The organism is Rhodopseudomonas sp. WA056 (genome assembly GCF_010906995.1).
GTDB lineage: Bacteria > Pseudomonadota > Alphaproteobacteria > Rhizobiales > Xanthobacteraceae > Rhodopseudomonas > Rhodopseudomonas palustris_G.
On sequence record NZ_QPFS01000002.1, the window covers coordinates 56,698 to 114,368 of the forward strand.

The 57,671-nt window shown below is 66.4% G+C and carries 47 protein-coding genes (2 of these 47 only partly in view); 25 read left to right on the forward strand and 22 right to left on the reverse strand.

Translation table 11 applies throughout. From position 1 onward, the window contains the following. The 3 genes in view from gor to rpiA are tightly spaced (at most 26 nt apart) and all read right to left on the reverse strand, a layout consistent with a single transcriptional unit that may run on beyond the window. Positions 1-1,069 carry the 5' portion of a glutathione-disulfide reductase gene (gene gor / locus DU475_RS00920; RefSeq protein WP_164630144.1) on the reverse strand. The gene continues 317 nt to the left of window position 1, outside the view, so the window shows 1,069 of its 1,386 coding nt (coding positions 1-1,069); the start codon lies at positions 1,067-1,069; the stop codon falls past the left edge of the window. A gap of 17 nt (positions 1,070-1,086) precedes the next feature. Next, positions 1,087-1,596 carry a DUF2059 domain-containing protein gene (locus DU475_RS00925; protein WP_013503208.1) on the reverse strand — a complete coding sequence of 170 codons (510 nt, stop codon included), beginning with the start codon at positions 1,594-1,596 and terminating at the stop codon, positions 1,087-1,089. Positions 1,597-1,622: 26 nt separating this feature from the next. Beyond that, positions 1,623-2,321 (reverse strand): ribose-5-phosphate isomerase RpiA, encoded by a 699-nt coding sequence (gene rpiA, locus DU475_RS00930; RefSeq protein ID WP_013503209.1) that lies wholly within the window; start codon positions 2,319-2,321, stop codon positions 1,623-1,625. A 147-nt stretch (positions 2,322-2,468) separates the two neighbouring features. Here rpiA and DU475_RS00935 point away from each other — a divergent pair, with 147 nt between their 5' ends. The 5 genes from DU475_RS00935 to DU475_RS00955 all read left to right on the forward strand — a co-directional run bounded on the left by DU475_RS00935 (position 2,469) and on the right by DU475_RS00955 (position 7,570). Further along, a complete protein-coding gene (locus tag DU475_RS00935; protein WP_047309601.1) occupies positions 2,469-3,146 on the forward strand; it encodes an HAD-IA family hydrolase in 678 nt (225 codons plus the stop codon). Between the two features lie 162 nt (positions 3,147-3,308). Continuing rightward, on the forward strand, positions 3,309-3,755 hold the full coding sequence (locus tag DU475_RS00940) for a hypothetical protein (RefSeq protein WP_041807410.1): 447 nt from the start codon (positions 3,309-3,311) through the stop codon (positions 3,753-3,755). A 118-nt stretch (positions 3,756-3,873) separates the two neighbouring features. Beyond that, a complete protein-coding gene (moaA, locus tag DU475_RS00945) occupies positions 3,874-4,908 on the forward strand; it encodes a GTP 3',8-cyclase MoaA (RefSeq protein ID WP_047309602.1) in 1,035 nt (344 codons plus the stop codon). 186 nt (positions 4,909-5,094) lie between these two features. After that, positions 5,095-5,691 (forward strand): TRAP transporter small permease subunit, encoded by a 597-nt coding sequence (locus DU475_RS00950; RefSeq protein WP_013503213.1) that lies wholly within the window; start codon positions 5,095-5,097, stop codon positions 5,689-5,691. A gap of 37 nt (positions 5,692-5,728) precedes the next feature. Next, complete coding sequence (locus DU475_RS00955) at positions 5,729-7,570, forward strand: TRAP transporter large permease (protein ID WP_013503214.1); 1,842 nt, start codon at positions 5,729-5,731, stop codon at positions 7,568-7,570. A 174-nt stretch (positions 7,571-7,744) separates the two neighbouring features. Here the strand turns inward: DU475_RS00955 and DU475_RS00960 are convergent, their stop codons facing one another. Together DU475_RS00960 and DU475_RS00965 are read right to left on the reverse strand one after the other, a co-directional pair. Continuing rightward, positions 7,745-8,836: a TRAP transporter substrate-binding protein gene (locus DU475_RS00960; RefSeq protein ID WP_013503215.1), complete on the reverse strand. Its 1,092-nt coding sequence runs from the start codon at positions 8,834-8,836 to the stop codon at positions 7,745-7,747. Between the two features lie 250 nt (positions 8,837-9,086). Next, positions 9,087-10,202, reverse strand: a complete 1,116-nt coding sequence (locus tag DU475_RS00965; RefSeq protein WP_013503216.1) for an Mrp/NBP35 family ATP-binding protein — start codon at positions 10,200-10,202, stop codon at positions 9,087-9,089. A 292-nt stretch (positions 10,203-10,494) separates the two neighbouring features. Between DU475_RS00965 and DU475_RS00970 the strand changes: the two genes are divergently transcribed. The 4 genes from DU475_RS00970 to DU475_RS00985 all read left to right on the forward strand — a co-directional run bounded on the left by DU475_RS00970 (position 10,495) and on the right by DU475_RS00985 (position 13,953). Then, the gene (locus DU475_RS00970) at positions 10,495-11,364 is read left to right on the forward strand and encodes an NAD(P)-dependent oxidoreductase (protein WP_142882382.1); all 870 of its coding nucleotides are present in this window, start codon (positions 10,495-10,497) and stop codon (positions 11,362-11,364) included. A 168-nt stretch (positions 11,365-11,532) separates the two neighbouring features. After that, entirely contained in the window at positions 11,533-13,125 is a 1,593-nt protein-coding gene (locus DU475_RS00975) for a sensor histidine kinase (RefSeq protein ID WP_013503218.1), read from the forward strand. 44 nt (positions 13,126-13,169) lie between these two features. Further along, positions 13,170-13,394, forward strand: a complete 225-nt coding sequence (locus DU475_RS00980) for a DUF1289 domain-containing protein (RefSeq protein WP_013503219.1) — start codon at positions 13,170-13,172, stop codon at positions 13,392-13,394. A 22-nt stretch (positions 13,395-13,416) separates the two neighbouring features. Then, positions 13,417-13,953: a TIGR02281 family clan AA aspartic protease gene (locus DU475_RS00985; protein ID WP_164630146.1), complete on the forward strand. Its 537-nt coding sequence runs from the start codon at positions 13,417-13,419 to the stop codon at positions 13,951-13,953. Between the two features lie 11 nt (positions 13,954-13,964). On the opposite strand, the gene dusA is transcribed toward DU475_RS00985, so the two are convergent. From dusA to DU475_RS01000, 3 genes are all read right to left on the reverse strand, one after another. Then, complete coding sequence (gene dusA, locus DU475_RS00990) at positions 13,965-14,960, reverse strand: tRNA dihydrouridine(20/20a) synthase DusA (RefSeq protein WP_164630148.1); 996 nt, start codon at positions 14,958-14,960, stop codon at positions 13,965-13,967. A gap of 111 nt (positions 14,961-15,071) precedes the next feature. Beyond that, positions 15,072-18,227: an efflux RND transporter permease subunit gene (locus tag DU475_RS00995; RefSeq protein WP_164630150.1), complete on the reverse strand. Its 3,156-nt coding sequence runs from the start codon at positions 18,225-18,227 to the stop codon at positions 15,072-15,074. Next, positions 18,227-19,342 (reverse strand): efflux RND transporter periplasmic adaptor subunit, encoded by a 1,116-nt coding sequence (locus DU475_RS01000; RefSeq protein ID WP_164630152.1) that lies wholly within the window; start codon positions 19,340-19,342, stop codon positions 18,227-18,229. The genes DU475_RS00995 and DU475_RS01000 overlap by 1 nt, the downstream gene beginning before the upstream one ends. Here DU475_RS01000 and DU475_RS01005 point away from each other — a divergent pair. After that, entirely contained in the window at positions 19,311-20,138 is an 828-nt protein-coding gene (locus DU475_RS01005; RefSeq protein WP_246700203.1) for a TetR/AcrR family transcriptional regulator, read from the forward strand. The two genes, DU475_RS01000 and DU475_RS01005, sit on opposite strands and share 32 nt — an antisense overlap. A gap of 272 nt (positions 20,139-20,410) precedes the next feature. Further along, the gene (locus DU475_RS01010) at positions 20,411-22,399 is read left to right on the forward strand and encodes an adenylate/guanylate cyclase domain-containing protein (RefSeq protein ID WP_164630154.1); all 1,989 of its coding nucleotides are present in this window, start codon (positions 20,411-20,413) and stop codon (positions 22,397-22,399) included. Between the two features lie 24 nt (positions 22,400-22,423). Here the strand turns inward: DU475_RS01010 and DU475_RS01015 are convergent, their stop codons facing one another. From DU475_RS01015 to DU475_RS01040, 6 genes are read right to left on the reverse strand one after another with little or no spacing between them, the layout of a single operon-like run. After that, entirely contained in the window at positions 22,424-22,981 is a 558-nt protein-coding gene (locus DU475_RS01015) for a hypothetical protein (protein WP_164630156.1), read from the reverse strand. Between the two features lie 58 nt (positions 22,982-23,039). Then, complete coding sequence (locus tag DU475_RS01020; RefSeq protein ID WP_164630158.1) at positions 23,040-24,233, reverse strand: patatin-like phospholipase family protein; 1,194 nt, start codon at positions 24,231-24,233, stop codon at positions 23,040-23,042. 31 nt (positions 24,234-24,264) lie between these two features. Then, positions 24,265-24,546 (reverse strand): hypothetical protein, encoded by a 282-nt coding sequence (locus tag DU475_RS01025; protein WP_013503228.1) that lies wholly within the window; start codon positions 24,544-24,546, stop codon positions 24,265-24,267. Position 24,547: 1 nt separating this feature from the next. Next, positions 24,548-27,598: an efflux RND transporter permease subunit gene (locus DU475_RS01030; RefSeq protein WP_164630160.1), complete on the reverse strand. Its 3,051-nt coding sequence runs from the start codon at positions 27,596-27,598 to the stop codon at positions 24,548-24,550. After that, positions 27,595-28,668, reverse strand: coding sequence for an efflux RND transporter periplasmic adaptor subunit (locus DU475_RS01035; RefSeq protein WP_164630162.1), 1,074 nt, complete (start codon positions 28,666-28,668; stop codon positions 27,595-27,597). Before DU475_RS01035 ends, DU475_RS01030 begins: the two co-directional genes overlap by 4 nt. Beyond that, entirely contained in the window at positions 28,665-29,753 is a 1,089-nt protein-coding gene (locus tag DU475_RS01040) for an efflux RND transporter periplasmic adaptor subunit (RefSeq protein ID WP_164630164.1), read from the reverse strand. The genes DU475_RS01035 and DU475_RS01040 overlap by 4 nt, the downstream gene beginning before the upstream one ends. 78 nt (positions 29,754-29,831) lie before the next feature. Between DU475_RS01040 and DU475_RS01045 the strand changes: the two genes are divergently transcribed. From DU475_RS01045 to DU475_RS01060, 4 genes are all read left to right on the forward strand, one after another. Further along, positions 29,832-30,455 (forward strand): TetR/AcrR family transcriptional regulator, encoded by a 624-nt coding sequence (locus DU475_RS01045; protein WP_164630166.1) that lies wholly within the window; start codon positions 29,832-29,834, stop codon positions 30,453-30,455. A gap of 113 nt (positions 30,456-30,568) precedes the next feature. Further along, the gene (locus DU475_RS01050; protein ID WP_164630168.1) at positions 30,569-31,585 is read left to right on the forward strand and encodes an LLM class flavin-dependent oxidoreductase; all 1,017 of its coding nucleotides are present in this window, start codon (positions 30,569-30,571) and stop codon (positions 31,583-31,585) included. Between the two features lie 126 nt (positions 31,586-31,711). Continuing rightward, positions 31,712-33,235: a helicase HerA domain-containing protein gene (locus DU475_RS01055; RefSeq protein ID WP_164630170.1), complete on the forward strand. Its 1,524-nt coding sequence runs from the start codon at positions 31,712-31,714 to the stop codon at positions 33,233-33,235. Positions 33,236-33,332: 97 nt separating this feature from the next. Further along, complete coding sequence (locus DU475_RS01060; protein WP_164630172.1) at positions 33,333-34,442, forward strand: S-(hydroxymethyl)glutathione dehydrogenase/class III alcohol dehydrogenase; 1,110 nt, start codon at positions 33,333-33,335, stop codon at positions 34,440-34,442. A 120-nt stretch (positions 34,443-34,562) separates the two neighbouring features. Here the strand turns inward: DU475_RS01060 and pqqE are convergent, their stop codons facing one another. The 5 genes from pqqE to pqqA all read right to left on the reverse strand — a co-directional run bounded on the left by pqqE (position 34,563) and on the right by pqqA (position 37,940). Continuing rightward, positions 34,563-35,741, reverse strand: a complete 1,179-nt coding sequence (gene pqqE, locus DU475_RS01065) for a pyrroloquinoline quinone biosynthesis protein PqqE (protein ID WP_164630174.1) — start codon at positions 35,739-35,741, stop codon at positions 34,563-34,565. Further along, the gene (pqqD, locus tag DU475_RS01070; protein ID WP_164630175.1) at positions 35,738-36,046 is read right to left on the reverse strand and encodes a pyrroloquinoline quinone biosynthesis peptide chaperone PqqD; all 309 of its coding nucleotides are present in this window, start codon (positions 36,044-36,046) and stop codon (positions 35,738-35,740) included. Before pqqD ends, pqqE begins: the two co-directional genes overlap by 4 nt. Before the next feature lie 4 nt (positions 36,047-36,050). After that, positions 36,051-36,815 (reverse strand): pyrroloquinoline-quinone synthase PqqC, encoded by a 765-nt coding sequence (pqqC, locus tag DU475_RS01075; protein ID WP_349644144.1) that lies wholly within the window; start codon positions 36,813-36,815, stop codon positions 36,051-36,053. After that, complete coding sequence (gene pqqB, locus DU475_RS01080) at positions 36,812-37,738, reverse strand: pyrroloquinoline quinone biosynthesis protein PqqB (protein WP_164630179.1); 927 nt, start codon at positions 37,736-37,738, stop codon at positions 36,812-36,814. The genes pqqC and pqqB overlap by 4 nt, the downstream gene beginning before the upstream one ends. A 121-nt stretch (positions 37,739-37,859) precedes the next feature. Beyond that, on the reverse strand, positions 37,860-37,940 hold the full coding sequence (gene pqqA, locus DU475_RS01085; RefSeq protein WP_013503240.1) for a pyrroloquinoline quinone precursor peptide PqqA: 81 nt from the start codon (positions 37,938-37,940) through the stop codon (positions 37,860-37,862). A gap of 272 nt (positions 37,941-38,212) precedes the next feature. Between pqqA and DU475_RS01090 the strand changes: the two genes are divergently transcribed. The 8 genes from DU475_RS01090 to DU475_RS01125 all read left to right on the forward strand — a co-directional run bounded on the left by DU475_RS01090 (position 38,213) and on the right by DU475_RS01125 (position 48,638). Further along, the gene (locus DU475_RS01090) at positions 38,213-38,944 is read left to right on the forward strand and encodes a GntR family transcriptional regulator (RefSeq protein WP_164630181.1); all 732 of its coding nucleotides are present in this window, start codon (positions 38,213-38,215) and stop codon (positions 38,942-38,944) included. Between the two features lie 116 nt (positions 38,945-39,060). Continuing rightward, entirely contained in the window at positions 39,061-40,338 is a 1,278-nt protein-coding gene (gene frc, locus DU475_RS01095; protein ID WP_164630183.1) for a formyl-CoA transferase, read from the forward strand. A 92-nt stretch (positions 40,339-40,430) separates the two neighbouring features. After that, a complete protein-coding gene (locus tag DU475_RS01100) occupies positions 40,431-41,411 on the forward strand; it encodes a 2-dehydropantoate 2-reductase (RefSeq protein WP_164630185.1) in 981 nt (326 codons plus the stop codon). Positions 41,412-41,567: 156 nt separating this feature from the next. Then, positions 41,568-42,353 (forward strand): fumarylacetoacetate hydrolase family protein, encoded by a 786-nt coding sequence (locus DU475_RS01105; RefSeq protein ID WP_164630187.1) that lies wholly within the window; start codon positions 41,568-41,570, stop codon positions 42,351-42,353. A 240-nt stretch (positions 42,354-42,593) separates the two neighbouring features. Continuing rightward, positions 42,594-43,589 (forward strand): NAD(P)H-dependent flavin oxidoreductase, encoded by a 996-nt coding sequence (locus DU475_RS01110; RefSeq protein ID WP_164630190.1) that lies wholly within the window; start codon positions 42,594-42,596, stop codon positions 43,587-43,589. 45 nt (positions 43,590-43,634) lie between these two features. Then, positions 43,635-44,603 (forward strand): zinc-binding dehydrogenase, encoded by a 969-nt coding sequence (locus DU475_RS01115; protein WP_164630193.1) that lies wholly within the window; start codon positions 43,635-43,637, stop codon positions 44,601-44,603. A 126-nt stretch (positions 44,604-44,729) separates the two neighbouring features. Further along, a complete protein-coding gene (locus DU475_RS01120) occupies positions 44,730-46,109 on the forward strand; it encodes a cation-efflux pump (RefSeq protein ID WP_013503247.1) in 1,380 nt (459 codons plus the stop codon). Between the two features lie 219 nt (positions 46,110-46,328). Beyond that, complete coding sequence (locus DU475_RS01125; protein ID WP_013503248.1) at positions 46,329-48,638, forward strand: PAS domain-containing sensor histidine kinase; 2,310 nt, start codon at positions 46,329-46,331, stop codon at positions 48,636-48,638. Between the two features lie 250 nt (positions 48,639-48,888). Here the strand turns inward: DU475_RS01125 and DU475_RS01130 are convergent, their stop codons facing one another. Then, positions 48,889-52,365 (reverse strand): autotransporter domain-containing protein, encoded by a 3,477-nt coding sequence (locus tag DU475_RS01130; protein ID WP_142882359.1) that lies wholly within the window; start codon positions 52,363-52,365, stop codon positions 48,889-48,891. A gap of 409 nt (positions 52,366-52,774) precedes the next feature. Here DU475_RS01130 and DU475_RS01135 point away from each other — a divergent pair, with 409 nt between their 5' ends. Beyond that, the gene (locus DU475_RS01135) at positions 52,775-53,797 is read left to right on the forward strand and encodes a helix-turn-helix domain-containing protein (RefSeq protein ID WP_047307672.1); all 1,023 of its coding nucleotides are present in this window, start codon (positions 52,775-52,777) and stop codon (positions 53,795-53,797) included. An 80-nt stretch (positions 53,798-53,877) separates the two neighbouring features. After that, positions 53,878-54,180 (forward strand): hypothetical protein, encoded by a 303-nt coding sequence (locus DU475_RS01140; RefSeq protein WP_047307671.1) that lies wholly within the window; start codon positions 53,878-53,880, stop codon positions 54,178-54,180. A gap of 28 nt (positions 54,181-54,208) precedes the next feature. Here the strand turns inward: DU475_RS01140 and DU475_RS01145 are convergent, their stop codons facing one another. Beyond that, a complete protein-coding gene (locus DU475_RS01145) occupies positions 54,209-57,181 on the reverse strand; it encodes a bifunctional [glutamine synthetase] adenylyltransferase/[glutamine synthetase]-adenylyl-L-tyrosine phosphorylase (protein ID WP_164630195.1) in 2,973 nt (990 codons plus the stop codon). Beyond that, positions 57,178-57,671, reverse strand: partial view of a sensor histidine kinase gene (locus tag DU475_RS01150; RefSeq protein WP_164630197.1) — the 3' end only. The gene runs 952 nt beyond the window's last position; 494 of the gene's 1,446 nt are visible here — the last part of the coding sequence; the start codon falls outside the window, past its right edge — the gene reads right to left on this strand; the stop codon is at positions 57,178-57,180. The genes DU475_RS01145 and DU475_RS01150 overlap by 4 nt, the downstream gene beginning before the upstream one ends.

Sequence of the window (57,671 nt, forward strand, 5' to 3'; positions counted from 1 at the left end):
CGGTGAGCCCGACGGTGCCGACCTGAGGCTGGGAGAATACCGCCGTCGGGATACAGGAATAGTCGACCTCGACCTGCTTGCCGCCGAACACGGTGTCGGCGAAGGCATGGCCCTCGCGGATCGCCACCGGCGTCAGATTGGTGCGATGGGTCACGTCGCCGACCGCATAGATGTGCGGCACCGAGGTGCGGCAGTGCTCGTCGACCGCGATGCCGCCATTGTCCGGATTGATCGCGACGCCGGCCTTTTCGAGCCCGAGATTGGCGACCGCCGGATGCCGGCCGATCGCGAACATCACCTGGTCGGAGGCGATGCTGGAGCCGCCTGACAGATGCGAGGTGTATTCCTCGCCGAGCTTTTCCACCGCGGTCACGGTGCATCCGGTGATGATGGTGATGCCGGCCCGCTCCATCTCGGTGCGGACATGGGCGCGCACGTCCTCGTCGAAGCCGCGCAGGATGTTGTCGCCGCGGTACACCAGCGTGACGTCGGAGCCGAGGCCGGCGAAGATGCAGGCGAATTCCAGCGCGATGTAGCCGCCGCCCTGAATCAGGATGCGCTTCGGCTGCTGCTCGAGGTGGAACACCTCGTTGGACGAGATCACGTGCTCGATGCCGGGAATCGGCCGGCCGTGATTGGGCGCGCCGCCGGTCGCGATCAGGACGGTCTTGGCCCGCACCTGTTCGCTGGTCGACAGCAGCAGCGTGTGCGGATCCTCGAACACCGCGCGCGCCTTGACGGTGCGGACACCGGAGTTCTCGAGATTGCCGGCGTAGATCTGCTCCAGCCGGGCGATCTCCTTGTCCTTGTTGGCGATCAGCGTCGCCCAGTCGAACTCGGCGGTGGGGATGGTCCATCCGAAGCCGGCGGCATCGCGAATTTCTTCGTGGACGTGCGAAGCGTACACCATCAGCTTCTTCGGCACGCAGCCGCGGATCACGCAGGTGCCGCCGAACCGGTACTCCTCGGCGACGACGACGCGGGCGCCGTAGCCGGCGGCGATCCGCGCGGCGCGAACGCCGCCAGAGCCGCCGCCGATGACGAACAGGTCCGCGTCGAAGTCGGTCATGTCGCCTCGCTGGTCGATCAGATGGTCTTGCCGCGCTTGCGCATCTCGGCGCGGAATTCGCCGTTCACTTCCTCGGCGAATTTCTGCGCCCACTGGTTCATGAACTGCATGCTTTCGGCGATCGACTTCGGCTCCTGGGTCAGCAGCTTCTGGCCGAGCGGCGACTTGTAGAAGGTGACGAGATCCTTCAATTCCTGCTCGGTGAAGTCGGCGGCGTAGATCTTGGCCATGCCGTCGCCGATCTCCTTCTCGCGGCCGGCCATCTTCTTGGCGATCACCACCGCGACGTCCTTGAGATCCTGCTGATAGTTCAGATTGCTCTGCATCAGCGTATCCATGGTGCGCTGGATGATGTTGGGTACCGCCTGGGCGTAGATGCCGCCGGCCCGCTTCAGTTCGAGGATCTCCTTGGCGGACGCGATCGCGGCCGGGGTCGGCTGCTTGGTCTGGGCCTGGGCCTGATGCCCGACCATCGCCACGCCGACCACCAGGGCGGCGGCGAGCAATGCCTTCGACAGATATTTCATTACGGTTCTCCTGAGATTATCGGCGCTCATGCGCGTTCGATGGTTCGGATTCCGGTCGCCCCCGCCAACACCACGGTGCGCGCGATTCCGACAAACAGCCCGTGCTCGACCACGCCCGGAATCGCGGACAGCAATTGGGCCAGACGGGGAGCATCGGGAATCCGCCCGAGCTTTGCATCGACGATCCAGTGGCCACCATCGGTGACGAAAGCATGGCCGTCTTTGCCCGGGCGGAGCTTTAGTTCGCCGGCGCAGCCGGCCGCCGCACACGCGTCCTGCACCGCCCGGCGAGTCGCGGCCAGCCCGAAGGGAATCACCTCGATCGGCAGCGGGAAGCGGCCGAGGGTGTCGACCAGCTTGGATTCATCGGCGATCACGATCATGCGATCCGACGCCGCCGCGACGATCTTCTCGCGCAGCAACGCCCCGCCGCCGCCTTTGATCAGATCGAGATTGCGGTCGACCTCGTCGGCACCGTCGACAGTGATGTCGAGGTGGTCGATTTCGTCCAGCGTCGTCAATTGGATACCGCAACGCTCGGCATCGGCACGCGTCACTTCCGAGGTCGGCACCCCCACCACGTCGAGCCCGGCACGCACCCTTTCGCCAAGTAGTTCAACGAAGTGCTTCGCAGTCGAACCGGTCCCGAGGCCGAGCTTCATCCCGCCCCGCACCTCGTCCAGCGCCCGCGCCGCAGCCCGCCGCTTCAACTCTTCCTTGTCCATGACCCGGCCTACCCCGTTTCCGCCCTCGCTGTCCCCGGCGCGGCGCGGCATATCTAGCGGCGTTTGACCGACACGAACAGCACGGATTCTGGGGTCGAGCGCCGCCAGATGGTTGCACATTCCCGCAGAGAAGGTTAGCGGTCGATCATGACCGCATCTCCCATCGTTGTGTTCGATCTGGACGGCACGCTGGTCGATACCGCGCCCGACCTGATCAATGCCCTGAATTTCATCCTGATCCGCGAAGGCATGCCGGCCGTCCCGATGGCCGTCGCGCGCAACATGATCGGGCAAGGCGCGCGCCGCCTGCTCGAACGCGGCCTCGAGCTCGACGGCCGGGTCATCGCTCAGGACGACATCAACCGGCTGACGGTCGATTTCATCGACTACTACGCAGCCCACATCGCCGACGAGTCGCGCCCCTTCGAAGGGCTGGAAGCGACGCTCGACGAGCTGTCGGAGCACGGCTATCGCTTCGCGGTCTGCACCAACAAGCTGGAATGGCTGTCGAAGCTGCTGCTCGACCGGCTCGACCTCAGCCCGCGCTTCGCCGCGATCTGCGGCGCGGACACCTTCGGAGTCGCCAAGCCGGACCCGGCGATCTTGCGCGAGACGGTGGCCAAGGCCGGCGGCGACCTGTCGGCGGCCATCATGGTCGGTGACGCCGGTCCCGACGTCGGCGTCGCGCGGCGCGCCGGCGTGCCGGTGATCGGGGTGGAATTCGGCTACACCGAAGTGCCGATCGCGGAGCTCGAACCGGACCTGCTGGTCGGCCACATGCGTGAACTGCCGAAGGCGGTCGGACAGTTGCTGCCACGCCGCTGACCCGAAGGCGATACCGTTGAGATTGTGGCGGAATTTGGTTCGCTAACAGGCTGCGTTAACTAACTCTTAAGTTTGTCGGCCGCGCGGTTGCCAGCGTTGCGGCAGGCTCCTATGGTCCGCCCGGGACTGTGGCCGTTGGCCGCACTGAACGGATGGGATCACATGCGTCAAATCGTAGTCATCGCCCTGGCAGGGCTCTCGCTGGGCGGCTGCGCGTCGATGTCCGACGCGTTCAAATCGACTCCGCCGGACGTCACGGTACAGCTCGATTCGATTCCGCCAGGGGCGGACGCCATCGCCTCCACCGGGCAGAGCTGCAAGACGCCGTGCTCGATCAAAGTGCCGCCGGCGGATTTCAGCGTGACCTTCACGATGGACAAGTTCCAGACCGCAATCGTTCCGGTTCAAGTGGTCGTAGCGCCCGGCGGCTTCATGTCGGAAGGCGCCACCACGGTGACGCCGAATCCGGTGACCGCGGAATTGCAGGCGGCCAAGCCGGCCCGCAAGTCGCGCCAGGTCCGCAAGCCGCGCGCGGCCAAGCCGGCCGCGGCGGCCGAGGCACCGGCGGAAGCCTCGCCGTTCCCTGCCCCCGCCGAAGCCGCGCGCTGATATTGCGCTGCATCTATTGCGTCGCACCACGTTGCGTGATTGTGCGGGTCGCTGATCGTGCCTAGATAGTGCGGAGCCACTTGCCGCGACCGGCGGCGACCGCGACAGGGCAGCCCGCATGACCAGCGCCGCGATCAATCCGCCAGACGCATTGTATCGGCCGATGGCCGATCCGTTCGGCCGGACCATCGACTACCTGCGGGTTTCGATCACCGACCGTTGTGACTTCCGCTGCGTGTACTGCATGGCGGAAGACATGACCTTCCTGCCGCGCTCCGATCTGCTGACTCTGGAAGAACTCGACCGGCTCTGTTCGGCCTTCATCGCCAAGGGCGTGCGCAAACTGCGGCTCACCGGCGGGGAACCTCTGGTTCGCCGCAACATGATGTCGCTGGTGCGCTCGCTGTCGCGACACCTCGACAGCGGCGCGCTCGACGAACTCACCCTCACCACCAACGGCTCTCAGCTCGCCCGCTTCGCCGCCGAGCTTGCCGATTGCGGCGTCCGCCGCGTCAACGTTTCGCTCGACACGCTCGATCCGGTCGAGTTCCGCCGGATCACCCGCTGGGGCGAGCTCGACCGGGTGCTGGCCGGAATCGACGCCGCCCGCGCCGCAGGGCTCGCGGTGAAGATCAACACCGTCGTGCTGAAGGGCTGCAACGAGGACGAGATCCCGTCGCTGATGCGGTGGGCCCACGGCCTCGGCATGGGGCTGACACTGATCGAGGTGATGCCGCTCGGCGAGATCGGCGAAGGCCGGATCGATCAGTATGTGCCGCTGTCGCTGGTCCGCGCCCGGCTCGCAAGCAACTATACGCTGACCGACCTGCCCGACTCGACCGGCGGCCCCGCCCGCTACGTCCGGGTCGAGGAGACCCGGGGCCGGCTCGGCTTCATCACGCCGCTGACCCACAATTTCTGCGAATCCTGCAACCGGGTTCGGATCACCTGCACCGGCACTATCCACACCTGCCTCGGCCATGAGGACGCCTCCGACCTGCGCCGCCCGCTGCGCGCCTCGGCCGACGACGCGCTGCTCAGCGCCGCGATCGATCGGGCGATCGGAACGAAGCCGAAGGGCCACGACTTCATCATCGACCGCCGCCACAACCGCCCGAGCGTCAGCAGGCATATGAGCGTCACCGGGGGGTGAGTGGTCATCGCCCTCCGGCGCGACCTAATCACTATCGCTACTGAACATCACGCTCCTGATTGCCATTTTCCAATTGACGGAACGGTGATGCGCTGGTTTGGTGCGCTCGCTTCGCGAGCCCTCGGCTACCAAGGCCGCTTCGTGTCGTGACCGCGCGGGCCGGGCGAAACGGGAGGAGACCGAGCGTTGCGAGCATTGCTTGGACTGAGCAGGATCATCGACGCCTTCAATACTGTCGTGGGCCGCTGGCTGTCCTGGCTGGTCGTCGCCGCGGTGTTGATCTCGGCGGTCAACGCGGTTGTCCGCAAGCTTTTCGACATGTCGTCGAACTCGTTCCTGGAATTGCAGTGGGTGCTGTTCAGCGTGGTGTTCATGCTGTGCTCCCCCTGGACGCTGCTCAGCAACGAGCACATCCGCATCGACATCATCAACCACAAGCTCCCGCTCAAGCTGCGCGGCGCGATCGACATGATCGGTCACGTCTTCTTCCTGTTGCCGTTCGCGGTGATCCTGCTGTGGTGGTCGATCCCCTTCTTCCTGGTTTCCTACCAGCAGAACGAGCAGTCGTTCAGCGCCGGCGGCCTGCCGCAATGGCCAGCCAAATCGCTGATCATGATCATGTGCGTGCTGCTGATCATTCAGGCCGTCTCGGAGATCATCAAGCGCTTCGCGATGATGGTCGGAGCTATTCCCGACAGCAACGCGTTGCCACAGGGGGCACAGAGTTCGGCGGAACTCGAAGCCGAGCGGCTGTTACTCAACGTCGGCGGCGACAAAAAGTAAGCCGCTTCGTGGTCATCGCATTGGGGGGCTGGTCCGCATGACCGCATTGTTGATCCACTACATGGCGCCGATCATGTTCGCGTCATTGGTGGTGTTCTTGCTGCTGGGCTATCCCGTGGCGTTTTCGCTCGCCGCCAACGGCCTGCTGTTCGCCTTCATCGGCATCGAACTCGGCCTGTTTCGCCCGGACTTCCTGCAGGCGCTGCCCGATCGCGTCTACGGGGTGATGAACAACGAGACGCTGCTCGCGATTCCATTCTTCACCTTCATGGGGCTGGTGCTGGAGAGATCCGGCATGGCGGAGGACCTGCTCGAGACCATCGGCCAGTTGTTCGGCTCGGTCCGCGGCGGCCTCGCCTACGCGGTGGTGTTCGTCGGCGCCCTGCTCGCCGCCACCACCGGCGTTGTCGCCGCCTCGGTGATCTCGATGGGGCTGATCTCGCTGCCGATCATGCTGCGATACGGCTACGACCGCCGCGTCGCGACCGGCGTCATCGCCGCGTCCGGCACGCTGGCGCAGATCATCCCGCCGTCGCTGGTGCTGATCGTGATGGCCGACCAGCTCGGCCGCTCGGTCGGTGACATGTACGAAGGCGCCTTCATCCCGGGGATCGTGCTGTCGCTGCTGTATGCGAGCTACATCTTCCTGGTGACGGTATTCGCCCCCAAGGCGGCCCCCGGCCTGCCGCTCGAGGCGCAGACCCTGCGCGAGCCCGAAACTATCCGGCACCCGGTGATGATGCCGCTGGCCGCGCTCTCGGCCGGCGGCGCGGCGTATCTGCTGGCCGTGCACAGCGACATCTTCGCCTGGAGCATGCCGGCGTTCGACAAGGTCGGCCTGTCCAGACTGGTGATGCAGGCATTCTGGTTCGTGGTCCTGACGGCCGTGCTGTTCCGGCCGTTCATCGGCATCATTCGGACCATGACGATGTCGCTGTATCTGGTGGTTGTCGCCTCGACGGCGGCCGGCATCGTCGCGATGCGCTTCACCGAAGTGAAGGCGGGGGCCGACTACATCGTGCTGACGATGTCGATCACCGTGGCGCTGTCCTTCGTCATCGCTGTGCTGAACAGGGTGCTCCGGCTCAAGCTGCTGTCCAAGCTCGCCGAGCAGGTCGTGTTCGTGATGGTGCCGCCGCTCGGTCTGATCTTCCTGGTGCTCGGGACGATCTTCATCGGCGTCGCGACGCCGACCGAAGGTGGTGCGATGGGCGCCGCAGGCGCCATGGTGCTGGCGCTGATGAAGCGCCGGTTGACCTTCGACCTCACCCGGCAGGCCACCGAGTCCACCGCCAAGCTGACCGCCTTCGTGGTGATGATCCTGGTCGGCGCCCGCGTGTTCTCGCTGACCTTCTACGGCGTCGACGGCCATCGCTGGGTCGAAGAGCTGCTGGTGTCGCTGCCCGGCGGACAGCTCGGCTTCCTGATCTTCGTCAACGTCTTCGTGTTCGTGCTGGCGTTCTTCCTCGACTTCTTCGAGCTGGCCTTCATCGTCATCCCGCTGCTCGGACCGGCGGCGGACAAGCTCGGCATCGACCTGATCTGGTTCGGCGTGATGATGGCGGTCAACATGCAGACCTCGTTCATGCACCCGCCTTTCGGGTTCGCCCTGTTCTATCTGCGCTCCGTGGCTCCGAAGGTGCCGTATATCGACCGCGTCAGCGGCAAGCAGATGGCGCCCGTCACCACCGGCCAGATCTATTGGGGATCGGTGCCGTTCGTGGTCATTCAGCTCATCATGGTCGCACTGGTGATCGCCTTCCCGGCGATGGTGATGCACTACAAGGGCGCAGCCTCGACGATCGACCCGTCCAAGGTACAGATCGAGATCCCGCAGATCGAGATGCCGCAGATCGATCTCGGACCGCCGAAATTCTGAGCAGGCACTCTCCCCGTCATTGCGGGGGGCGCAGCGACGAAGCAATCCAGGGCCTCGGCATGCGGCCGCTGGATTGCTTCGCTGCGCTCGCAATGACGCGGATGAAATCACGAAATAACAAAGCCCGGCCTCCTCGCGGAGGCCGGGCTGATTTGTTCTGCGATGCTTGCTGGATCAGCCGCGGGTGCGCGAGCGGATCATGAAGCTGTCGTAGGTGTACTCGGCGACCTGCCACCACAGATACTGGTCGGACCGATAGGCCTGCATCGCGTCGATCGCCTTCTTGAAGTCCGGATTCTTCGCCGAGAGTTCTCCCCAAAGCTCATTGGTCGCCTTGAGGCAGGCGTCGAGGATCTCATTCGAGAACGGACGGAGCTGCGTGCCGCTCGCCACCAGGCGCTTCAGCGCGGTCGGGTTGAGCATGTCGTAGCGCGCGTTCATCCAGGTGTTGGTGTTGACCGCCGCGTTGGCGAGGATCGTCTGATAGTTCTTCGGCAGCGAGTTGAACTTTTCGAGGTTGGTGAAGGCATGCACGGTCGGGCCACCTTCCCAGAAACCCGGATAGTAGTAGTACTTCGCGACCTTCTGGAAGCCGAGCTTCTCGTCGTCGTAGGGACCGACCCACTCGGCGGCGTCGATGGTGCCCTTCTCCAGCGCCGGGTAGATGTCGCCGCCCGCGATCTGCTGCGGCACCACGCCGACCTTCTGCAGCACCTGACCGGCAATGCCGCCGATGCGCATCTTGAGGCCGCTCATATCGGCGACGGTCTTGATCTCCTTGCGGAACCAGCCGCCCATCTGGGTGCCGGTGTTGCCGCAGGGGAAGCCGACCACGCTGTACTTCTTGTAGAATTCGTTGGCGAGCTCGTTGCCGCCGCCCTGATACAGCCAGGAGTTCTGCTGACGGGCGTTGAGGCCGAACGGCACCGACGCGAACACCGCGAAGGTCGGATCCTTGCCGACGTAGTAGTACGACACGGTGTGGCACATCTCGACGGTGCCGTTGGACGTCGCGTCCAGCGCCTGCAGGCCGGGGACGACTTCGCCCGCCGCGAACACCTGGATCTGGAACTTGTTGTCGGTCATCTCGGCGACTTGCTTGGCGAGATACTCGGCGCCGCCATAGATGGTGTCGAGCGACTTCGGGAAGCTGGAGGTCAGCCGCCACTTCACCTCGGGAGACGACTGCGCAATCGCCGGGGAAGCCACCGCGGCTGCCGCCGCAGCGCCGGTAGCTGACACTTTCAGAAAGTCACGACGTTTCATAAGGCATCTCCTTGTTGCCGGCGTTTCCCGGGATTCCATGCGCGCCCGACCAGAAAAGCGGACCGCGGAGCCGTTTGTGGCGAAGCGTCTCTAACACGGATGATCACCCGCAGAAAACGCTGCGACCGGGTAGATATCTGAGATTCAACCAAAGTCGAAGGTCGAAATTCCGGCGTGATCGCAGCAGGCCGATGGCGATCGGACCGGCGAAGCGGCCGGTCCGACTCGCCTCCGATCACTTCGCAGTGCATCAATTCGCCGCGAGACTCCGCAGCCGGTCACTCACCTTGGCGGCGATCGCGCGATAGATCGTCGCATGAGGTCCGTTCGGCTCGGTTTCGACCACCGGCCGTCCGGCGTCCGAGGTGGCGCGGATTTCCATGTGGAGCGGAATTTCGCCGAGGAACGGCACGCCGAGCCGCTCGGCCTCGTGCCGTGCACCGCCATGCCCGAAGATATCCGACCGGGTGCCGCATTCGGGGCACAGGAAGTAGCTCATGTTCTCGATCACGCCGATCACCGGCACGTTCACCTTGGTGAACATTGCCAGACCGCGCCGGGCGTCGATCAGCGCCAGATCCTGCGGCGTCGACACGATCACCGCGCCCTTCAGCGGCACGGTCTGCGCCAGCGTCAGTTGCGCGTCGCCGGTGCCGGGCGGCATGTCGACCACCAGCACGTCGAGCTTGCCCCAGTCGACGTCGCGCAGCATCTGGGTGATCGCGGACATCACCATCGGGCCGCGCCAGATCATCGGCGCCTCTTCGTCGACCAGGAAGCCGATCGACATGATCGAGAGACCGAACCGCGCGATCGGAATCATCCGCCGGCTGTCGTCGAGCTGCGGCTTCTCGTGAATCCCGGTCAGGCGCGGCACCGACGGACCATAGATGTCGGCGTCGAGCAGCCCGACCTTGAGACCGAGGTCGCGCAGGCCGAGCGCGAGATTGAGCGCGGTGGTCGATTTGCCGACGCCGCCTTTGCCGGAGGCGACGGCGATGATCGCACCGACTCCGGGGATCTCCGCCTGTTTGGGAAGGCCGGCGCCCGGCGCGCCGGCGGGACGATGCGCCGACACCGGAGCCACGCCGGGTCTCTGCGGCGCAGGCGCACTGCCCGGCTTGCGCTCAGCGGTCAGCGCGACCAGCGCGCTGGCGACCCCGGGCGTGGCCCGCACCGCGGCTTCGGCGTCGCTGCGCACGCTTTCCCAGGCGCGCGCCTCGGCGGCATCGACATTGATCGAGAAGTATACCTTGCCGTCGGTCACGGCGATCTCGGACAGCACGCCGGCCTTGGTCAGCGGCACGCCGCGCGGCGTCGTCACCTTGGCCAGGCTGTCGAGAATCTGTTGCTGGGTCACGCTCACTGCAAGTCTCCTGCCCGCTTTGCGAGCCCACCGATCACATGCGGTCGATCGGTTCAAGCGGGGAAATGGTTCCTGGCCGGCGGGGCGTAGCGACCGCGACCGGCGAAGGCGGAGCCTCGGTGCGGCCATGCTGCGATGCAAGGGGAACGTGCCGACACGCCCCTCAACGAGGCTTGCTCCGCAAGGCTCGCGCCGTATGCTGACGGCTCCTCCTCGCGCGCCTGCACCGGGCCGCCCTCACCACAACCCGATCGGGCGCGCCGCGCGCTTCGTCCAACTGAAGGGTCCAGACATGGCCAAAGTCGCTTTCCTCGGTCTCGGCGTCATGGGGTTTCCGATGGCCGGACATCTCGTGAGCAAAGGCGGCCACGAGGTGACGGTGTACAACCGGACGGCGGCCAAGGCGAAAGCCTGGGCCGAGAAGTTCGGCGGCCGCACCGCCCCGACCCCCGCCGAGGCGGCCGCCGGCCAGGACTTCGTGATGGCCTGCGTCGGCAATGACGACGATCTGCGCGCGGTGACGACGGGCACGGATGGCGCCTTCGCGGCGATGAGCAAGGGCGCGATCTTCGTCGATCACACCACCGCCTCGGCAGAGGTCGCGCGTGAACTCGACGCCGCCGCGAGCGGCGCCGGCTTCCACTTCATCGACGCGCCGGTGTCGGGCGGCCAGGCCGGTGCCGAGAACGGCGTGCTGACGGTGATGTGCGGCGGACGGCCGGACGACTTCGCAAAGGCCGAGCCGGTGATCGCCGCCTATGCGCGGATGTGCAAGCTGCTGGGACCGGCCGGCAGCGGCCAGCTCACCAAGATGGTCAATCAGATCTGCATCGCCGGGCTGGTCGAAGGTCTGTCGGAAGGCATCCACTTCGCCAAGAAGGCTGGCCTCGACGTCGACGCGGTGATCGACACCATCTCCAAAGGCGCCGCGCAGTCGTGGCAGATGGAGAACCGCCACAAGACCATGAACGACGGCAAATACGATTTCGGGTTCGCGGTGGAATGGATGCGCAAGGATCTGTCGATCTGCCTCGCCGAGGCGCGGCGCAACGGCGCCAGCCTGCCGGTCACCGCACTGGTCGACACCTTCTATGCCGAGGTGGAGACGATGGGCGGCCGCCGTTGGGACACCTCCAGCCTGCTGGCGCGGCTGCAGCGCTGAGAACCCGACTGTTTCGGCGGCGCTCGCGGTTTTCACGCAGCCTTCACCGTGATCGTTAGCCACCTGTTAACCGGAATAATCTTCCCTCTAAGGCTGCTCTTAAGGATTTGCCGCCAGATATAGGCTGGGGAAACCGCGCGCGTTTGCGCGCAGGATTTGTGTTGGTTGATGAGTGAGTCCGCCGAAAAGCCCGAAGTCTTTCAGCTTCCGGCTGAGCCTCCGGTGGCCGCGCCGGCGCGCAACCGGCGGGCGGCGGCGCAACGGGTGCGTGAGGCGCGCGACCGCCTGACCTCGACCAGCGGCACGCGCCCGGCCTTCGACCACGAGCTCGTTCGGCAATATGCCGAGACCCGGCTGTCGGCGTCCTACGTCGTGATGCTGCTGGTGGTGGTCACCGGCGTGCTGTTCGGGATCTGGATGGACCCGCTGGCGGCGGGCGCCTGGACGGTGGGGATGCTCAGTATCCACGCCGTGGTGATCCGCAATTGCAGCCGTTTCCTCCAGGAACCCGCTTCATTGCCGCGGACCCGGATCTGGCGGCGGCGGTTCGTACTGCTCGACCTGCTGTACGGCCTGGCATGGACCGCGATCCTGATTCACCCGACCGGCCTCAGCGTGGTCTCGAGCACGCTGCTGATGTTCCTGATGCTGCTGGTGGTGGCGGTTTCGTCGATGCTGGCGGCGAGCCTGCCGATCGCCGCGCTGGCCGCCACGGTGCCGGTGACGGCCGCGATCGCGGTGAACTTCGCGCTCAGCGGCTCGTTCGACAAATACATCCTGGCGGCGCTCACCGTCGCGGCCGAAGGCTACTTCGCGCTGCTCGCGCACCGGCTGCATTCCACCACGCTGGCGACGCTGCAGGCGCGCGCGGAGAAGGACGTGCTGATCGCCGAGCTCGAGCAGTCGAAGGCGATCTCCGACGAGGCCCGGCACCGCGCCGAGGCCGCCAACGTCGCCAAGTCGCGCTTTCTGGCGCAGATGAGCCACGAGCTACGCACGCCGCTCAACGCCATTCTGGGCTTTTCGGAAGTCATGAAGAGCGAGATCTTCGGCGCCCACGCGGTGCCGGCCTACAAGGATTACTCCGCCGACATTCACAATTCCGGCGTGCACCTGCTCAACCTGATCAACGAGATCCTCGATCTGTCGCGGATCGAAGCCGGCCGCTACGAACTGAACGAGGAGGCGATTTCGCTGGTCCACGTGGTGAGCGACTGTCACCACCTGCTCAAGTTGCGCGCCACCAGCCGCGGCATCACCATCCACGAGGTGTTCGAGCAGGGAATGCCGCGGATCTGGGGCGACGAGCGCGCGGTGCGCCAGGTGGTGCTCAACCTGCTGTCGAACGCCATCAAGTTCACGCCGCAGGGCGGCGAGATCTGGCTCAAGGCCGGCTGGACCGCGTCCGGCGGACAGTATCTCAGCGTCAAGGACACCGGCTCCGGGATTCCCGAAGAGGAGATTCCGATCGTGCTCGCCTCGTTCGGCCAGGGCTCGAACTCGATCAAATCCGCCGAACAGGGCGCCGGCCTCGGCCTGCCGATCGCCAAGAGCCTGATCGACATGCACGGCGGCACCTTCACGTTGAAATCCAAGCTGCGGATCGGCACCGAAGTGATCGTCACCTTCCCGCCGGAGCGGGTGATGTCGGCGCTGGCGCCGCTGAACGAAGCGCCGCCGTTGCAGCCGGACGCCGTCGAGACCAGCGAGACGAGCCGTGCGCGCCGGCAGCCGATCATGAACGCCGGCACCGGATTGTGAGATCGGGACTTGCGGGAGGCGACCAATGTCAGCCACCATCCGACATGAGCATCGAAACGCCCTGCATCGCAGTCTGCCTGATCGATCCGCAGACCAACCTGTGCTACGGCTGCGGCCGCACCATGCCGGAGATCGCCCGCTGGCCGCGGATGAGCAGCGCCGAGCGTCGCGCCATCATGGCCGCGCTGCCTCGGCGCATGACCGACGCCGGAATGGAGCTGCCGAAGCCAAGACCGCGCCGCGCTCCGGCCACCGACGCGCTGTCCTAGCCATGCCCGCTTCAGGTGCGCCATGAGCCGCCTGCTGCTGGTCCTGATCGTGCTGATCGGCACCGCGGGAGCGGTGGTCGCCTATGGCGACCCGAAGCGGATTTCCGAGGCCGGCGATGCGGTGTCGACGATGCTGAAGAAGCGTGTCGCAGCCGCCACCGCGGCAGCGGACGCCGCGCGCAGCCGGATGGTCGAGATTCCGCGCGGCACCGGCGGCGAATTCTCGGTCACCGCCAAAGTCAACGGCGTCACGGCACCGATGGTGATCGACACCGGCGCGACCTCGGTGGTGCTGACCTACGAGACCGCCAAGGCCGCCGGCCTGCCGCTGGAACTATTGAAATTCAACGTCGAACTGGAGACCGCGGGCGGCCCGACCCGCGCGGCGCGGCTGTCGCTCGACAGCCTGGCGATCGGCAGACTGGTCGAACGCTCGGTCCCGGCGCTGGTAGTGCCGCGCGGGCAGATGAAGACCAACCTGCTCGGGATGACATTCCTCGACCGGCTGGAGAGCTGGGAAGTCCGCGCCGACCAGCTCCGGCTGCGCGGCTATCCCTAACCGCACCGCCGCTAAGCGGCAGCAATTTCCGCCCGCTCCGTCACCGCCACCATCGCCTTGAGTAGCACGCTGGCGTCGGCATCGGGCTTGACCCCGAATTCCGACAGATAGCGGCGGAACGCGCGGGCACCGGGCACGCCCTGGTACGCGCCGATGACGTGGCGGGTGATCGCGTGCAGCCGCAGGCCTTGCGCGAGTTGGCGCTCGATATACGGGATCAGCGCTTCGAGCGCCTCCTTCATCGAAGGATACGGCGCCGGTTCGCCAAACAGCTCCGGGTCGACCTCCAGCAACCGCCACGGCTCCTGATAGGCGGCGCGGCCGAGCATCACGCCATCGACATGGTCGAGATGTCGCTTGGCCTCGGCGATGCTGCCGATGCCGCCATTGATGATGATCGGCACCTGCGGCATCGCCTGCTTCAGCCGGTACACCCGATCGTAATCGAGCGGCGGGATATCGCGGTTTTCCTTCGGCGACAGCCCGTTCAACCACGCCTTGCGGGCGTGCACGATCAGCGCATCGGCGCCGGCGGCGACCACCGCGCGCGCCAGCGCATCGAGCGCGACCTCGGGATCCTGGTCGTCGATCCCGATCCGGCACTTCACCGTCACCGGCACAGCGACGACGCGCTTCATCGCGGCGACGCCCTCGGCGACCAGCTCGGGCTCGGCCATCAGGCAGGCGCCGAACCGCCCCTCCTTCACCCGATCGGACGGGCAGCCGACATTGATGTTGATCTCGTCGTAGCCGAAATCCTCGCCGATCTTCGCCGCGGTGGCGAGGTCGTTCGGATTGGAGCCGCCGAGCTGCAGCGCCACCGGATGCTCGCTCGCATCGAAGCCGAGCAGCCGCTGCCGGTCGCCGTGGATCACCGCGCCGGTGGTGACCATCTCGGTGTAGAGCAGGCCGCACCTGGTCAGCAGTCGATGGAAGACGCGACAATGACTGTCGGTCCATTCCATCATCGGCGCGACGGAGAAGCGATGTGGCTGATTGGGCAGCATATTTCAGTATGTCGGCGGATTGGCGGGCGGCGTCAAGGTTGCTGGTAGCCTTGGAATCCGGCGATTTCCAGCTCGTTGTCGCGCCAGCCCTCCCCGCACGGCGAGCCGCGGTCAGCGTTCGGTCTTCGCGCGCCGGCGCATGACGGCCGGGAGCAATGAGCCAATTCGGGCGCGGGCGGCTTCCAGAAGGCCGCTGAGGCGTTGCCGCAGCGTCGATGTCGAGGCCGGATCGCGGCAGAACCACGCGGCGTACAGCGCCGGCAGGAACAGCAGCGTCAGCACCGTGGCGACCAGCAGTCCGCCCATGATCGCGACCGCCATCGGGCCCCAGAAGCTCGAACGCGTCAGCGGGATCATCGCCAGCACGGCGCTGAGCGCGGTCAGGACCACCGGTCGCGCGCGGCGGACGGTGGCGCCGATGATCGCCTCGTCGCGCGGATGCCCGGCGGCAATGTCCTGCTCGATCTGATCGACCAGGATCACCGCGTTGCGGATGATCATGCCGGCGAGCGCGATCAGTCCGAGCAGCGCGACGAACCCGAACGGCTTGCCGAACAGGAGCAGCCCGGCACAGGCGCCGATCAGGCCGAGCGGCGCCGTCAGCAACACCAGCGCCAACCTCGAAAAGCTCTGAAGCTGGACCATCAGCACCGTCAGCATCACCACCAGCATCGCCGGCACCACCGCCAACAACGCACCATTGGCTTTCGACGAATCCTCGATCGCACCGCCGAGTTCGATCCGGTAACCGGCCGGCAAATGCTGGCGCAGATCGGCCAACGCGGCCCATACCACCGACGATACGAACGGCGCCTGCACTCCGTCGCGCACGTCGCTACGCACGGTGATCGCCATGTCACGATCGCGCCGCCACTGGATCGCTTCCTCGTGGCCTTCACGGATCTCGGCGATCTGCGACAGCGGCACCGGCACGCCGTTGCGCGACAGCACGGTGAGATCGTCGATGGCGCCGAGATCGTTGCGTTGCGCCGCGATCGCCCGCGCCACCACCACGACCTTCTCGGTCCGGTCGCGCACGGTGGTGACCGGCGCCCCGGTCATCAGCATCTGGAGCGTCTGTGAGATCGTCTGCGGATCGAGGCCAAGTGCCCGCGCTCGATCCTGATCGACCACCAGACGCACCGATGGCATCTGCTCGTTCCAATCGAGCTGCGGCTCGATCACATTTGGATTGCCGCGCATGATATCGCGGACCTGGTAGGCGATCGATCGCACCGTGTTCGGATCTTCGCCGATTACCCGGAATTGCACCGGAAACTTGATCGGCGGACCATAGGCCAGCCGCCGCACCCGCACCCGCGCGCCGGCGGTCGCGCCATCGGCGACGGCCTGCTCGATCTTGCGCTTGACGCGTTCGCGCGCGGCGCTGTCCTTGGTGACGACGACGAGTTCGCCATAGGACTCGTTCGGCAGCTCGGGATTGACGTTGAGCAGAAAGCGCGGCGGGCCCTTGCCCACATAGGTGCTCCAGGTGACGATGTCGTCATCATCTGCGACCAGCGCCTCGGCCTGCTTGGCATTGGCGAGCGTCGCCTCGATGCCGCTGCCGCCCGGCAGCCGCAATTCGACGAACAGCTCGGTGCGGTCGGAGGTCGGGAAGAACTGCCGCTGGATCTTGCCGAAGCCGATGATCGAGATCGCGAAAGCCGCGATGGTGATGCCGATCACAATCAGGCGGTGATGGATGCACCAGGTGACGACGCTACGAAAGCGTCGATACAGCCCGCTGTCATAAACCGCGTGCGCGGTCCCGGTGCTCAGCGAGTGCGGCAACAACACGAAGCCGAGATACGGGGTCAGGATCACCGCGACCAGCCACGACGCCAGCAGCGCGATGCCGACCACCCAGAAGATGCTGCCGGCATATTCGCCGGTGCCGCTCGCCGCCATGCCGACCGGCAGAAAGCCCGCCGCCGTCACCAGCGTGCCGGTGAGCATCGGAAACGCCGTCGACTCCCAGGCGAACGACGCCGCCCGCGCCCGGTCGAAGCCCTGCTCCATCTTCACCACCATCATCTCGACCGCGATGATGGCGTCGTCGACTAAGAGCCCGAGTGCGATGATCAGCGCGCCCAGCGAAATCCGGTGCAGATCGATGCCGATCGTCAGCATCAGCGTAAACACGATGCCGAGCACCAGCGGCACCGAGGTCGCGACCACGATGCCGACGCGCCAACCGAGCGACACGAAGCTGACGAACAGCACGATCGCCAGGGCCTCGACGAACGACCGCATGAAATCGCCGACCGCATCGCGGACGACCGCGGGCTGATTAGCGATCCGCTCGAAGGTGACGCCGACCGGCGTGGCGCGTTCGACCTCGGCCATCGACGCTTCGACATCCGCGCCGAGCTCCAGGATGTTGGCGCCCTTGCGCATCACGATGCCGATCGCCAGCGCCGGAACGCCGCGCTGCCGGACCAGAAACTGCGGCGGATCGATGAAGCCGCGCGACACGGTGGCGATGTCGCCGAGCCTGATCACCGTGCCGCTCGATGCGATCGGGGTTTCCTCCACCGCGCGAACGCCGTCGAACGCCCCGGAGACGCGCAGCGGAATCCGGGTCGACTGGGTCTGGACCATGCCGACCGGCGCAAGATCGTTCTGCTTGGCGAGGCTGTCGAAGATCGCACGCGGCGCGATACCGAGATTGGCGAGCTTGACGTGGTCGAAATCGACGAAGATGCGCTCGTCCTGGGTGCCGTAGATCGTCACCTTGGAGACGTTCGGCACTTTCAGCAGCCGCTGTCGCACCTGCTCCGCCATTCGTTTCAGCACCGCGTAGTCGGCGCTGTCGGAGCGCAGCGTGTAGACGATCGATTCGACGTCGCCATATTCGTCGTTGACCTCCGGCCCCGCCACACCGTCGGGCAGGTCCGGCTTCACATCGGCCATCTTCTTGCGGATCAGATAGAACAGCCAGGGGATCTGCGCCGGCGGCGTGGTGTCGCGAAACTCCATCTGCGCCGCGGTGAAGCCGGGCTTGGAATAGGTCGTGACCTTGTCGAACCAGGGCAGCTCCTGCAGCTTCTTCTCGATCCGGTCGGCGACCTGAAGCTGCATTTCTTCGGCCGTCGCGCCGGGCCATGTCGCCGTCACCACCGCGACCTTAATGGTGTAGGATGGATCCTCGGCGCGGCCGAGACGCTGATACGACAGCAGACCGGCGACGCTGATCATCAGGATCAGAAACAGCATCAAGGACGGATGCGCCACCGCCCATGCGGAGAGATTGGGCCGCTGCATCACTTGCCCGCCGAGCTGAGGGACAGCGTGGAGATCGGCCGCACCGTCAGGGCCGGATCGAGCTTTTCGACGCCGAGCGCGACGACGGTTTCGCCCTCGCTCACGCCGGAGGTCACCAGCACGTTGCGATCCTCGTAGCGCTCGATCGTCACCGGCCGTTCGCGCAGTTCGCCGCCGTCACCGACCACGAACACCGCCGCGCCGCGGCCGTGATTGTAGATCGCCGTCAGCGGCAGCCGTGCGAAGCGCCGCTCGTCCTGCTCGCGCAGCGTCAGCGTGGCGCTCATCCCGATCCGCACCTTGTCGTCCGCGCCGGGGATCACGAAGCGCGCCGCGAAGGTCCGGGTCGCCAGGTCGGCCGCGAACGACAATTCACGCAGCCGCACCTCGTAGCTCTTGCCGGGCAGCGACCACAGCGTCAGCGCGGCGGAGGCGCGACCGACCCGCTCGACGTAACTCTCCGGCAACGCGACCACCGCCTCCAGCTCCGACAGCCGCGCCAGACGGATCGCGGCCTGTCCGGCGGTGATGACTTGGCCCGGCTCGATCGGCGTCGCGGTGATCACGCCGTCCGCATCGGCTTCGAGGGTCGCGTAGTCGAGCGCGTGCCCGGCGAGATCGAGCGCACGCTGCGCGCGGACGAGCCGGCTGCGCGCCTCCTCGGCGGTGGCGTGCGCCTTCTGCAGCGCGGCGTTCGCCATCCAGCCTTTGCTCTGCAGCTCGACCGCCCGACCCTCGTCGGCCTCGGCCTGAATCAGGTTGGACTGCGCCGCCTTCACTTCGGCTTCGGCCTGCTCGCGCTGTAGCCGAAGATCATTGGTGTCGAGCGTCAGCAGCGGCTGGCCGCTGCGCACGAAATCGCCGGTCCGCACCAGCCGCCGCGCCACCTTGCCGCTGATCCGAAAGCCGAGGTCGCTCTCGATGCTGGGGCGGATGGTGGCGGCAAACGTCCGCGTCCTGCTTCCCTCCTCGAACCGCACCGGCACCACCATCACGGGGAGCGGCACTCGACCGGCCTCCTTGCCGCGATCGGGCTTCGGAGCGGCGGAGTCGCAGCCACCGAGGATCAACGTCATTGCGATGATGGCGCTTCGGAACCCCACGATCTTTGTCATCGCCGCCACGTCTTTCGCCCAAGCCGGACCTGATACAGCGTCGGCCGATCATAACAAAACCAAACGTACGGTTATTATTCGGAGCCAAGACTGTCAATATGACCGTACGTTCAGTATGATCCCGGAGCACGCCGGGCAGGTTTGGCGAGGTGGACGGAGAGCGATGGTCAGGGTCCGGACGGAAGCCAAGCGGGACGCGATCCTCGACACCGCGGCCGAGGTGTTCAAGGAACGAGGCCTCGAAGGCGCCTCGATGTCGGAGATCGCCAGCAGGCTCGGCGGCTCTAAGGCGACGCTGTACGGCTACTTCCCGTCCAAGGAAGAACTGTTCGTGCACGTCGCGCTCCGCGTCGTCGGCAAGCAGATCCTCGGCATGTACGAAGATCTAGAGGCGCGCGCCGACGAGGATCCTGAGCGTGTGCTCATCGAGGTCGGCAAGAGACTGCTCACACGCGTGCTGGCCGAGGACGCCACCACCGCCCACCGCCTCGCGGTGGCGCACGGCCGGATCGGCAATCTCGGGCGGATTTTCTACGACGCGGGCCCTGGCAAAGCGATCGAGGCGTTCACGCGCTATATCGACGCGGCGACAAAAGCCGGCCGCCTGCGCACCGACCATCCGGGTACGGCGTCGCGTCACCTGTTGGCGCTGCTCGAATCCGAGATCGTGTATCGCCGCAGCCTGCAATTCGACGACGCCATCTCCGCCGGCGCGATCGATCAATGCGTCGGCCGGGCCGTGAAGGTTTTCCTGGCTGCTTACGCTGCGCCGCCGACGAGCGACCAAGCGTCGTAAAGCCTCGTCCACACCCGTCGTCCCCTCGCCTTCGATTCAAATGCGACGGGTGGATTGACGGGCCACAATGCCGGCAGGCGGCAGGATTTGTTACGATATCTATATTGCGAGCAGCACGTTCGTGCAGCGCCCTCGCGATTTGACAGTGCCGTCCGTCCGCGTGGATAGTCCGCCGGTCGCAGCGCGAGGCTCGACTGCGCGGTGTTCGCGCCGCCTCGCGCGGCTCTCTGCCGGCAGCGCCTCAGCGGGCGGCGGCAAGCACAGGTTCTTCGATGAAATTCACCACACGATTGGTCCTGCTGGTCACGGTGCTGACCGTCGGCGCAACCCTCGTGACCGCCGCGCTGCTGACCTGGACCACGCGGCGCGCGATCATCACCGAGGCGGAAGCCTCGGGCGAAAAGGTGGCGCGGCTGCTGGCGCGCAGCGCCAGCCTCGCCGCGTCGATCCCGACCGAAGTCGAAGGCATCATCGCCGAAGAGATGACTGCGGAAGGCACCCTGCTAGGACACTTCGTCGAAGCGGCCGAACGCGCCGGGATGACGCCGGCCGAGATCAATCGCCGGCTGAAGTCGATTACCGATCAGACGACGCTCGACGAGATCTGGATCACCGACGAGAAGGGACACGCTTATCTGCACAGCCTGCCGGACGTCGATTTCACCTTCAGCAACTCGCCGCAGGTGCAGCCGCAGGCCTACGCCTTCCACGATCTGCTCACCGGCAACAAGAAGGTGGTCGACCAGGAGGCGCGCAAGCGCGACATCGACAACCAGCATTTCAAATATGTCGGCGTCGGCGGCATCGACAAGCCGCGCATCATCCAGGTCGGCCGCAGCGCCAAGTTCCTGCAGCAATTGACCATGAAGATCGGGCTGCCGCGTACGGTGGAAAACCTGCTGGCGGACGGCGACATCGACGCGGTGTGGGTGTTCGACCGCAAGCTCGATGCGCTGGTCGGTCCCGGCGTCTACGGCGCCGATCGCCGCGACGGTCCCAACGAGAAAGAACTCGGCCCGGTGAGCCTGGTCATCGCCGACGGCCAGACCCGGCACGTCGAGAGCCGCGAAAATCTCAGCGTGATCGCCCCGGTGCGCAACGATCACAAGGAAATCGTCGGCGCCGCGCTGGTGCGGCTGCCGATGAACCGCGTCTGGGCCACGGTGCAGAGCCAGGCCGAGATCGCCGCCGCGACCGCATCGGCCATCGCGGCACTCGGCATCCTGCTGTCGATCGGCGTCGCCCGCTATCAGTCTGCGCCGCTGCGCCAGATCACCCGCGCCGCCGCCGCGCTGGAGTCGCAAAAATTCGATCCGGCGCTGCTGAAGCCGGTGTCCCAGCGTCGCGACGAGCTCGGCCAGCTCGCGCGGGTGTTCACCGGCATGGCCGGACAAGTCGCCGCGCGCGAGGAATATCTCGACTCGATGGTGAAGCAGCGCACCGAGGAACTGGAGACCCGCAACCGCAGCCTGGAAGGACTTTCGGCGGCGCTGTCGAAATATCTGTCGCCGCAGGTCTATTCCTCGATCTTCAGTGGCCACCAGGACGCCGAGATCGCCTCCAAGCGCAAGAAGCTGACGATCTTTCTGTCCGACATCGCCAACTTCACCGCGACCACCGACAAACTGGAGTCGGAAGATCTCACCGCGATGCTCAACCGCTACCTCGCCGAGATGGCGCAGATCGCGCTCAAGCACGGCGCCACTATCGACAAATATGTCGGCGACGCGGTGCTGGCGTTCTTCGGCGATCCGGAGAGCCGCGGTGTCAAGGAGGACGCGGTCGCCTGCGTGATGATGGCGATCGAGATGCAGGACAAGCTGAGACAGCTCGAGATGGAATGGATCGACGCCGGCGCCGAGCGCCCGTTCCGGGTCCGCATTGGCATCAACACCGGGTTCTGCACCGTCGGCAATTTCGGCAGTCCGGACCGGATGGACTACACCATCGTCGGCGGCGCAGTGAATCTCACCTCGCGCCTGGAGCAGAACTGCGAGCCCGGCTCGATCCTGATTTCGCACGTCACCTGGTCGTTGGTGAACGACGTGATCGACGCCGAGGAGCGGCCGGCGCTGACCGTGAAGGGCTTCGGCGAGCCGGTGCGCGCCTATGCGGTGCGGGGACTGAAGGCGGCTGCGGCCTCGGTGGTGATCCGCAAGGAACTGCCCGGAATGCGACTATTCATCGACACCGGCACGGCGGACCGCAACGAGGTGAAACAGACGCTCGTGCGCGTGGCCGAGGATCTCGGCAAGAGCTGAGCCGACGGGACAACCCGCGCGCCGCTACTTGTTGGGCTGGACCGTGATCTCCTTCAACGTGCCATCGGCGACGACCACGACTACGAACACCAGCCTGTCTTCGTCGCGGTGCAGCCCGGCGCTGATCGCCCGGCCGCCGCCGAGTTTTTCGGCGATCATCACCGCTTCCGACAGCTTCATCCTGATCCGGCCAAAATCGGCGAGATCTCGCTGCGTGTCGGGATCGAGCTCGGAGGCCGGCCTGGCCCTGGCCGGTCGGACGATCCGGCGCGTGGCGGCATCGATCATGATGCTCCACACTTGCCCTGCCCGATACGCCTTGACCTCGAACCACGGAACGGCGCCCTCGTCGCTCAGATCGAGGTCATAGACCCGCGCGCCGCGCAGCTTCTTCTCCGCCAGCCGGATCAAGTCCGCACCGCTGCCGAGCGCGATCATCGATGGACCGGTCCGCTCGTCGCTCGGGCTGACTGCCGGCGTTTGAATCTCTGTGTCGCTGCCGCGATCGGCCACCGCGGCCGAAGCCGGCCAGATCGCCAGCACGGCCGTCATCAGCGCGGTGGTGAACCGGATTGCGGACATCTTCACCTCACTCGTCCAGCACAGCCAAAACGGCGGACGCCGCGCGCGGGCCGCTTTGCTACTGGACACCGGCCACGTGTCGGGACGGGGTGGTGGCCGCAACGGGCGCCGGTGCGGAATCATCCGCCGGCGGCGCGCTCGACCAGGCATGGCCGCTGCGCGCGCGATCGTAGCCGTATTGATACAGCGAACGCATATAGGCGGTGTCGAAACCGGGCGGCGACGGCGGCCGGTCGCTCTCGATATAGGTCAGGTTGAAACCATATTTGTTGCGGCGGGCAAACGCATAGGTGCTGTAGAGGATCGACCGGGTCTGCGCCTTGATCATCGACGACGACGCCCGCGCGGCGATATCGAGCGCGCGATCGCGCACCAGTTGGAACTCCGGCTCGATTGTGTTGTTCATCAGGATGTAGAGCTGCAGGTTGAGCGACTTGTCCCACGACGCACTACGCATCAGATACGCCTCGGGCAAGGTCAGCACCGGCGACATCACGCCGCCATCCACATGCATCTCCTGGAACCGGACGCCGTCGGCTTCCGCATTGACCAGCATCGGCGGGAACACCGCCGGTATGCTGGCCGAGGCCGCGACCACATCCCTGAACAGATTGAGACTCTCCGACGTCTTCAGCGAGGCGATCCGGCCCATGTCCCAGATCACCGAGCGCTGCGAATCCAGATTGGTGGTGACGACGAACAGCCTCCGCCCCTTGGCGTGCTGCTCAGCCACCTCCTCCATGAAATTGGCATCGATGTAGCGGGCAACCAGTTCGCGCAGGCGCTTGTTGCCGAACAGGCCAGAGCCGAAGATCGCGTTGAACGGGTTCGGATCTTCGAGCAGGCTCTCGGCCACACCGCTGGTGTAGAGCTCGCGTAAGGTGTCGTCATAGCGCGGGCCGAGATAGGCGAACGGCGCGATCAGCGCGCCGGTGCTGACGCCCGACACGAGTGAGAACGACGGCCGGCGCCCCGCGGCGGTCCATCCAGCCAGCACGCCCGCACCATAGGCTCCATCGGCGCCACCGCCGGACAGCGCGAGGTAAGTCTGAGCCCCGGACATCAGGCGTCGATCCACGAAGACCGAGGGCGGATCGTCGGCGTAGCGCCGCAGATCGTCGCGGTCGAGGATCCGCGCCTTGGTGGCTTCGGCGGCCGTGTAGGGCTGTCGCGGCAGGCTCGCACAGGCGGCCAGCCAGCAGCTCGATGCCAGCACGAACACGACGACAAACGAGCGGGGCACGCGGGACATCAGGACACCAACAGGAACGAGGGACGTAAGACTATAGGCTCGCCGGCGGATCGTTGCGCCAACCGTTCCAGATCCCGGAACTGTCGAAGCGCGGCGCCTGCCCCGGAACGCGCTCGAGATAGTCCTGATGGATCGCCTGGATGGTCTTGCGGTCGTCGAATTTCACCCGCCAACTGCTCGGCGAGCCCTGCCCGACGATGACGCCTTCTCGTGTGCCATAGCGTGGATGCCGCTCGCGGCCGAGCGGACTCATCCGAACGCGGTCGCCGCGGCACAGCGGAAGATCGGGCGGTGTTTGAGTCGAACTAGCCATCCTAAGCCTCTTGTGTCGGCGCCTTGATGCGGAACCACGCGATGTACAGCGCAGGCAGGAACAACAGGGTGAGTACCGTGCCCACGATGATGCCGCCCATCATCGCGTAGGCCATCGGTCCCCAGAACACTTCGCGCGCGATCGGGATCAGCGCCAGGCTGGCCGCCGCCGCCGTCAACATGATCGGCCGCATCCGGTGCTCGGTGGCCTCCACCACCGCATCCCAAGGTGGACGTCCCTCGCTGCGGAGCTGCTCGATCTGCACGATCAGGATCACCGAGTTCCGGATCAGGATGCCGATCAGCGCCAGCACGCCGAGGATGGCGACGAAGCCGAGCGGCGCGCGGCTCGGCAGCAGCGCCGCAACCACGCCGATCAGCGCCAGCGGCGCCACCGCGAACACCAGGAACAACCGCTGGAAGCTCTGCAGCTGGATCATCAGCACGGTGGCCATCACGAACAGCATGATCGGCACCACCGCGACGATCGGCGCCTGCGACTTGCCGCTCTCTTCGACCGCGCCGCCGACGGCGACCGAATAGCCGACCGGCAGCTTGGCACTGAACTCGGCGACCGATTGCTTGAGCTGTTCGACCACGGTCGCCGGCTGCACCTCGTCGACGACGCTGGCCTTGACCGTCACGGTCGGCAGCCGCGCGCGGCGCCAGATCGTCGGCTGCTCCAGCTCGTAGCGGAAGGTCGCGACCGCCGCGAGCGGCACGGTTTGCCCGCTCCCCCCCGCCAACTGCAGGTTCCGCAGCGTCTCGATCGAGCCACGCTCGGCGTCGTTGGCGCGGCCCACCACGTTGATCAGGTAAATGTCGTCACGCACCTGGGTGATGGTCGCGCCGTCGAGGATGCCGTTGAGGGTCGAGGCGATGTCTTCGGAGGTGACGCCGAGCTGCCGCGCCTTGTCCTGCAGCACGTCGACCTTGATCACCCGCGCCGGCTCCATCCAGTCGAACACCACTTCGCCGAGATGCGGATTGGCCGCGACCTCGCCGGCGAGCTGCTGCGCGAAGCCGCGCACTTTGGCGATGTCCGGCCCGCTGACGCGGTATTGAACCGGCCGTCCCACGGGAGGCCCGATATCGAGCAATTTCACCAGCGCGTCGGTGCCCGGGAAGGTTTTGCGCAAGTAAGCCTGCAGCTCCGGCCGCAGCCGGTCGCGGTCTTCCAGACTCTTGGTCACGATCACCATCTGACCGAAGGTCGCGGTGGAGGGCTCGACATCGAACGACAGCACGAAGCGCGGCGCGCCCTGCCCCACATAGGTCGACCAGTGATCGATCCCCGGCCGTCCCGCCAGCGCCTCACGCTCGAACTTGGCCATCTGCGCATTGGTCTCGGCGATGGAACTGTTCTGCGGCAAGTTCCAGTCGACGATCAGTTCCTTGCGGTCGGAATTCGGGAAGAACTGCTGCTGCACGAAGCCCATGCCGACCAGCGACAGCGCGAAAGCCCCCAGCGTCAGGCCGATCGTCAGCCAGCGATGCTGCATACAGAAGCCGAGCGTCCGGCTGAACATCGTGCCGAACCGCCCCTTGGTCTCGTGATGCTGCTTCATCTTGTCGGGCAGGATGGTGACGCCGAGCAGCGGCGTGAACAGCACCGCGACGATCCAGGACGTCAGCAGCGACACCGCGATCACCACGAACAGCGTGAAGGTGAATTCGCCCGCCGCGCTGTTGTTGAGACCGATCGGAATGAATCCCGCCACAGTGACCAGCGTGCCGGTCAGCATCGGAAACGCCGTCGAGGTGTAGACGTGGGTCGCCGCTTTGGAGAGCGAGTCGCCGACCTCCAGCCGCGCCACCATCATCTCGACCGCGATCATCGCGTCGTCGACCAGCAGGCCGAGCGCGATGATCAGCGCGCCGAGCGAAATCCGCTGCAGCGAGATCCCCGAATAGGACATCACCATGAAGGTGATCGCCAGCACCAGCGGGATCGAGATCGCGACCACCAGGCCGGCGCGCATGCCGAGGCTGATGAAGCTGATCACCAGCACGATCGCCACCGCCTCGAACAGCGCCCGGGTAAAGCCCGACACCGCCTCGTCGACGATTTGCGGCTGGTCCGACACCAGATGCACTTCGGCGCCGACCGGCAGATCGGCGGAGATCCGCTTCATCTCCTCCTTCAGCGCCTCGCCGAACTGCAGCAGGTTGGCACCGGCTTTCATGCCGATCGTCAGCGCGATCGCCGGCTCGCCGTTGAAGCGGAACAGCGAGGTCGGCGGATCGACATAGCCGCGTCGGACGGTGGCGACGTCCGTCAGCGGAAAAAACCGGTCGTTGACCCGCAGATTGATCGCCTTGAGGCTTTCTTCCGAGGTGAACTGGCCGCTGACCCGGACGGCGATCCGCTCCGGCCCCGCCTGCAGCACGCCCGATGGTGTGATCGCGTTCTGCGCCTGCAGCGAGCTGACGATGGTGCGCTGATCGAGGCCGAGCGCCGCCACCTTGCGCGGGGAGAATTCGAGGAAGATCACTTCGTCCTGGGCGCCGACGATGTCGACACGGCCGACATTCGGCACCTGCAGCACCTTGGCGCGGACTTCCTCGACCTTGTCGCGGAGCTGGCGCTGGGTCAGGCCGTCGCTGGTGAACGCGTAGATGTTGCCGAACACGTCGCCGAAGCGATCGTTGAAGGCGGGACCGACCACGCCTTGCGGGAAGTCGCCCTTGATGTCGTTGATCATGTTACGCACGCGCACCCAGGTGGGCTGCACGTCGCGCGCCTTGGTGGTGTCGCGCAGATTGACGAACACCGTGGTCTCGCCGGCCGTGGTGATGCTCTTGGTGTAGTCCAGCGACTCCAGTTCCTCGAGCTTCTTTTCGATCCGGTCGGTGACCTGCCGGGTGGTCTCCTCGGCCGAGGCGCCGGGCCACTTCGCCTGGATCACCATGGTCTTGATGGTGAACGCCGGATCTTCCTCGCGGCCGAGGTCGAGATACGAAAACAGACCGGCCGCCATGAAGGCGATCATGAAGTACCAGACCAGCGAACGGTGCTGCAGCGCCCAGTCTGAGAGATTGAACGACTTCACGGCGTGACTTCCCGTTCGAACCGGACCATTTGGCCTTCCTGCAGATGATGGACGCCGGCGGTGACGATCCGCATGCCGGCCTCGAGTCCATCGGTGACCAGAACTGTGCCGTTGTCGCTCGGCGCGACCTGCACGCTGCGCTTAGCGACCGATCCCTTGGCGGTGTCGATCACCCACACGCTGGCCTGATCGCCCCCGCGCAGGATCGCGGTCGCCGGCAGGCGGAAGCCGCGGCTCGGCTTGCCCGGGATCAGCGTGGTGATCGTGGTGCCGAGCCGGAACGTCTCGGGCGGATTGTCCAGCGTGATGCGGACCCGCCGTGCGCGGGTGACCTGATCGGCCTGCGGCGCGATCTCGCGCACCTTGCCGTCGACGCGGACCCGCGGATCGAGCTGCAGCGCCACCGTCAGCGGCGTGCCGATCTTGAGCATCCCGACGAGATCGTCGGCGACATCGATCACCGCCTCGCGAACATCAGGACGGGCGACGGTCGCGACCATCTGGCCGGGATTGACCACCTGGCCGACCTGCGCACCGACCGCGGTGACGACGCCGGCATATTGCGCCTCGACCTTGGTGTAACTCAGTTGCTCGCGCGCTTTCGTCAGCGCCGACTGCGCCCGCACCACCGCGGCCTGGGCCGCGGCGTCGCTTTGTTCGGCGGAATCCAGCGTCGCCTTGGTGGTGGCGCCGGTCTCGATCAGGGTGCGCTGCCGGTTGGCGGTGCCGCTGGCATTGGCCAGTTGCGCCTGCGCGGTGGCGAGATCGGCCTGCGCCGAACGCACCGCCAGTTCGGCGGCGAACGGATCGACAGCCGCCAGCGTCTGCCCCTTCTCGACGGTGTCGCCGATATTGACCGGACGGGCGATCAAGCGACCGAGCATCCGAAACCCGTAGTCGGTCCTGAACTGCGGCTCGACGGTTCCGACCACCGACAAGTTGGTCGCCTGCAGCGGGGCGACCACCGTCGACAGCACCGGCCGAACCGCGGCTGGCGGCTGCGCCTTGTCCTCGCAACCGGCGACCAGCAGTGCCGCTGCGATCATCGCAACAATCCGCGGAGCGTTCATGCGGCGCCTCCGACGTCGACGACGATCTGGCCGGGGCGCAGCAGCTTGCCGCCGTCGACCACGACGCGGTCGCCGATCGCAAGGCCGCGACCGACCACGATCGAGTTGGTCTCGTAGCTTTCGATCGTGACGCTCTTGAGCGAAACCGCATGGGTTTGCGGATCGACCACCCAAACCGCGGCGCCGCTCTGGTCGGCAGTCAGCGCGCTCCACGGCAGCACGATCTTGTCGACCGCCCGGCTGTAGCCTTCGCCGACCACGACGCTTCCCAGCGTCATCTCCGGCGGCGGATTCTCGATCGACAGTTTCACCCGCACCGATCCCGTCTTCGGATCGACGGTGGGAGAGATCTCGCGCGGCTTCGCCATCGCGGTAATCGCAGGGTTCGAGACCAGCGACAGCTTGATGGTGTCGCTGCCGACCGGAATCAGGAAGATCGCCTCGTAGACGTCGAACACCGCGTCGCGGGCGCCGTCTTCCGCCAGCGTGTAGGCCGACTGCGCCGATTGCGCGACCTGGCCGACCTCGACGTTGCGTGCGGTGATGATGCCGGCGGCGCTGGCGCGCAGCTCGGTGTAGCCGAGCGCGTCCTTGGCGATGCCGAGCTGCGCCTTGGCGGTGTCCAGCGAGCCCTCGGCGGCGCGCAGCCCCTCCTGCGCCTGATCGAACGCGACACGGGTGGTGAAGCCGGACGCCATCAGCGTCTTCTGGCGTTCGTAGGTCGCGGTGGCGAGGCGGAGCTGGGCTTCGGCAGCGGTCAGCGCCGCCTGGGCGCCGACCAAATCGGCGCGCTGTTCGGTCGGATCGAGCCGCGCCAGCACGTCGCCGGCCTTCACGTGCGCCCCGACATCGACCAGACGTTCGATTACCCGGCCACTGACCCGGAACGACAATTCGGTCGAAACCCTGGCCTGGACGTCGCCCGTCAACCGGATCACCGTGCTGCGCGGCTGGTCGCGAACCAGCTCGGTTTTCACCAGCGTCACCGGGTGTTCCGGCCGGGCCTCCTCGCCGCACCCCGCCAGAGCGGCGGCGACCAACAGCAGCACCACGGTTCTGAGCCGAAGCATCAAAAATTCGCCCATTCGATCAAGCGCATCGCAGTGCAATATTATTGACTGACTCGAAAGTCAATAGTAAAACTACGTGATCGGAGTCCGCCCATGCCGCCTGCCGTGACCAAACGCGCCCGCCGCAAAGCCGAGCGCCCCTCGGAAATCCTCGACGCCGCGTTCGAGGAATTCGTCATGCACGGCTATGCGGCGACCCGTCTGGAAGACGTCGCGGCCCGCGCCGGCGTCACCAAGGGCACGATCTACTTTTACTTCGACACCAAGGAACGGGTGTTCGAAGAGATGGTTCGGCACAAATCGCAATCGTTTCTGCCCGGCCTGAAGGACTACGCGCTCACCCTCCCCGGCTCGGCCACCGAACGGCTGCGCGGCTTGATCGCCTTCACCTATGGCCACATTGCGGAGAACCGCGAGTCGCGCGAGATCCTGCGCTTCCTGATCGCCGAAGGCGGCCGCTTTCCCGATCTGGTCGACCGTCACTACGAGGAATTCGTCGCGCCGATCATCGATCAGTTCAGGGAAGTCATCGACCAGGGCGTCGCCGCCGGCGAATTCCGCGATGCGCCGGCTGCCGGCTTCACCGAGATCGTGATGAGTCCCGCGGTGCTGCTCAGCCTGTGGTCGCTGCTGTTCGGCACCCGTAAGGAAGTCGATTTCGCCGCTTTCACCGAAGCTAGCGTCGATCTGCTGCTGCGCGGTCTCGCGAAAAATTGACGCATCACGCGCGACGCGCGTGTGCTGATCAATAAAGGCCATGCGCCATCGCAGGCTTTTCCGAAGCGGCAGGCGCACTATCTACAGCCTTCACATCGTCAGGGCTGCCCTCCATGAAGAAGATCGGTTTTCTCTCGTTCGGCCATTGGTCGCCGCAGTCACGCACGCGTTCGGCCGCCGACGCGCTGCTGGAAACCATCGATCTGGCGCAGGCCGCCGAACAGCTCGGCGCCGATGGCGCCTACGTCCGCGTGCATCATTTCGCCCGGCAACTCGCCTCGCCCTTCCCGCTGCTCGCCGCGATCGGCGCCAGGACCAAGCGCATCGAGATCGGCACCGCCGTGATCGACATGCGCTACGAGAATCCGCTGTACATGGCCGAGGACGCCGGCGCCGCCGATCTGATCGCCGGCGGCCGGCTGCAGCTCGGCATCAGCCGCGGTTCGCCCGAGCAGGTGATCGATGGCTGGCGCTATTTCGGCTATCAGCCCGCCGAGGGCGAGAGCGACGCCGACATGGGCCGCCGCCACGCCGAAGTGCTGCTCGACTTGCTGCGCGGCCAGGGCTTCGCGCAGCCCAACCCGCGGCCGATGTTTCCCAATCCGCCCGGTCTATTGCGGCTCGAACCATATTCGGAAGGCCTGCGCGATCGGATCTGGTGGGGCGCCGGCTCGAATGCGACCGCAGTGTGGGCCGCCAAGCTCGGGATGAACCTGCAAAGCTCGACGCTGAAGAACGACGAGACCGGGGAGCCGTTTCACGTTCAGCAGGCGGCGCAGATCCGCGCCTATCTCGAAGCCTGGAAGGAGGCCGGCCACACCCGCACGGCGCGGGTCTCGGTCAGCCGCAGCATCTTCCCGCTGGTCGACGACCGCGACCGCGCCTATTTCGGCCGCGACGGCCAGCAGCAGGATCAGATCGGCTATCTCGACGAACAGACCCGCGCGATCTTCGGCCGGTCTTACGCGGCCGAGCCCGACGCGCTGATCGAACAGCTCAAAGCGGATGAGGCGATCGCCGAAGCCGACACGCTGCTGCTGACGATCCCCAATCAGCTCGGGGTCGATTACAACGCCCATGTGATCGAGGCCGTCCTCACCCATGTCGCGCCGGCACTCGGCTGGCGCTGATTCGCGTGGTGCAGCCGCATCGCTGATCTGCGTGCATAACACCGATTGGAACCGCCGCGGGTGCTCGACGCGGCGCGCCCAGGTTGTTAAGCCCCCTGCTCGCGAAAGGAGACCTCGGGCCGCGCCATGACCGTTGCGATCGAAATGGGGCAAACCAATTCAGGCGCAACCGCGGCTCTCGATCTCGAGGAACTGCTGGCGACGCGACTGTTGGTGCAGGGCAATTCCGGCTCGGGCAAGTCGCATCTGCTGCGCCGCCTGCTGGAGCAGAGCGCGCCCTGGGTACAACAGGCGATCATCGATCCCGAAGGCGACTTCGTCACGCTCGCCGAGCGATTCGGCCATCTCGTCATCAACGCCGAAGACCACACTGAGCGCGGCCTGCAGGTTGCCGGCGAGCGCGCCCGCATTCACCGCGTCTCGGCGGTGCTCAATCTCGAGGGCCTGGACGCCGAGAACCAGATGCGCCGCGCGGCGGCGTATCTCGACGGCATGTTCAACACCGCGCGCGACCATTGGTATCCGATGTTGGTGGTGGTCGACGAAGCGCAACTGTTCGCGCCCGCCGTCGCCGGCGAAGTCTCCGACGAAGCGCGTAAACTGTCGCTCGGCGCGATGACCAATTTGATGTGCCGCGGCCGCAAGCGCGGCCTCGCCGGCGTGATCGCCACCCAGCGGCTGGCCAAGCTCGCCAAGAACGTCGCGGCGGAAGCCTCGAACTTCCTGATGGGGCGTACCTTCCTCGATATCGACATGGCGCGCGCCGCCGATCTGCTCGGCATGGAGCGGCGGCAGGCCGAAGCGTTTCGCGATCTCGAACGCGGCCAGTTCATGGCGCTCGGCCCGGCGCTGTCGCGCCGGCCGCTCGGCCTGCGGATCGGGCCGACCGAAACCCATCCGCGCAACTCGACGCCGCGCCTGATGCCGCTGCCGGAAGCAGGCCTGGAAGACGCGCGCGCCGTGATCCTCGCCGCGCCGCCGCCGGAGACCATCGCAACACGGCCGCAGCGCCGCGCGCCGGCTCCGGATCTGCTCAGCCAGTTGATGGCGGCCAAGTCGGTCGCGATCGACCCCACGCCGGAGCCGGAGGCGCCCGCACTCAGCGACGAACAGATCGCCGAGCGCCGCGACCGGCTCGACCGCATCCTGCGCGCGATCCTGGCCGAACCGGATGCTGGCTTCCGCGCCATCGGCGTGCTGTATCAGGAATTCGTGGTGCGCTGCCGGATCGAAGGCCTCGCCACCGCGATCCCGGACATGACCGAGTTTCGCCGGATGCTGACACACGCCCGCGCCGGCCTCACCACCGAGATGGCGGCCGATGATGCGTGGCAGGACGTGACGCTGCGCGCCTCCACGTTGCCCGACGATATGCAGGGCGTGTTCATGATCATCGCCCGCGCCGCCAAGGAAGGCTGGCCCTGCCCCGGCGACGCTGCGATCGCGCGGGCCTATGGCACGCACTCGCTGCGCCGCGCCCGGCGCCTGCTGACCTACATCGAAGAACAGGGCCTGATCGTCTGCCAGTTCGACGGCGCCGGCCGCCGCACCGTGACGCTGGTCGAGCTCGCCTGGGCCACCGCGCCCGGCGATCCCAACGCGCCCGACGATCTGCCGATCGAAGACGATTGCCGCGCCGCCTCGGCGTGAGCCCCGTCGCCCTACCGGCTAGAAAACGGTTCAAGTCGGCGCGCCGATTTGCGATACGAGAGGCAATCGCAGTTTTGCCGATGCCAGGAGGATCGCCATGAAGACACGGGCCGCCGTCGCGTTCGAGGCCAAGAAGCCGCTCGAAATCGTCGAGCTGGATCTCGAAGGGCCGAAGGCCGGCGAGGTGCTGGTCGAGATCAAGGCCACCGGCATCTGCCACACCGACGCCTACACGCTCGACGGCTTCGATAGCGAAGGCATCTTTCCCTCGGTCCTCGGCCATGAAGGCGCAGGCATCGTCCGCGAAGTCGGCGTCGGCGTCACCTCTGTGAAGCCGGGCGACCACGTCATCCCGCTGTACACGCCGGAATGCCGGCAGTGCAAAAGCTGCCTGAGCCAGAAGACCAACCTCTGCACCGCGATCCGCGCCACCCAGGGCAAGGGCCTGATGCCGGACGGCACCTCGCGCTTTTCCTACAAGGGCCAGACCATCTATCACTACATGGGCTGCTCGACGTTCTCGAACTTCACCGTGCTGCCGGAGATCGCCGTCGCGAAGATCCGTGAGGACGCGCCGTTCGACAAGAGCTGCTACATCGGCTGCGGCGTCACCACCGGCGTCGGCGCGGTGGTCAACACCGCCAAGGTCACGCCCGGCTCCAACGTCGTGGTGTTCGGCCTCGGCGGCATCGGCCTCAACGTCATCCAGGGTGCAAAGATGGTCGGTGCCGACAAGATCGTCGGCGTCGACATCAACGACGACAAGGAAGAATGGGGCCGCCGCTTCGGCATGACGCACTTCGTCAACCCGAAGAAAATCGACGGCGACATCGTGCAGCATCTCGTCGGGCTCACCGACGGCGGCGCCGACTACACCTTCGACTGCACCGGCAACACCAATGTGATGCGGCAGGCGCTGGAAGCCTGCCATCGCGGCTGGGGCGTGTCGGTGGTGATCGGCGTCGCTGAAGCCGGCAAGGAAATCTCGACCCGCCCGTTCCAGCTCGTCACCGGCCGCGTCTGGAAGGGCTCGGCGTTCGGCGGCGCCCGCGGCCGCACCGACGTGCCGAAGATCGTCGACTGGTACATGAACGGCAAGATCGAGATCGACCCGATGATCACCCACGTGCTGAAGCTCGAAGACATCAACAAGGGCTTCGATCTGATGCACGAAGGCAAGTCGATCAGGTCGGTGGTGGTGTACTAACCGCGCCCCGTCATTCCGGGGGCGCGCGCAGCGAACCCGGAATCCCGAGGTTCAGAGCACGGCGAGATTCCGGGTTCGCTCACTGCGTGAGCGCCCCGGAATGACGAAAGACAGGCTGCGCTATTCGCCCTCGGCCGTGCCACCCGCAAAATTGCGATACAGGAAGCGATCGCTGCCGGCGGCAGCCTCCGCCTCGGCCGTCCGAAAGATCCGGTCGTGCAGCGGCGACAGCGCGCAGGCCGGGTCGGTCGCGGCGGCGTCGCCGGCGAGCGCGAAGGCCTGACAGCGGCAACCGCCGAAATCGATCTCCTTGAACGCGCAGCTCGCACACGGCTGCTGCATCCACCCGGTGCCGCGATAGCGGTTGAACGCCTCGGCGGCGCGCCAGATCTCGGCGATCGGGGCGCCGTCCCGCACCGACGGAAACGCCAGCCCGGTGATGGTTTCGGCGGCGTGGCACGGCAGCACCTTGCCGCTCGGCGAGATGTTGAAGAACTGCCGGCCCCAGCCGCCCATGCATTTCTTCGGCCGGGCCGCGTAGTAGTCCGGGATCACGTAGTCGATCGCCAGCACCCCTTTCAGCCGATCGCGGGCCGCCTCGACCGTCGCGGTGCAATCCTCGATCTGCTGCAATGTCGGCATCAGCGCGGCGCGGTTCCTCAGCGCCCAGCCGTAATACTGCACATTGGCGACTTCGAGCCGATCGGCGTCGAGCTGCACCGCCATCTCGATGATGTCGGGCAGCAGGTGCAGGTTCTGCCGGTGCATCACCGCATTGACGGTGAGTGGCAGATCGAGCTCGCGGGTACAGCGCGCGACCTCGAGCTTCTTGGCGTGCCCACCGGCAAAGCCGCCGACACGGTCGGCGATCTCTGCCTCGCTGCCCTGAAAACTGATCTGCACATGCGCCAGCCCGGCATCCGCCAGCGCCGCCAGCCGCTCGCGGCTCAGCAGTACAGCCGAAGTGATCAGATTGGTGTAGAGCCCGACCTCGGTGGAATGCCGCACCAGCTCGACCAAATCCTTGCGCGCAGTCGGCTCGCCGCCGGAGAAATGCACCTGGAGCACGCCGATGCTCGCAAGCTCGCTGAGCACCCGCTTCCACTCGTCGGTCGACAGCTCGGCACCGCCGCGTTCCAGCTCCAGCGGATTGGAGCAATACGGGCATTGCAGCGGGCAGCGATGCGTCAGCTCCAGCAGCACCGCGAGCGGAATGCCGAACCTCTCCGCGACGCTGCCGGGCTTCTCCAGCACGGCGACGCCGTCGGAAACCGCAACGCTGGCGGCGGCCCCGCTCACGGCGCGGTCTCCCGCGCCTCGGTGAGAAAGCCTTTGTCGGCGAGATCCTGCAGCATCGCGATCACGTCGCGGCCGATCTCGGCGCGGCCCGCGGTGTACTTCGCCGCCAGCGCATCGATGATCGCCGCCACATCGCGCGCGCCGTCGCAGAGCTGCAGGATTTCGACCGCGATCTCGTCCGGCGCCAGCACCCGCTCCGGCGCCAGGATCACCCAGCGCTGCCTCGTGTCGTCGAACTTCAGCCGGGCGTGGCGCGGCAGCACCGGACGGCTGGCCTCGCTGACGCTGATCCGGCGCGGCGCCATCGGCTCAGACTCCTTCCGGCACGAACGCGCCGGGCGGAATGTGACCGTCGACATAGGCGTGATGCAGCGCGTCGAGCTGCGCCCACAACACGTTGGTCTTGAAGATCAGCGCGTTGCACACCGCCTCGCGCTCGGCCGGGGTGGTGGCGTGCTGCTTGACGTAAGTAAGCGCAAAGTCGGCATCGCGCGGCGCCTGTTCCAGCCGGCGCTTGAAGTAGCTCATGATCTCCGGATTGACGAAATCGTAATGCGCCAGCATCCCGGCGATCCGCTCCTCGTGCAGATTGGGCGCGAACAATTCGGTCAGCGACGAGGCGATCGCTTCCAGCGGGGTGCGGTCGCGGACGAAATGCACATAGGCATCCACCGCGAACCGCGTCGCCGGCAGAATGCCTTGCGTGGATTCGACGTAACCGCTGTCGAGGCCAAGCCCTTCGGTCAGCTTCAGCCAGCGCTCGATACCGCCTTCGCTGGACAGATCGCCGTCGTGATCCTCGATCCGGTGCCGCCACTCGACGCGGGTGGCCCGATCGCGAAACCGCGAGATCACCACCGCGTCCTTGATCGGGATCGAGCTCTGATAATAGTAGCGGTTCAGCGCCCAGGCCTGCACCTGGCCTTTGTTGAGCTTGCCACCGTGCAGCAGGCGATGAAACGGATGCAGATTGTGATAGCGCGCGGCACCGATCTGGCGTAGCGCCGCTTCGAGCTCATCGGCATTGGCGAGCGGCGCGGCGCCGTTCAAAGAAAACGCGGTCATCGCATTCACAGCGTCACCTCCGTGCCGTCCGCCGGGATCTGCCAGCCGGCCGTTTCGAGCTGTCGGCGCTCCGCCGAGTGAGTCAGCAGCGCCGGATTGGAATTATTGATATGGACGAACAGCTTTTGGCCGACACCGAGATCCGCCAGCGCGGCGATCGCGCCGTCGTCGCCCGCCATCGCGATGTGCCCCATCGCCTGCCCGGTCTTGTGTCCGAGGCCGGCGGCGATCAGTTCGTCGTCGCGCCACACCGTGCCGTCGAACAGCAGCAGCGGCGCGCCCGACAGCCGCGCCTTGAGATCGTCGGTGACCCGCGCACACGCGGTCAGCACGTGCACTGTCCGCCCGGTCGCGGCCTCGGTGATGGTCAGCCCGAGCGTGTCGCCCTCGGCGTCGGTTCCGCCGGGATGGGTCTGTCCCTCGAGATACCAAGCGCCCTTCCCCGGCACCGCGAAGGCATTCACCTCGAGGCCGGACGGCGCGCCGTCCGGCAGCCGAAGGGCGAACGGCTGATCGACCGCGATCGGCTGCCGTTCCACCAGCTTTTCATTCAGCACGTTGAAGATGCTGTTGGCCTTCAGGATCGCCAGCACCTTGACGTGTGCATAGATCGTGAACGGCGAGCCCTCGCGCATCGACAGCAAGCCGGCCACGGCATCGACCTCGCCATTGGTCAGGATCACACCGGCGATCGGGCTGTGCCGCAAGGCGCCTGCGCGCGGATGCAATTGCGGCGTCGCGATGATCTGCTGGCGCAGGTCGGGGGACGCGTTGATCAGGAACCAGTGTTCGCCATCGCTGCTGACCGCCACCGACGCTTGGGTGCGGCGGAGCTCGGCCTCAGCGAAGGCCGCACGACAGACCGGGCAGCCGCAATTCCACTGCGGCACCCCGCCGCCGGCTGCGGCGCCGAGAACGATCACCCGCAGCATCGACCGCCTTCCACTGACGTCCACATCGACGGCATCGTGCGCAACTGAATGCGCAACCATCGCGACCGACAGGGACTGCCGATCGCGCTGTTCGCCGTCGCTACACCAAGCTGCGAGTCGATTACTTGCGCGCCGCGCAGGCGTACATGTTGATTTCCATGCCGACCGCGATTTCGACGATTTCCGGTTTCTTCCAGGCCATGAAGTCCTCCCGAGTTGCTGGTCTGATGCCGCAATGGCACGAGGATAGGTCTGCTTCATAACCCGCGCAAGCAAACCTCGTTGCGCGGCGCAGCGATCAATCCACGGCGACAAAGCGCCACGTGGGCAGCCCGCAGCCTCACCTTTGGTATGCCACAGATGCCGCGGGCGTCTGTCCGGTTCAGAAAGTCCACGCCACGCGCCTTGACGTCCTGGCATCTGGCATGCCAAACTTGCGCCAATGCCCCTCACAACGGACGCGCCGGGAGATCCATGACCGCACGCACCCGCCCCGCGCCGCGCGAGTCGTCAGCCGAAACCGAGCTCGGCATCGTGCGGCTGGCGCCGGAGACCAGCTTCAAGACCAAGGCCTACGCGGCGCTGAAGCAGGCGATCCTGAAGATGGACATCTACACCACGCCCGAGCCGGTGATGCTCGACGAGCGCGCGCTGTCGGACAAGCTCGGCGTCAGCCGCACGCCGATCCGCGAAGCGATCGCGATGCTCGAACAGGAAGGGCTGGTGAAGGCGGTGCCGCGGCGGGGCATCGTCGTGGTGCGCCGAACCAAGGCGGAGATCGTCGACATGATCCGCGCCTGGGCGGCGCTGGAGAGCATGGCGGCGCGGCTGATTACCATCGTGGCGCGCAAGCGCGACATCGCGGCGCTGCGCGACGTGTTCAAGGAGTTCGGCCCCGACCGGCTGCCGCAGGACCACATCGACGAGTATTCGCGCGCCAACATCGTGTTCCACCAGACGCTGATTTCGCTGAGCGAGTCGCCGGTGCTGGTCGACATGACGAACGACATCCTGATCCACGTCCGCGGCTATCGCCAGCTCACCATCGGCCGCAAGGAGCGCATCGCCGCCTCCCTGCCCGAGCATCTGGCGATGATCGAAGCGCTGGAAGCACGCGACACCGAACTCGCCGAAAAGCTGGCGCGCGATCACACGCTGCGGCTGGCCGCCTACGTCGAGACTCACGGCCAGGAGCTGTTCGCCTGACGCGGCGACGACCGGCGGACGTGACATGACAAGGACGTCCGTCGCGGATCGCTGCGGCGGATGCACTGACGGGAGAAGAGCCGCTTCGGCGCGCAGGAGACAACAGGAGCACGACCATGACCAAGGCGCTCGACGGCGTTCGCGTTCTCGACTTCACCCACGTGCAGTCCGGCCCGACCTGCACGCAGCTACTCGCATGGTTCGGCGCCGACGTGATCAAGGTCGAGCGCCCCGGCTCCGGCGACATCACCCGTGGTCAGCTCCAGGACATCCCGAAAGTGGACAGCCTGTATTTCACCATGCTGAACCACAACAAGCGGTCGATCACGCTCGACACCAAGAACCCGAAGGGCAAGGAGGTGCTGACCGCGCTGATCCGCGCCTGCGACGTGCTGGTGGAGAATTTCGGCCCCGGTGTGCTCGACCGGATGGGTTTCACCTGGGAGAAAATCCAGGAGATCAACCCGCGGATGATCGTCGCCTCGATCAAGGGCTTCGGTCCGGGACCGTATGAAGACTGCAAGGTGTACGAGAACGTCGCGCAGTGCACCGGCGGTGCCGCCTCGACCACCGGATTCCGCGACGGCGTGCCGCTGGTCACCGGCGCGCAGATCGGCGACAGCGGCACCGGCCTGCATCTTGCGCTCGGTATCGTCACCGCGCTGTATCAGCGCCACCATACCGGCCGCGGCCAGCGCGTCACCGCCGCGATGCAGGACGGCGTGCTGAATCTGTGCCGCGTCAAGCTGCGCGATCAGCAGCGCCTCGCCCACGGCCCGCTGAAGGAATACAGCCAGTTCGGAGAAGGCATCGAATTCGGTGAAGCGGTGCCGCGCGCCGGCAATGATTCCGGCGGCGGCCAGCCCGGCCGCATCCTCAAATGCAAGGGCTGGGAGCAGGACCCCAACGCCTACATCTACGTCATCACCCAGGCTCCGGTGTGGGAGAAGATCTGCGATGTGATCGGCGAGACCGGCTGGAAGACGCATCCGGACTACGCCACGCCGCCGGCGCGGCTGTCGCGGCTCAACGAGATCTTCGCCCGGATCGAGCAATGGACCATGACCAGGACCAAGTTCGAGGCCATGGAGATCCTCAACGCCGACGACATTCCCTGCGGCCCGATCCTGTCGATGAAGGAACTCGCCGAGGATCAGTCGCTGCGGGCCACCGGCACCATCGTCGAGGTCGATCACCCGGATCGCGGCAAGTATCTGTCGGTCGGCAACCCGATCAAGCTGTCGGACTCCCCCACCGAGGTGAAGCGCTCGCCGCTGCTCGGCGAACATACCGACGAAATCCTGCGCGAAGTCCTCGGCTACAGCGACGCCCACCTCGCCGAGATTCACCAATCCGGCGCCACTGCTCCGCCGCAAAAGCGCGCCGCGGAGTAAGCGGCACCGCCCTCTCAGCCGGACCGCCGTCGTGCCGGTCCTTGTCGCCACCCTCGCCGGACCTTTGCTGGCGTTGAGCTCGGGAATCTCCGATGAAGATCTGTATCTACGGCGCCGGCGCGATCGGCGGTTATCTCGGCGTTCAGCTCGCCCAGTCCGGTGCTGCCGATGTCAGCCTGGTGGCGCGCGGCGCGCATCTGCAGGCGATGCGGGACGACGGCCTGAAGCTGCTGATCGGCGGCGAGGAGCGCGTGGTTCGACCGAAGGCGACCGACAAGCCCGCCGAGCTCGGCGTGCAGGACTTCATCATCATCTGCCTGAAGGCGCATTCGATCACTGGCGCGATCGATGCGATGAAGCCGCTGCTCGGCTCGCACACCCGCATCGTCACCGCGGTGAACGGCGTGCCGTATTGGTACTTTCACAAGCACGGCGGCGCCGCATTCGAAGGCCGCACGCTGGAGAGCATCGATCCCGGCGGGCGGCAGTGGAACGAGCTCGGCCCCGAACGCGGCATCGGCTGCATCGTCTATCCGGCGACCGAGATCGAGGCGCCCGGCGTGATCCGCCATGTCTATGGCGACAAATTCCCGATCGGCGAGCCGTCGGGCGAAACCACTGCCGATGTCGAGAACCTGTCGAAAGTGTTCGAAGCCGCCGGGCTGAAGGCGCCGATCCTCGACCGCATCCGCGACGAGATCTGGCTGAAGCTGTGGGGCAATGTCTGCTTCAATCCGATCAGCGCCCTCACTCATGCGACGCTCGACGTCATCGCCTCCGATCCTGCGACCCGCGCGCTGGCGAAGGCGATGATGCTGGAGGCGCAAGCGATCGCCGAGACGTTCGGTGTCAAGTTCCGCGTCGACGTCGAACGCCGCATCGACGGCGCCCGCAAGGTCGGCGCGCACAAGACCTCGATGCTGCAGGACCTGGAACGCGGCCGCCCGATGGAGATCGATCCTCTGGTTACGGTCGTGCAGGAAATGGGCAAGATGACCGGCATCCCGACGCCCGCGATCGACGCCGTACTCGGCCTCGTCATCCAGCGCGCCAAGGTGGCGGGGCTGTACTGACGGTTCATCGTCCCACGCCCCGTCATTCCGGGGCGCTCGCGCCAGCGAGCGAACCCGGAATCCCGAAATTGTTAGCACGCCTAGTCCATCGAGATTCCGGGGTCGCGCATGTCATGCGCGCCCCGGAATGAATCCCGAGTTGAGGAACACTCCACCATGACCAAATGGGTTCGTTTTCGCGCGGGTGGCGCGATCGGGTTCGGCACCATCGCGCATTCCGACATCACCGTGCACGATGGCGAGATGTTCGGCGTCAACAATCCGACCGGGCAGACGCTGCAGCTCGGCGACGTCGAGTTGCTCAGCCCCTGCGCGCCCGGCAAGTTCATCGGGCTGTGGAATAATTTTCGCGCCCTCGCCGCCAAGCTCGATCAATCGATCCCGCCCGAGCCGCTGTACTTCCTCAAGGCCACCACCTGCGTCGCCGCGCACGGCGCCGTACTGAATCGGCCGTCGTCCTACGACGGCCGGGTGGTGTATGAAGGCGAACTCGGCATCGTGATCGGCAAGCGCTGCCGCAACGTCGCCGAAGCCGACGCTCCTTCGCACATCTTCGGCTACACCTGCGTCAACGACATCACCGCGACCGACGTCCTCAATCGCGATCCGAGCTTTCCGCAATGGACGCGCGCCAAGAGCTACGACGGCTTCGGTCCGTTCGGTCCGGCGATCGCCACCGGGCTCGATCCGATGGCGCTGTCGGTCCGCACCATCCTCAACGGCGCCGAGCGGCAGAACTATCCGGTCGCCGACATGATCTTCGGGCCACATCAGATCGTCAGCCGGCTGTCGCACGACATGACGCTCGAGCCCGGCGACCTGATCTGCTGCGGCACCTCGGTCGGCGCCGGGGTGATGAAGGAGCCGGTCAACGCCGTGACGATTGCGATCGAAGGCATCGGCGAACTGCACAACGAATTCCGTCAGACGGCGAAAGCCTGACGCCGATTCACACGCGCCGTCATTCCTGGGCGCGAACGAAAGTTCGCGAACCCGGAATCTGGAGGTTGTTTGAACGCCGAGATTCCGGGTTCGCTCGCTCACGCGAGCGCCCGGAATGACTCGGTGAGAGGATGCTCCCCTCCCCGCGCATTGGACATTTCGCCGTCGCTTCGGCAATCTCTCGACCGCCAGCAACAGCAACAGGCGCGTCAGGCGCCGGAATGTCCAAGGGGGATCCAGATGATCAAGACCCGTTTCACCCAAGCCTTCGGCGTCGAGCACCCGATCGTGCAAGGCGGCATGCAATGGGTCGGCCGCGCCGAGTTGGTCGCCGCCGTCGCCAATGCCGGCGCGCTCGGCATGATCACCGCGCTGACGCAGCCGACGCCGGATGATCTCGCCAAGGAAATCGCGCGCTGCCGCGAAATGACCGACAAGCCGTTCGGCGTCAATCTCACCATCCTGCCGGCGATCAAGCCGCCGCCTTACGCCGAGTATCGCCGCGTCATCATCGAGAGCGGCGTCCGAATCGTCGAGACCGCCGGCAACAAGCCGCAGGAGCACGTCGAGGAGTTCAAGAAGCACGGCGTCAAGGTGCTGCACAAATGCACCAGCGTCCGCCACGCGCTGTCGGCGGAGCGGATGGGCGTCGACGGCATCTCGATCGACGGCTTCGAATGCGCCGGCCACCCGGGCGAGGACGACACCCCCGGCCTGGTGCTGATCCCGGCCGCCGCCGACAAGATCAAGATCCCGATGATCGCGTCCGGCGGCTTCGCCGATGCGCGCGGCCTGGTCGCCGCGCTGGCGCTCGGCGCCGACGGCATCAACATGGGCACCCGCTTCATGTGCACCAAGGAGAGCCCGATCCATCAGGCGGTGAAGGAAAAGATCGTCGCCAACGACGAGCGCTCCACCGACCTGATCTTCCGCACCCTGCGCAACACCTCACGTGTCGCCAAGAATGCGATCAGCCAGCAGGTGATCGAGCTGGAGAAGCAGGGCGCGACCTTCGAGCAGGTCAAGGAGCTGGTCGCCGGCTCGCGCGGCAAGATGGTCTATGTCAACGGCGATACCGACGAAGGCGTATGGTCGGCAGGCATGGTGCAGGGCCTGATCCATGATATTCCAAGCTGCGCCGAGCTGGTGTCGCGGATCGTGCGCGAAGCCGAAGCGATCATCCGCGGCCGGCTCGAAGCCATGACCTCGGGCGGCGCGCGCGAGGCCGCGGAGTAAGACGCGCGCGCCGGATCGGCGCCGCGAGAACAGGACGAGCTTGCGATGAAAGCCTATGTCTACGGCGCCGCCGGTGCCGCCATCACCGAGATCGACAAGCCGGCGCCGACAGGTCCGCAAGTCCTGATCCGGGTCCGCGCCTGCGGGCTCAACCGCGCCGACCTCGGCATGACCAAGGGCCACGCCCACGGCGCCGCGGGCGGCGTCGGCGCGGTGCTCGGGATGGAGTTCGCCGGCGAGATCGAAGCGCTCGGCGACGAGGCCTATGGCTGCAAGATCGGCGACCGGGTGATGGGCTCCACCGCCGGTGCGTTCGGCGAGTACACCCTCGCCGATCACGGCCGGCTGCTGCCGATCCCGGACGGCATGAGCTTCGAGGACGCCGCAACCCTGCCGGTCGCCCTGACCACGATGCACAACGCGGTGGTGGCGATCGGCAAGCTGCGCTCCGGACAGTCGGTGCTGGTGCAAGGCGCCAGCTCCGGCGTCGGGCTGATGGCAATGCAGATCGCCAAGCTCAAGGGTGCTCGGCTGGTGATCGGCTCGTCGACCGACAAGGGCCGGCGCGACAGGCTGCATCAGTTCGGCGCCGACATCGCGGTCGATTCCTCCGGCGACGGCTGGGTCGATCAGGTGCTCGCCGCCACCGGCGGCGCCGGCGTCGATCTCGTCATCGATCAGGTCTCCGGAAAGGTCGCCAACCAGAACCTCGCCGCAACCCGCGTGCTCGGCCGCATCGTCAATGTCGGACGGCTCGGCGGCACCCATGCGGATTTCAACTTCGATCTGCACGCCGCGCGCCGGATCGACTATGTCGGGGTCACCTTCCGCAGCCGCAGCGTCGACGAAATTCGCGAGATCTTCCGCCAGGTCCGCGGCGACATCTGGCCGGCGATCGAGTCGCGCAGCCTGAAGCTGCCGATCGACAAGGTGTTTCCTTTCGCCGAGATCGGCGCCGCGTTCGCCCACATGGAAGCCAACCGCCACCTCGGCAAGATCGTCGTGAAGCTCTGACGCCGACGACCGTCCCGGGGGACGTGGCCAGCAACTAAGAATAGTTCGCAGGTCGATATTCGCACCGCGAGCACCGGCCTGCCGACGCGGCTTTTCTGCGCCGCACCGGACTGCTACATCCCGCCCATGAACGACTTCGCCAGTGCCAAATCCCGCGTGGCTGCGATTTCCGTGGTGGCGAGCGCCTCCATGGCCGCGGCGAAATTCGCCATCGGCATCGCGATCGGCTCGCTGGCGCTGATCTCCGAAGCGCTGCACAGCTCGATCGACCTGGTCGCCACCATCATCACCTGGTTCGTGGTGCGGATCTCGGATCGCCCGGCCGACGATGCGCATCACTACGGCCACGGCAAGATCGAAAGCCTGTCGGCGCTCGGGGTCATCGCCCTGCTCTACGTGCTGGCCGGCGGCATTCTGGTCGAAGCCTACAGCCGGCTGAGCGAGGCTGCGCCGCCGCCGACGTTCTCGTATCTCGCCTTCGCCATTCTCGGCGTCGACATCGTCGTCAATCTGTGGCGGGCATGGGCGCTGCACCGGACTGCGGTGGCGACCAAGAGCCAGGCGCTCGCAGCCGACGCGCTGCATTTCGGCTCCGACGTGCTCAGCTCGTTCGCCGTGATCGCCGGCCTGACGCTGTCGGCGTTGGGCTTCGCCTGGGGCGACGCCGCAGCCGCGATCGGCGTCGCGGTGATCGTGTCGGTGCTCGGCCTGCGGCTCGGCCGTTCGACCATCCAGACCCTGCTCGACCGCGCGCCCGACGGCGTCTCGGAGAAAGCGCGCGACGTGATCACCGCCGTGCCCGGCGTGGTCGGCATCGAGCGGCTGCGCACCCGGATGGTCGGCCCGACGCATTTCATCGATGCGCTGGTCGAAGTGCCCCGCACCTATCCGATCGACCGCATCGACGAGATCAATCGCAAGGCCCAGGAATCGCTCACCGCCGAGTTCGGCGATGCCGACCTCACCTTCACGGCGATTCCGGTGGCGCGCGACAATGAAAGCGTGCGCGAGCGCATCATGGTGATCGCGCGCAATTCCGGCCTCGCCGTCCACCACGTCACGGTGCACGATCTCGGCCACAAGCTGATCGTCAGCATCGACCTCGAGGTCGACGGCGAGATGCCGCTGATCGAAGCCCACGACATCGCCCACCAGCTCGAGGATCACATCCGCGAGGACTTCGGCACCGACGTCGAGATCGACACCCACATCGAGCCGCTGGAGCCGGAGCTGCCGCACGGATCCGACGCCGTGCCGTCGCGCGTCGAGGAAATTCGCGTGGCGCTGCGCGGGCTCACCGGCGACGGAGCGATTCACGACGTCCACAGCGTCCGGGTGCGCGACACCGACGCCGGCGAGATCGTGAATTTCCACTGCTATGCCGATCCGTCGATGAGCGTCATCGCAGTGCACGAGCACGTCGACGAAGTCGAACGCAAGCTGCGGGCGAAGTTCCCGACGGTGAAACGCGTGATCAGTCACGCCGAACCGCCGAACGCAGACTGAGCCGATCGTCTTCGCGAACTATCTCGGCGACCCGTTCTCGTTTCGGACTCGATTCACGAAAAAATGTCGGCGCCATTCACCTTTGGATAAGAATTTTTCCGATCACCGGAATCGTTGACTCTCGACAGCCCGCTAAAAGTCGATTCAAATCTTAATCGTGATTCGAACGGCGCTCGCTGCTTCGAAAGAGTGCTGACGGATACTTGGTGGGGGCCACGTATGGCGCGCGTGCAGGCGGCGGACGCCTGCGCTCAATCCGATTCGATCAAAGGATTGGCGCAGTCGATCGCTAAACCCGCCTATCATCGGCTGCTCAACGCGGAGCCGGTGCTTCGGCGCGCGGTGCCCTTGCTGATCATCGCGTTTCTCGTCACCATCTTCTGTGGCGCGGCCGTCCAGATCATCGAGCAGAGCAAACAGAAGCGCGGCGCGATGAACCGCGATCTCGGCGCGCTCGCAGATCTGCTCGCCGAGCGTCTCGAACATATCGGCGTCGTCCGGCTCGATCGTCCGGCCTCGATCGAGCGGCTGCAGAATCTGTTGCCCGCGCTGATTCCGTCGTGGGGGATCGCCGCAGGACGCCACGTCATCGTCACCAGTGCCGATCAGCGAATCCTGGCGCGCGTCCCGATCGGCGGCGCTCCGGCCGTCGACAACCGGTTCTTCGAAGTGCTCGGCGCCGCGGCGCTGACCAAGGCCGGCCAGCAAGGCGGCATCGTCGAGATCGTTCTGCCGGGGGGCGCCTCCGCGCTGGCGACGATGCACGTGGTGAAATCGCTGCCCGGCCAGGTCGTGATCGTGCAGGAGGACACCGGCTCGGTGCTCCGATCCGACACCGCCCTGCAAGTCACGCTGTCGGCGACCACCGGCTTCGTCGTGCTGATTCTCGGTTTCGCGTTCCACTGGCAGTCGACCCGGGCTCGCGAAGGCGACCTGATCAACGACGCGGTGCGCAGCCGGATCGACACCGCGCTCAATCGCGGCCGCTGCGGTCTGTGGGACTGGGATCTCAGCCGCGGCCGGATCTTCTGGTCGCAGTCGATGTTCACGATCCTCGGCCTGGAAAGCCGCAACGACCTGCTGACCTTCGGCGAGGTCAACGCCCTGGTGAAAGGCGAAGACATCGACCTGTTCGAGATCGCCGACGAGCTGGTCGCGGGCCGTGTCGACCACATCGACCGCAGCTTCCAGATGCGTCACGCGCAAGGCCATTGGATCTGGCTGCGGATGCGCTGCGAGCTGAGTCAGGAGGCCGGGTCGGCCGACAAGCACCTGATCGGCATCGCGGTGGACATCACCGAACAGAAGAGCCTCGCCGAACGCTCGGTCGAGGCCGACCTGCGGCTGCGCGATGCGATCGAGACCATTCCCGAAGCGTTCGTGCTGTGGGACGCCGAAAACCGGCTGGTGCTGTGCAACTCGCACTTCCAGCGGCTGCACAAGCTGCCGGACTCCGCGGTCTCGCCCGGCACCTCCTACGAGACCATTCTCGAAGTCGGCCGGATGCCGCAGCTCCGCACCCGGCTGTGCGACAATGGCGGCGTCGCGCCCGGCGCCCGCACCTTCGAGGCGCAGCTCGACGACGGCAAATGGCTGCACATCAGCGAACGTCGCACCAAGGACGGCGGCTACGTCGCGGTCGGCACCGACATCACCAGGATCAAGGCGCACGAACAGAAACTGGTCGACAACGACCTGCGGCTGCGCGCCACCGTCGCCGATCTCAAGATCACGCAGACCAAACTGGAGAAGCAGGCGCACCAGCTCGCCGACCTCGCCCGCAAATACGGCGACGAGAAACGCCGCGCCGAGGAAGCCAATCAGACCAAGTCGAAATTCCTCGCCAATATGAGCCACGAGCTGCGCACGCCGCTCAATGCCATCATCGGCTTCTCGGAGATCATGGGCAGCGGCATGTTCGGCACGCTCGGCTCGGAGAAGTATCAGGAATACTGCCACGACATCATGACCAGCGGTCACTACCTGCTGGAGGTGATCAACGACATCCTCGACATGTCGAAGATCGAGGCCGGCCGGATGCGGCTCGAAATGGAGCCGCTCGACCTTTCCAAGACGATCGGAGAGTCGCTCAAGGTGGTCGCCGGCCGCGCCGAGCACAAGCATCTCGATCTGCGGGCCGAGGTCGGCGATCAGATTCCGATCGTCGCCGACCGCCGCGCCATCAAGCAGATTCTGATCAATCTGCTGTCGAACGCGGTGAAGTTCACGCCCGACGCCGGCCGCGTCACGGTGCGCAGCCGCATCGCCGGGGATTCGATCGTGCTGATGATCGCCGACACCGGAATCGGCATTCCGCCGCAGTCGCTGCGCCGCCTCGGCCAGCCGTTCGAGCAGGTCGAGAGCCAGCTCACCAAGAGCTATCACGGCTCCGGTCTCGGCCTCGCCATCGCCAAGTCGCTGGTCAATCTGCACGGCGGATCGATGCGCCTGCGCTCGACGCTCGGCGAAGGCACCGTGGTGATGGTGAGCCTGCCGCGGGCCTGCCGGCAACGCCAACTCGCCGCCTGATCTCTTCTCGCTCGCCACGTCTCTGCCCTTGCTCAGCAGGGAAAACGATCGCTTCCACTTCCCATGAGATTCCGGGTTCGCGCTGCGCGCGCCCCGGAATGACTCGCGGTGGGTCTGAGCTAATCAACCTGCTCGTCGTTCGGGGGCGCGAGCGCAAGCTCGCGAACCCGGAACCTCGACGTGTTCTGGCAAGAAAGCCCCGGTTCTGATCGCTCAGAACCGGGGCTTCGCTGTTACTGAACAGCTTCGCTTACCAATTGACGCGGGCGCCGGCCGAGACCTGGTGGCTGGTGGCGTTGCTGCGGAATTCGCCGCTGTAGGCCGCGAACATCCGGAACGTTTCGGTGCGCCAGCCGGACAGCTTGGCGCCGACCAGCGCCGCATCGCGGCCGGGCTGCGCCGCATCGATCAGGAACGCGTTGTCGAGCAGCGCCGCCTCGCTGACCAGCGTGGCGTCGCGCAGATCGTGACCCCAGCCGACCTTCAGCTCCGGCACCAGCGTGGTGCCGTCGGTGGTGTGCAGCCGCCCGCTCACCGCGGCGCCGACCGTGGAGGTCAGCTTGTCGTAGGTCCGCGCCGCATAGACCAGGCCGATCGGAAGCTGGCTTTCGCTGTAGGCGTCGCGGCGGAAGCCCTGCCAGTTGACGCCGACGAACGGCTTCAGCGTCACGTCGCGCCCCATCGCGAACCGGTAGCCCGCTTCCAGCGTGGTGCCGACGCCGACGCCGTCGGCGTTGCCCTGCAGGCTGGTCGGCGACAGCAGGATCTGCCGGCTGGTCGCCATCTGGCTCGGACCGGCCGCGATCCGGAAGTCGACCACCGCGGCACCCGGCGTCCAGCTCGCATAGGCGGCGCCGGCGTAAGTATCGACGGTGCCCTGCATGTCGGTGCTGGTCGCCGTGGTGCGGACGTAGCCGAACGCGCCGCCGGCCGTCAGGCTGTTGGAGAACCGGCGATCGACGCCGACTGCGAAGCCGGCGCTGACCGCCTTCGAGCCCGACAGACCACCACTGTCGCCGACCCGGCTGTCACGGCCGAAGCCCTGCCCCCAAACCGACCAGCCGTCCTGCACCCGCTCGGCCGGCGAGATGCCGGCGAACGCGTTCATTGCCGAACTGGTGCCGGCGCTCATGGTGTTGCGGCCCGCATAAGACAGCGCGAACGATTGCGCGGTGCCGTTCTGGCCGAGTTCGCTGCCCGAGGACAGCATGTCCTGACGGTCGCCGATCGCGCCGAGGAAGCCGGTGAACGCCTGCAGCGGCGCGGACGCCATCGCCGGCTGGCCGGGGCCGGCGAGCTGACCGATCGCCTTGTCGAACTGCGCCTCGGTGTCGAGCTTGTACAGCGCGTCGTACAGCGCCTTCTTGTTGGCGGCCGGCATCTCGCCCGCACCCGCGCGTTCCTTGTCGAGGATGCGCGCGATCGACTGCGACGTCGGCGCCAGCTTGTCGGCTTCGGCGAGCTGACTGAAGCTGGACGGCGTCACCACCAGGGTGATCGAGGTCGGATTGTAGATCAGGTCGAAACGTCCGTTGGCCGGCAGGCCGGAGGTCGGCTGCACCAGCGTCGAAAAGCTGCCCGCGGTGCTGGCGCCGTCGGTCGCCTGCACGAAAGCGAAATCGGTGCCGATCGCCGGCGTGTAGTCGCTGACGGTGCCGACGCTGCCGCGCAGCACCGGAGTGAGCGTGCCGGCCGCATAGAACACGTTGCCGGCGCCGGTGACGTAGATCTTGTCGTAGGTGCCGGGGCCACCGGGAACGATCAGCGAGCCGTCGATGTCGATCCGCGTCGTGGCGGTCGAGGTCAGCGTCACGTTGCCGTTGAAGGTCAGCGTGCCGACAGAGTTGCCGTCCAGCACCGTACCGGACGGCACCGCGTTGTTGCTGACGAGGTCTTCGATATTGGCCATCTTGCCGGGCGACAGCGTGCCGGCGATCACGGTGTTGCCGGCCACGGTACCGAAGCCGGCCAGCGTCGCCGGCTGCGCGACCTCGAGCCGGCTGCCCGCCGTCATCGTCAGCGTGCCGTCGACCGCGAGCGTGCCGAGCTGCGCGAACACGTTGCCGCCGGCGTCGGTGCGGCCGGAGATCGTCAGAATGCCGGTGCCGATCTTGGAGAAATCGCCCTGGGTGGTGAGCAGCCGGCTCCAATAGGTGGTCTGGTCGGCAGCGACCGAAACGGCGGAGTTCGCAGCCAGCGTGGTCGGGCCGTCGGTGGCGCGGTCGAGCCGGATCAGGCCGTAGCCGAACACGGCGTCGACGCCGGCGGCACCGAGATCCTCGGCGGTCGAGAACAGCAGGCGCGACAGATCCTGGGCGTTGTAGCTCGGATTGGCCTGGATCAGCACCGCGATCGCGCCCGACACCGTCGGGGCCGCCATCGAGGTGCCTTGCGCGAACCCGTAGGTGTTCACCGGAACGGTCGAATACACCAGCGCGCCCGTTGCATCGTCGCCGCCGGGCGCGGCGACGCACCAGCTCGCGGTCACGCCGCAGAGATTCGAATAGGACGCCGCCGCCTTGGTGATGCCGACAGACATCACCGAGATGATCTGCCCCTGCTGATGTTGCAGCGCAGTTCCGTCGAGCTGCTGTCCCTGATCGTCGTAAACGCCGAGCGCGGCATGCGCCGGATTGAAGAACGGCATCAGCGCAATGCCGTTGGCGTTGCGGGCGGCGACCGGATTGTCGATCCGGTCGTTGCCGGCCGCGGCGACGATGATCTTGCCGGCTTTCAGAACATTGAACGCGGCATTGGCTTCGTCGTCGATGTTTCCGACGGTCCATTGCTGCAGATTGGTCAGACCGTCGGAGTTCGGGCCGTAGCTGGCGTTGTACACCATCGTCCCGCTCAGGCCGGCGAAGTAATTCAGCGCCAGCGCGGACGCATCGACGTCCCCGTAAGTCGTGTAGCCCTTCTCGGTGATCGCGCGCAGCGGAATGATGCTGGCATCGTAGGCGACGCCGTGCGCATCGACGTTGTCGAACTTCTCGGCAGCGATAATGCCGGCGACGTGCGAGCCGTGGATGTCGGTCTTCTTCGCACTCTCCGGCGACAGGTCGTTCGGATCGAACGCCTCGCCGATCTCGACGACGTAGTTCTTGCCGAGATCGGTCCTGAGCTTGTTGACGAGGCCCGCATTGGTGGTGTCGAATCCGGTATCGGCGACCGTAACGGTGACGCCGGCACCGGTGAATCCGCGATTGTAGGCGCCCTGCGCGCCGATCAGGTCGAGGTTCCAGGTCTGCTCGAGCTGGGACGGCATCGGGCTCGGCAGGTTCGGCGAATTGTTGGTCGCCATCGCGACGTTCTGATACGACGACGCGCTCAGTCCGGAGGCCGAGGCGGTGCGGGTCGCCAGCACCTGCGCGGCGTTCGGGGCCAGGACCATGCGTTGGCCGGAGGTCAGCACACCGAGATCGGCCGCCGTGGTGACATCGCGGAGCGCCATCGGCGCCAATGTGGAGACGTGGCGCACTACCGCGTCGCGCAGCCCGGGATCGCGATAGGTACTGTCGTAAGCCTGCGCGATCAGCGCGCGCTCGCCCTGCCGCAATGCCTCGGCGAATCTGGATTTGATCTCGCCCGGCAGCGCGGATCTGGCGGTCGATCTCGGCTTGGCAGCGGGCTCCGCCGCATACAGCGCGGCCGAACCCGGCGCGCTCACCAGAAACGTCGTACACAACAGCAGCGACGACAAACGACGATAACGCCCCACGGTGCTCACGGACTTCCCTTCCTGCCTGGCATGCGCCTCAGCCGCGCATGCGCCGTCTTCTGTTGATCTTCTGTCGGTGCTCCGGCCGCCGAACTGACGAACAGCCGCCCCGATGTTCGCGTAGTTCTAAATCGATGCTCGTGCGTCGCGACAGAGCACGGCGCCGCGTTTCAGGTTAGCCGCGGCGGTTTCCTTTGACTTTGCGTCTCAAAACCGAACCTGGAGGCAGCGCCAGCCGACAAATCGTGGCGGCGCCGGCACACGCGGCGCGCGCAATAAACAGTCTCCGCATGGTGTGGCTGGCAGGCACGGACGAATCGTCTTTCCCGGGAAAAACCGCTAGGCTAAAGGTACTTGGCCACGGCCGTAGAACAATACCGATGACCCGATCGAGCCGGCTTCAAGATCAATCGACCTGATGGCGTCCCTTCCCCGCCTCTATTACGTGACCTCCGGCCTGGACGAGGCCAACGCGTTCGCGACCTGGAGCGTGGTGATCTCGCCGCTGTTCGAGCCGCGGCGCTGCGGCCCGAGCAAGAAGACGCCGACCGGCTCGGCTTACGGCATCATCATCGGCGACCTGGTGGTCGCCAAGGTGGCGTTCAACGCCCAGGACTTCGTCCGCGACGCCCAGCGCATCGCCCTGACGCCGGACCACCTGCTGCTGCACCTCTACGTCTCCGGCGGCTTCAACGGCGAGGTGACGCGGCAGCAGACCGTGATCGGCCCCGGCAAGGTCGCGGTGATCGATCTCGCCTGCCCGATCTCCACTCGCGCCTTCGCATCGAACACGATCTGCCTGATCGTGCCGCGCAAGCTGCTCGTCGGCGTGCCGCTGCATGCGCTCAAGCCGAAGCTCGATCCGCTCCGCAACGACCTCTTGGCCGCCTATATCCGCTCGCTGCAGGAGCGCAGTGCCCAGCTCACCGAGGCCGATGTGGCGACCACGGTGGCCGAGACCGCCGATTTCCTGCGCCGGCTGCTGGCGCCGACCGCCGAGGCCGACCTCGCCCCGCAGCGCAGCGCCGACGAGACCATTCTGGCGCTCACCGAAGCGCTGATCCGCGACAACCTCGCGCTGCCCGATCTGTCGCCCGACTGGCTGGCGCAGCAGCTCGACGTCTCGCGCGCCTCTCTGTATCGGCTGTTCGCCGATCGCGGCGGGGTGATGCGCTACGTTCAGGAACGCCGGCTGCTCGCGGTGCAGGCGACGCTCGCCGATCCGCTGGAGACGCGGCGGCTGTCCCGCCTGGCGTCCGATCTCGGGTTCAAGAGCGAGGCGCATTTCAGCCGCTCGTTCCGGGCCCGGTTCGGTGTCACCGCCAGCGCCTACCGTAAGGCACAGCTCGACGCCTCGTTGGCGATCCAGCTCACCAGCCCCGCGGTGGTGCAGCAATGGTGGACCGCGGTGGCGCGAGATCCGCTGCGGCAGGCCGGTTGAGCTAGCCGAAAATCCGGGTTGTCCGCGTTCGAAGCCGCCGTGTAAGAGCGAGGCACCCCTTGACGCGAGGAGCCCGGCCTTTGGACTTCAGTGCCGCCTTCCACCAGACCTCGGTCTGGATGTTTCGACTGGCGATCGTCGGTGCTGCGATCGGGATCGGTTACATCGTCATGACCAGACAGGACGTCATGACCAGACAGGACGATGCGCCGACGACGCCGCGCGGCTCGATTGCGCTGCCGGCCGACGACTGCGTCACCGGCTGTCAGCCGATCGGCTACACCGAGAGCGGCAAGCTGGTGTATTCGATGGATTGCGAACAGGTGCCGGCGGCCGGCGCCGCGAAGAGTAATCGCGCCGGATCGTCGCAACTCATCGATTGAAAAAATCTGTGGCGCGCGAGACGCTACCCTAAGCGCCCTCGCCGCCGATCAGGCGGTCGAAGATCGCGCGGACCTCCGCCTGGGTCTCCTTGACGCGCGCCTCCAGCGACGAGAAGTCCGGAGCGTCGCCGGCGCGCACCAGCACCCGCAACAGATCGTCGCCGGCGGTGTCGGGCTTGAACGTCTCGCTGACGCACAGCCGCAGGATCTGCGTCAGATCCTGATACAGCCGGGCCGCGGGCCGCAACACTTCGGCATCGGACTGCGCGAGGAAGCCGAGCCGGGTCGCGTTGTCGAGCGCGGCGAGGGTGTTGGCGTGGAGAATGTCCGGCGCTTGGTGCGCGTGCACGAGCTGCAGATACTGCGCGATGAAATCGATATCGACCATGCCGCCGGCGGCATATTTCAGATCCCAGACGTCGTCCTCGCCCTTTTCCTGCGCGATCGCGCGGCGCATCTCGGCGACGTCGTTGGCGATGATCGCAGCATCGCGCGGGCGGGTCAGTACCGCACGGATCACCTGCTCGATCCTGCGGCGGAACTCCGGCGAGGCCGAGATCACCCGCGCCCGCGTCAGCGCCAGATGCTCCCAGGTCCAGGCCTCCTGTTCCTGATAGGCCGCGAACGCATCGAGCCGCGACGCCACCGGGCCGGCACGGCCCGACGGCCGCAGCCGCATGTCGACGTCGTACAAGACGCCGTAATTGGTCCGCGTCGTGAACGCCGAGATCAGCCGCTGAGTAAATCGCGCGAAGTACTGCGCACCGTGCAGCGAGCGTTCGCCGTCGCTGTCCGGCGCATCGTCGTCGAAATCGTAGATCAGGATCAGGTCGAGATCGGACGACGCCGTCATCTCGCGGCTGCCGAGCTTGCCCATCGCCAGGATCGCGGTCTGCTGATCCTTGACCCTGCCATAGGTCGAGGCGAACTGCTCGCTGACGAGGCCGTGCACCGTGCCGACGATGCCTTCGGCGACGTCGGCGAACGCCACAGCCGCCTGCTGGGTCGGAACCGTGCCGGACAAGATCCGCGTACCGATCAGGAACAGGCTCTCCTGCCCGAACAACCGCAGCCGATCGAGAAACTCCTCGTACGAGCCCGCATCCGCCAGCGTCACGGCAAGACGCGCCGACAGCTCGGCCTGATCCGGCATCGCGCCGAAGAACCGCGGATCGATCAGCCCGTCCATGATCTGCGGCTGCCGCGCCAGCATGTCGCCGAGCCGCGGCGCGGCGCCGAGCACCAGCGCCACCAGCGTCAGCAGGTCGCGGTTCTGACTGAGCAGCGAGATCAGCCGGCCGCCGCGGTGCAGCGCCTGCAGCAGCCGGTCGAACGCGTTGATGGCGTCGTCGGGCTGTTCGGCACGCGCCAGCTCTTCGATCAGCGCCGGCACGAATTCACGGAACGCGCGCTGCGTGGTCTCGACCTTGAGTACGCGGTAGCCGCCGGTCATCCATTGCTGCAGCGTGGTCGCCACCATCAGCGGCTTCTTGTAGCCGAGGGTGCGAAGATGATCGAGCAGCCGGGCGTCTTCCGGCCCGGCGGCGTAGTCGACCGGCGGCAGTTTGGCGGTGCCGGTCGGATCGCCCTCGAACAGCTTGCCGTAATGGCCCTGCACCTGTTCGAGATAGCCGAGCAGATCGTGCGCGAACGCTTCGCGGCTGTTGTAGCCGAGAAACCGCGAGAACCGCTCGATCGCCTCGACGCTGTCGGGCAGCGCGTGGGTCTGCTCGTCGGCGATCATCTGCACGCGGTGCTCGACCTTGCGCAGGAACAAATACGCCTCGCTCAGTTCGTCGCGCGCCTGCCAGGTGATCCAGTTGCGCGCCGCCAGAATCTCCAGCGCCTCCAGCGTCGGCCGGACGCGTAGTTCGGGATGGCGGCCGCCGGCGATCAGTTGCTGGGTCTGGGCGAAGAACTCGATCTCGCGGATGCCGCCGCGGCCGACCTTGACGTTGTGGCCCTCGACCGCGATCTCGGTCTGGCCGCGATAGGTCTGCATCTGCCGCTTCATGTCGTGCACGTCGGCGAGCGCGGCGAAGTCGAGATGCTTGCGCCAGACGAACGGCGCGATCTCCGACAGCAGCGCCTCGCCGGCGACGAGATCGCCGGCGCACGGCCGCGCCTTGATCATCGCGGCGCGTTCCCAGGTGCGGCCCTCGCGCTCGTAGTAATCCAGCGCCGACGCGATCGACAGCGCCACCGGCGTCGAGGCCGGATCGGGGCGCAGCCGCAGGTCGACGCGGAACACGTAGCCGTCGCCGCGGCGCTGCTGCAGGATGCGGCTCAGTCCCTGGGTGACGCGCACGAAGAACGGCTGCGGCTCGATATCGGGCGCGAGCGTCGGCGCCTCGAGCTCGTAGAACACGATCAGGTCGATATCGCTGGAGTAATTCAGCTCGCCGGCGCCCATCTTGCCCATCGCCAGCACGACCAGGCCCGAGCCCTGCTCCGGGCAGTCGGGATTGGGCGGCACGATCCGGCCGCGGCCGGCTTCCTGGCGCAGCAGGAAGCGCAGCGCCATCTGCACCGAGCGGCCGGCCAGATCGGTGAGCGCCTGCGTCACCTGCATCACCGGCCAGATCCCGCCGATGTCGCACAGCGCGATCAGCAGCGCCGCCTCGGCCTTCATCCGGCGCAGCGCCGCCATCACCTCGTCTTCGGCGGACGCCGCGGCGACGAACATCTCGGCATCTTCGAGGAGTTTCGCGAGACTCTGTTCCGGAGCGCCCCGCAGCACGCGCAGCAGCCGGAGCGGATCGCCCCGGACCAGATCGAACAGATACGGCGAGGCTTCGGCGATCGACAGCAGCGCGGTCTTCACCGCGGGAAAAGCGTCGCCGAGCGCCGCGATCGCGTCGGCCTGTTCGGGCGCCAGATCGCCGAGCCAGCCGGCCAGCCGCTCAGCCGCCAGTACGGGGTCGTACAGGCGCGGTCCCGCGCCGAAGCGCGCGACCAAAGCGGTTTTGTCGATGTCCGCGTCGATCGCGGAAGCTGTCATGCCGGGGCCGGTTCGAGAGTCGTTGCGGAGGCCAGTCCTTCGCCCGTGCGCGCAGGAATTGCAAGCGTGGCGCGCAAACCGGGCTCCGCGTCGGCGAGTCGCAGCTCGCCGCCGTGCAGCCGCGCCACCGCCGAGGCGAGGCTGAGGCCGAGCCCGGAGCCCGGCAGCGTGCGGCTGGCCTCGAGCCGGACGAAGCGCTCGATCGCGTGCTTGCGGTCGGCTTCCGGAATGCCGATGCCGTGGTCGGTGACGCTGAGCAGCACCTGATCGCCGTCGCGCCGCGCCTCGATCCACAGCTCGGCGGCGATGACCGGAGCGGCGTCGTCCGCCGGCTCCGGCTTGCCGTATTTGATCGCGTTCTCGACCAGATTGGCGAGCGCCTGACTGATCAATTCGCGATTGCCGCGCACCGGGCACGGCGACGCCTCCACCTTCAGGATCAGGTCGTCGTCTTCCGCCAGCGGCTCGTACAATTCGTGGATGTCGCGCG

Coding starts and splice junctions, on each gene's coding strand:
- DU475_RS00925 (WP_013503208.1), bottom strand. CDS start 1,596: ATGAAATATCTGTCGAAGGCATTGCTCGCCGCCGCCCTGGTGGTCGGC.
- rpiA (WP_013503209.1), bottom strand. CDS start 2,321: ATGGACAAGGAAGAGTTGAAGCGGCGGGCTGCGGCGCGGGCGCTGGAC.
- DU475_RS00935 (WP_047309601.1), top strand. CDS start 2,469: ATGACCGCATCTCCCATCGTTGTGTTCGATCTGGACGGCACGCTGGTC.
- DU475_RS00940 (WP_041807410.1), top strand. CDS start 3,309: ATGCGTCAAATCGTAGTCATCGCCCTGGCAGGGCTCTCGCTGGGCGGC.
- moaA (WP_047309602.1), top strand. CDS start 3,874: ATGACCAGCGCCGCGATCAATCCGCCAGACGCATTGTATCGGCCGATG.
- DU475_RS00955 (WP_013503214.1), top strand. CDS start 5,729: ATGACCGCATTGTTGATCCACTACATGGCGCCGATCATGTTCGCGTCA.
- DU475_RS00960 (WP_013503215.1), bottom strand. CDS start 8,836: ATGAAACGTCGTGACTTTCTGAAAGTGTCAGCTACCGGCGCTGCGGCG.
- DU475_RS00970 (WP_142882382.1), top strand. CDS start 10,495: ATGGCCAAAGTCGCTTTCCTCGGTCTCGGCGTCATGGGGTTTCCGATG.
- DU475_RS00975 (WP_013503218.1), top strand. CDS start 11,533: ATGAGTGAGTCCGCCGAAAAGCCCGAAGTCTTTCAGCTTCCGGCTGAG.
- DU475_RS00980 (WP_013503219.1), top strand. CDS start 13,170: ATGAGCATCGAAACGCCCTGCATCGCAGTCTGCCTGATCGATCCGCAG.
- DU475_RS00985 (WP_164630146.1), top strand. CDS start 13,417: ATGAGCCGCCTGCTGCTGGTCCTGATCGTGCTGATCGGCACCGCGGGA.
- dusA (WP_164630148.1), bottom strand. CDS start 14,960: ATGCTGCCCAATCAGCCACATCGCTTCTCCGTCGCGCCGATGATGGAA.
- DU475_RS00995 (WP_164630150.1), bottom strand. CDS start 18,227: ATGCAGCGGCCCAATCTCTCCGCATGGGCGGTGGCGCATCCGTCCTTG.
- DU475_RS01005 (WP_246700203.1), top strand. CDS start 19,311: ATGGCGCTTCGGAACCCCACGATCTTTGTCATCGCCGCCACGTCTTTC.
- DU475_RS01000 (WP_164630152.1), bottom strand. CDS start 19,342: ATGACAAAGATCGTGGGGTTCCGAAGCGCCATCATCGCAATGACGTTG.
- DU475_RS01010 (WP_164630154.1), top strand. CDS start 20,411: ATGAAATTCACCACACGATTGGTCCTGCTGGTCACGGTGCTGACCGTC.
- DU475_RS01015 (WP_164630156.1), bottom strand. CDS start 22,981: ATGTCCGCAATCCGGTTCACCACCGCGCTGATGACGGCCGTGCTGGCG.
- DU475_RS01020 (WP_164630158.1), bottom strand. CDS start 24,233: ATGTCCCGCGTGCCCCGCTCGTTTGTCGTCGTGTTCGTGCTGGCATCG.
- DU475_RS01025 (WP_013503228.1), bottom strand. CDS start 24,546: ATGGCTAGTTCGACTCAAACACCGCCCGATCTTCCGCTGTGCCGCGGC.
- DU475_RS01035 (WP_164630162.1), bottom strand. CDS start 28,668: ATGAACGCTCCGCGGATTGTTGCGATGATCGCAGCGGCACTGCTGGTC.
- DU475_RS01040 (WP_164630164.1), bottom strand. CDS start 29,753: ATGGGCGAATTTTTGATGCTTCGGCTCAGAACCGTGGTGCTGCTGTTG.
- DU475_RS01045 (WP_164630166.1), top strand. CDS start 29,832: ATGCCGCCTGCCGTGACCAAACGCGCCCGCCGCAAAGCCGAGCGCCCC.
- DU475_RS01050 (WP_164630168.1), top strand. CDS start 30,569: ATGAAGAAGATCGGTTTTCTCTCGTTCGGCCATTGGTCGCCGCAGTCA.
- DU475_RS01055 (WP_164630170.1), top strand. CDS start 31,712: ATGACCGTTGCGATCGAAATGGGGCAAACCAATTCAGGCGCAACCGCG.
- DU475_RS01060 (WP_164630172.1), top strand. CDS start 33,333: ATGAAGACACGGGCCGCCGTCGCGTTCGAGGCCAAGAAGCCGCTCGAA.
- pqqD (WP_164630175.1), bottom strand. CDS start 36,046: ATGGCGCCGCGCCGGATCAGCGTCAGCGAGGCCAGCCGTCCGGTGCTG.
- pqqB (WP_164630179.1), bottom strand. CDS start 37,738: ATGCTGCGGGTGATCGTTCTCGGCGCCGCAGCCGGCGGCGGGGTGCCG.
- pqqA (WP_013503240.1), bottom strand. CDS start 37,940: ATGGCCTGGAAGAAACCGGAAATCGTCGAAATCGCGGTCGGCATGGAA.
- DU475_RS01090 (WP_164630181.1), top strand. CDS start 38,213: ATGACCGCACGCACCCGCCCCGCGCCGCGCGAGTCGTCAGCCGAAACC.
- frc (WP_164630183.1), top strand. CDS start 39,061: ATGACCAAGGCGCTCGACGGCGTTCGCGTTCTCGACTTCACCCACGTG.
- DU475_RS01100 (WP_164630185.1), top strand. CDS start 40,431: ATGAAGATCTGTATCTACGGCGCCGGCGCGATCGGCGGTTATCTCGGC.
- DU475_RS01105 (WP_164630187.1), top strand. CDS start 41,568: ATGACCAAATGGGTTCGTTTTCGCGCGGGTGGCGCGATCGGGTTCGGC.
- DU475_RS01110 (WP_164630190.1), top strand. CDS start 42,594: ATGATCAAGACCCGTTTCACCCAAGCCTTCGGCGTCGAGCACCCGATC.
- DU475_RS01115 (WP_164630193.1), top strand. CDS start 43,635: ATGAAAGCCTATGTCTACGGCGCCGCCGGTGCCGCCATCACCGAGATC.
- DU475_RS01120 (WP_013503247.1), top strand. CDS start 44,730: ATGAACGACTTCGCCAGTGCCAAATCCCGCGTGGCTGCGATTTCCGTG.
- DU475_RS01125 (WP_013503248.1), top strand. CDS start 46,329: ATGGCGCGCGTGCAGGCGGCGGACGCCTGCGCTCAATCCGATTCGATC.
- DU475_RS01135 (WP_047307672.1), top strand. CDS start 52,775: ATGGCGTCCCTTCCCCGCCTCTATTACGTGACCTCCGGCCTGGACGAG.
- DU475_RS01145 (WP_164630195.1), bottom strand. CDS start 57,181: ATGACAGCTTCCGCGATCGACGCGGACATCGACAAAACCGCTTTGGTC.